Annotated in this window: 61 protein-coding genes, 3 pseudogenes and 1 other annotated feature; of the genes and pseudogenes, 41 read left to right on the forward strand and 23 right to left on the reverse strand. The window is 37.1% G+C overall.

What is annotated here, in order from left to right; genetic code table 11:
- Nucleotides 1-45: 45 nt before the first annotated feature.
- Complete coding sequence (locus tag ACOI1D_RS08090) at nt 46-339, reverse strand: YrhK family protein (RefSeq protein ID WP_422500715.1); 294 nt, start codon at nt 337-339, stop codon at nt 46-48.
- Nucleotides 340-967: 628 nt separating this feature from the next.
- The gene (locus ACOI1D_RS08095) at nt 968-1,786 is read right to left on the reverse strand and encodes an undecaprenyl-diphosphate phosphatase (RefSeq protein WP_422500716.1); all 819 of its coding nucleotides are present in this window, start codon (nt 1,784-1,786) and stop codon (nt 968-970) included.
- A gap of 76 nt (nt 1,787-1,862) precedes the next feature.
- On the opposite strand from ACOI1D_RS08095, the gene ACOI1D_RS08100 reads away from it, so the two are divergent.
- Nucleotides 1,863-2,216: a hypothetical protein gene (locus ACOI1D_RS08100; protein ID WP_422500717.1), complete on the forward strand. Its 354-nt coding sequence runs from the start codon at nt 1,863-1,865 to the stop codon at nt 2,214-2,216.
- Nucleotides 2,217-2,305: 89 nt separating this feature from the next.
- Here ACOI1D_RS08100 and ACOI1D_RS08105 read toward each other — a convergent pair whose 3' ends face one another.
- The gene (locus tag ACOI1D_RS08105; RefSeq protein ID WP_422500718.1) at nt 2,306-2,485 is read right to left on the reverse strand and encodes a DUF2929 family protein; all 180 of its coding nucleotides are present in this window, start codon (nt 2,483-2,485) and stop codon (nt 2,306-2,308) included.
- Nucleotides 2,486-2,588: 103 nt separating this feature from the next.
- Here ACOI1D_RS08105 and ACOI1D_RS08110 point away from each other — a divergent pair, with 103 nt between their 5' ends.
- From ACOI1D_RS08110 to fabF, 4 genes are all read left to right on the forward strand, one after another.
- Nucleotides 2,589-3,194 (forward strand): hypothetical protein, encoded by a 606-nt coding sequence (locus ACOI1D_RS08110; protein WP_422500720.1) that lies wholly within the window; start codon nt 2,589-2,591, stop codon nt 3,192-3,194.
- A gap of 102 nt (nt 3,195-3,296) precedes the next feature.
- The gene (locus ACOI1D_RS08115; protein ID WP_422500721.1) at nt 3,297-4,259 is read left to right on the forward strand and encodes a BMP family ABC transporter substrate-binding protein; all 963 of its coding nucleotides are present in this window, start codon (nt 3,297-3,299) and stop codon (nt 4,257-4,259) included.
- 114 nt (nt 4,260-4,373) lie between these two features.
- Nucleotides 4,374-5,312 carry a beta-ketoacyl-ACP synthase III gene (locus ACOI1D_RS08120; protein WP_422500722.1) on the forward strand — a complete coding sequence of 313 codons (939 nt, stop codon included), beginning with the start codon at nt 4,374-4,376 and terminating at the stop codon, nt 5,310-5,312.
- 34 nt (nt 5,313-5,346) lie between these two features.
- Nucleotides 5,347-6,585, forward strand: coding sequence for a beta-ketoacyl-ACP synthase II (fabF, locus tag ACOI1D_RS08125; protein ID WP_422500724.1), 1,239 nt, complete (start codon nt 5,347-5,349; stop codon nt 6,583-6,585).
- Nucleotides 6,586-6,608: 23 nt separating this feature from the next.
- On the opposite strand, the gene ACOI1D_RS08130 is transcribed toward fabF, so the two are convergent.
- Nucleotides 6,609-6,752 (reverse strand): hypothetical protein, encoded by a 144-nt coding sequence (locus ACOI1D_RS08130; protein WP_422500726.1) that lies wholly within the window; start codon nt 6,750-6,752, stop codon nt 6,609-6,611.
- A gap of 84 nt (nt 6,753-6,836) precedes the next feature.
- On the opposite strand from ACOI1D_RS08130, the gene ACOI1D_RS08135 reads away from it, so the two are divergent.
- Entirely contained in the window at nt 6,837-7,040 is a 204-nt protein-coding gene (locus ACOI1D_RS08135; RefSeq protein ID WP_422500728.1) for a hypothetical protein, read from the forward strand.
- A gap of 86 nt (nt 7,041-7,126) precedes the next feature.
- Nucleotides 7,127-7,888 (forward strand): YjbA family protein, encoded by a 762-nt coding sequence (locus ACOI1D_RS08140; RefSeq protein ID WP_422500730.1) that lies wholly within the window; start codon nt 7,127-7,129, stop codon nt 7,886-7,888.
- Between the two features lie 84 nt (nt 7,889-7,972).
- Here the strand turns inward: ACOI1D_RS08140 and trpS are convergent, their stop codons facing one another.
- Nucleotides 7,973-8,962, reverse strand: coding sequence for a tryptophan--tRNA ligase (gene trpS, locus ACOI1D_RS08145; protein ID WP_422500731.1), 990 nt, complete (start codon nt 8,960-8,962; stop codon nt 7,973-7,975).
- Nucleotides 8,963-9,032: 70 nt separating this feature from the next.
- Nucleotides 9,033-9,212, reverse strand: a binding site (T-box leader).
- A gap of 317 nt (nt 9,213-9,529) precedes the next feature.
- Nucleotides 9,530-9,967, reverse strand: coding sequence for a nuclease-related domain-containing protein (locus ACOI1D_RS08150; RefSeq protein WP_422500794.1), 438 nt, complete (start codon nt 9,965-9,967; stop codon nt 9,530-9,532).
- Between the two features lie 546 nt (nt 9,968-10,513).
- On the opposite strand from ACOI1D_RS08150, the gene ACOI1D_RS08155 reads away from it, so the two are divergent.
- The 6 genes from ACOI1D_RS08155 to pepF all read left to right on the forward strand — a co-directional run bounded on the left by ACOI1D_RS08155 (nt 10,514) and on the right by pepF (nt 17,691).
- Nucleotides 10,514-11,734, forward strand: coding sequence for a putative glycoside hydrolase (locus tag ACOI1D_RS08155; RefSeq protein WP_422500733.1), 1,221 nt, complete (start codon nt 10,514-10,516; stop codon nt 11,732-11,734).
- A gap of 317 nt (nt 11,735-12,051) precedes the next feature.
- Nucleotides 12,052-12,645 carry a GNAT family N-acetyltransferase gene (locus ACOI1D_RS08160; protein WP_422500735.1) on the forward strand — a complete coding sequence of 198 codons (594 nt, stop codon included), beginning with the start codon at nt 12,052-12,054 and terminating at the stop codon, nt 12,643-12,645.
- Nucleotides 12,646-12,934: 289 nt separating this feature from the next.
- On the forward strand, nt 12,935-13,330 hold the full coding sequence (gene spxA / locus ACOI1D_RS08165) for a transcriptional regulator SpxA (RefSeq protein ID WP_404451745.1): 396 nt from the start codon (nt 12,935-12,937) through the stop codon (nt 13,328-13,330).
- 334 nt (nt 13,331-13,664) lie between these two features.
- Complete coding sequence (mecA, locus tag ACOI1D_RS08170; protein ID WP_422500736.1) at nt 13,665-14,345, forward strand: adaptor protein MecA; 681 nt, start codon at nt 13,665-13,667, stop codon at nt 14,343-14,345.
- Between the two features lie 177 nt (nt 14,346-14,522).
- Nucleotides 14,523-15,698 (forward strand): competence protein CoiA, encoded by a 1,176-nt coding sequence (locus ACOI1D_RS08175; RefSeq protein WP_422500737.1) that lies wholly within the window; start codon nt 14,523-14,525, stop codon nt 15,696-15,698.
- Between the two features lie 178 nt (nt 15,699-15,876).
- On the forward strand, nt 15,877-17,691 hold the full coding sequence (gene pepF / locus ACOI1D_RS08180; protein ID WP_422500738.1) for an oligoendopeptidase F: 1,815 nt from the start codon (nt 15,877-15,879) through the stop codon (nt 17,689-17,691).
- An 833-nt stretch (nt 17,692-18,524) separates the two neighbouring features.
- Here the strand turns inward: pepF and ACOI1D_RS08185 are convergent.
- The 3 genes from ACOI1D_RS08185 to ACOI1D_RS08195 form a co-directional block, all read right to left on the reverse strand.
- Nucleotides 18,525-19,421, reverse strand: coding sequence for a ClpXP adapter SpxH family protein (locus tag ACOI1D_RS08185; protein WP_422500739.1), 897 nt, complete (start codon nt 19,419-19,421; stop codon nt 18,525-18,527).
- A gap of 85 nt (nt 19,422-19,506) precedes the next feature.
- A complete protein-coding gene (locus ACOI1D_RS08190; RefSeq protein ID WP_422500741.1) occupies nt 19,507-19,887 on the reverse strand; it encodes a globin in 381 nt (126 codons plus the stop codon).
- Between the two features lie 69 nt (nt 19,888-19,956).
- A complete protein-coding gene (locus ACOI1D_RS08195; protein ID WP_422500743.1) occupies nt 19,957-20,532 on the reverse strand; it encodes a CYTH domain-containing protein in 576 nt (191 codons plus the stop codon).
- Nucleotides 20,533-20,674: 142 nt separating this feature from the next.
- Between ACOI1D_RS08195 and ACOI1D_RS08200 the strand changes: the two genes are divergently transcribed.
- From ACOI1D_RS08200 to ACOI1D_RS08210, 3 genes are read left to right on the forward strand one after another with little or no spacing between them, the layout of a single operon-like run.
- On the forward strand, nt 20,675-21,283 hold the full coding sequence (locus ACOI1D_RS08200; RefSeq protein WP_422500745.1) for a GTP pyrophosphokinase: 609 nt from the start codon (nt 20,675-20,677) through the stop codon (nt 21,281-21,283).
- Between the two features lie 50 nt (nt 21,284-21,333).
- A complete protein-coding gene (locus ACOI1D_RS08205; RefSeq protein WP_422500746.1) occupies nt 21,334-22,143 on the forward strand; it encodes an NAD kinase in 810 nt (269 codons plus the stop codon).
- Between the two features lie 15 nt (nt 22,144-22,158).
- Entirely contained in the window at nt 22,159-23,040 is an 882-nt protein-coding gene (locus ACOI1D_RS08210; RefSeq protein WP_422500747.1) for an RluA family pseudouridine synthase, read from the forward strand.
- Here the strand turns inward: ACOI1D_RS08210 and prpE are convergent.
- Nucleotides 23,027-23,764 (reverse strand): bis(5'-nucleosyl)-tetraphosphatase PrpE, encoded by a 738-nt coding sequence (gene prpE, locus ACOI1D_RS08215; protein ID WP_422500748.1) that lies wholly within the window; start codon nt 23,762-23,764, stop codon nt 23,027-23,029. The genes ACOI1D_RS08210 and prpE overlap by 14 nt on opposite strands.
- Nucleotides 23,765-24,050: 286 nt before the next feature.
- On the opposite strand from prpE, the gene ACOI1D_RS08220 reads away from it, so the two are divergent.
- The 3 genes from ACOI1D_RS08220 (at nt 24,051) to ACOI1D_RS08230 (ending at nt 27,527) form a co-directional block, all read left to right on the forward strand.
- Nucleotides 24,051-25,223 (forward strand): FtsW/RodA/SpoVE family cell cycle protein, encoded by a 1,173-nt coding sequence (locus ACOI1D_RS08220; protein WP_422500749.1) that lies wholly within the window; start codon nt 24,051-24,053, stop codon nt 25,221-25,223.
- Between the two features lie 157 nt (nt 25,224-25,380).
- The gene (gene mgtE / locus ACOI1D_RS08225) at nt 25,381-26,703 is read left to right on the forward strand and encodes a magnesium transporter (RefSeq protein ID WP_422500795.1); all 1,323 of its coding nucleotides are present in this window, start codon (nt 25,381-25,383) and stop codon (nt 26,701-26,703) included.
- A gap of 326 nt (nt 26,704-27,029) precedes the next feature.
- Entirely contained in the window at nt 27,030-27,527 is a 498-nt protein-coding gene (locus ACOI1D_RS08230) for a CotO family spore coat protein (protein WP_422500750.1), read from the forward strand.
- A 58-nt stretch (nt 27,528-27,585) separates the two neighbouring features.
- Here ACOI1D_RS08230 and ACOI1D_RS08235 read toward each other — a convergent pair whose 3' ends face one another.
- Nucleotides 27,586-28,044, reverse strand: a complete 459-nt coding sequence (locus ACOI1D_RS08235) for a CotY/CotZ family spore coat protein (RefSeq protein WP_422500752.1) — start codon at nt 28,042-28,044, stop codon at nt 27,586-27,588.
- 189 nt (nt 28,045-28,233) lie between these two features.
- Here ACOI1D_RS08235 and ACOI1D_RS08240 point away from each other — a divergent pair, with 189 nt between their 5' ends.
- The 3 genes from ACOI1D_RS08240 (at nt 28,234) to ACOI1D_RS08250 (ending at nt 29,999) form a co-directional block, all read left to right on the forward strand.
- Nucleotides 28,234-28,407: a hypothetical protein gene (locus ACOI1D_RS08240; RefSeq protein ID WP_422500753.1), complete on the forward strand. Its 174-nt coding sequence runs from the start codon at nt 28,234-28,236 to the stop codon at nt 28,405-28,407.
- Nucleotides 28,408-28,796: 389 nt separating this feature from the next.
- Nucleotides 28,797-29,060 carry a hypothetical protein gene (locus tag ACOI1D_RS08245; RefSeq protein WP_422500755.1) on the forward strand — a complete coding sequence of 88 codons (264 nt, stop codon included), beginning with the start codon at nt 28,797-28,799 and terminating at the stop codon, nt 29,058-29,060.
- Between the two features lie 36 nt (nt 29,061-29,096).
- Nucleotides 29,097-29,999: an MBL fold metallo-hydrolase gene (locus ACOI1D_RS08250; RefSeq protein WP_422500756.1), complete on the forward strand. Its 903-nt coding sequence runs from the start codon at nt 29,097-29,099 to the stop codon at nt 29,997-29,999.
- Nucleotides 30,000-30,159: 160 nt separating this feature from the next.
- On the opposite strand, the gene ACOI1D_RS08255 is transcribed toward ACOI1D_RS08250, so the two are convergent.
- Entirely contained in the window at nt 30,160-30,312 is a 153-nt protein-coding gene (locus ACOI1D_RS08255) for a hypothetical protein (RefSeq protein WP_422500757.1), read from the reverse strand.
- Nucleotides 30,313-30,826: 514 nt separating this feature from the next.
- On the opposite strand from ACOI1D_RS08255, the gene ACOI1D_RS08260 reads away from it, so the two are divergent.
- A complete protein-coding gene (locus ACOI1D_RS08260; protein ID WP_422500758.1) occupies nt 30,827-31,048 on the forward strand; it encodes a hypothetical protein in 222 nt (73 codons plus the stop codon).
- Between the two features lie 49 nt (nt 31,049-31,097).
- Here the strand turns inward: ACOI1D_RS08260 and tlp are convergent, their stop codons facing one another.
- The gene (tlp, locus tag ACOI1D_RS08265; RefSeq protein WP_422500796.1) at nt 31,098-31,319 is read right to left on the reverse strand and encodes a small acid-soluble spore protein Tlp; all 222 of its coding nucleotides are present in this window, start codon (nt 31,317-31,319) and stop codon (nt 31,098-31,100) included.
- A 464-nt stretch (nt 31,320-31,783) separates the two neighbouring features.
- On the opposite strand from tlp, the gene ACOI1D_RS08270 reads away from it, so the two are divergent.
- The 4 genes from ACOI1D_RS08270 (at nt 31,784) to ACOI1D_RS08285 (ending at nt 34,967) form a co-directional block, all read left to right on the forward strand.
- Nucleotides 31,784-32,125 carry a P-II family nitrogen regulator gene (locus ACOI1D_RS08270; RefSeq protein ID WP_422500759.1) on the forward strand — a complete coding sequence of 114 codons (342 nt, stop codon included), beginning with the start codon at nt 31,784-31,786 and terminating at the stop codon, nt 32,123-32,125.
- 24 nt (nt 32,126-32,149) lie between these two features.
- Nucleotides 32,150-33,526: an ammonium transporter gene (locus tag ACOI1D_RS08275; RefSeq protein WP_422500761.1), complete on the forward strand. Its 1,377-nt coding sequence runs from the start codon at nt 32,150-32,152 to the stop codon at nt 33,524-33,526.
- Between the two features lie 193 nt (nt 33,527-33,719).
- Nucleotides 33,720-34,274: a cysteine hydrolase family protein gene (locus ACOI1D_RS08280; RefSeq protein WP_422500763.1), complete on the forward strand. Its 555-nt coding sequence runs from the start codon at nt 33,720-33,722 to the stop codon at nt 34,272-34,274.
- Between the two features lie 75 nt (nt 34,275-34,349).
- Complete coding sequence (locus ACOI1D_RS08285; RefSeq protein ID WP_422500765.1) at nt 34,350-34,967, forward strand: NUDIX hydrolase; 618 nt, start codon at nt 34,350-34,352, stop codon at nt 34,965-34,967.
- Between the two features lie 117 nt (nt 34,968-35,084).
- On the opposite strand, the gene ACOI1D_RS08290 is transcribed toward ACOI1D_RS08285, so the two are convergent.
- Entirely contained in the window at nt 35,085-35,306 is a 222-nt protein-coding gene (locus tag ACOI1D_RS08290; protein ID WP_422500766.1) for a hypothetical protein, read from the reverse strand.
- Between the two features lie 511 nt (nt 35,307-35,817).
- Nucleotides 35,818-36,150, reverse strand: a pseudogene (locus tag ACOI1D_RS08295) (CBO0543 family protein); the annotation flags it as partial.
- A gap of 319 nt (nt 36,151-36,469) precedes the next feature.
- Here ACOI1D_RS08295 and ACOI1D_RS08300 point away from each other — a divergent pair.
- On the forward strand, nt 36,470-37,261 hold the full coding sequence (locus ACOI1D_RS08300) for a hypothetical protein (protein ID WP_422500767.1): 792 nt from the start codon (nt 36,470-36,472) through the stop codon (nt 37,259-37,261).
- Nucleotides 37,262-37,729: a hypothetical protein gene (locus ACOI1D_RS08305; RefSeq protein WP_422500768.1), complete on the forward strand. Its 468-nt coding sequence runs from the start codon at nt 37,262-37,264 to the stop codon at nt 37,727-37,729.
- A 48-nt stretch (nt 37,730-37,777) separates the two neighbouring features.
- Here ACOI1D_RS08305 and ACOI1D_RS08310 read toward each other — a convergent pair whose 3' ends face one another.
- Nucleotides 37,778-39,982: an MMPL family transporter gene (locus ACOI1D_RS08310; protein ID WP_422500769.1), complete on the reverse strand. Its 2,205-nt coding sequence runs from the start codon at nt 39,980-39,982 to the stop codon at nt 37,778-37,780.
- 150 nt (nt 39,983-40,132) lie between these two features.
- Between ACOI1D_RS08310 and ACOI1D_RS08315 the strand changes: the two genes are divergently transcribed.
- The 7 genes from ACOI1D_RS08315 to ACOI1D_RS08345 all read left to right on the forward strand — a co-directional run bounded on the left by ACOI1D_RS08315 (nt 40,133) and on the right by ACOI1D_RS08345 (nt 45,729).
- Entirely contained in the window at nt 40,133-40,756 is a 624-nt protein-coding gene (locus ACOI1D_RS08315; protein WP_422500770.1) for a TetR/AcrR family transcriptional regulator, read from the forward strand.
- 124 nt (nt 40,757-40,880) lie between these two features.
- Nucleotides 40,881-42,488 carry an aryl-sulfate sulfotransferase gene (locus ACOI1D_RS08320; protein ID WP_422500772.1) on the forward strand — a complete coding sequence of 536 codons (1,608 nt, stop codon included), beginning with the start codon at nt 40,881-40,883 and terminating at the stop codon, nt 42,486-42,488.
- Nucleotides 42,489-42,787: 299 nt separating this feature from the next.
- Nucleotides 42,788-42,964, forward strand: a complete 177-nt coding sequence (locus ACOI1D_RS08325; protein WP_422500773.1) for an asparagine synthase — start codon at nt 42,788-42,790, stop codon at nt 42,962-42,964.
- 55 nt (nt 42,965-43,019) lie between these two features.
- Nucleotides 43,020-43,358, forward strand: coding sequence for a DUF378 domain-containing protein (locus ACOI1D_RS08330; RefSeq protein WP_422500774.1), 339 nt, complete (start codon nt 43,020-43,022; stop codon nt 43,356-43,358).
- A 221-nt stretch (nt 43,359-43,579) separates the two neighbouring features.
- Complete coding sequence (locus ACOI1D_RS08335; RefSeq protein ID WP_422500776.1) at nt 43,580-44,557, forward strand: ring-cleaving dioxygenase; 978 nt, start codon at nt 43,580-43,582, stop codon at nt 44,555-44,557.
- Between the two features lie 29 nt (nt 44,558-44,586).
- A complete protein-coding gene (locus tag ACOI1D_RS08340) occupies nt 44,587-45,045 on the forward strand; it encodes a MarR family winged helix-turn-helix transcriptional regulator (protein WP_422500777.1) in 459 nt (152 codons plus the stop codon).
- A 108-nt stretch (nt 45,046-45,153) separates the two neighbouring features.
- Nucleotides 45,154-45,729, forward strand: a complete 576-nt coding sequence (locus ACOI1D_RS08345; RefSeq protein ID WP_422500778.1) for an NADPH-dependent FMN reductase — start codon at nt 45,154-45,156, stop codon at nt 45,727-45,729.
- A 484-nt stretch (nt 45,730-46,213) separates the two neighbouring features.
- On the opposite strand, the gene ACOI1D_RS08350 is transcribed toward ACOI1D_RS08345, so the two are convergent.
- The 6 genes from ACOI1D_RS08350 to ACOI1D_RS08375 all read right to left on the reverse strand — a co-directional run bounded on the left by ACOI1D_RS08350 (nt 46,214) and on the right by ACOI1D_RS08375 (nt 52,452).
- The gene (locus ACOI1D_RS08350; protein WP_422500780.1) at nt 46,214-46,906 is read right to left on the reverse strand and encodes a DUF421 domain-containing protein; all 693 of its coding nucleotides are present in this window, start codon (nt 46,904-46,906) and stop codon (nt 46,214-46,216) included.
- A gap of 120 nt (nt 46,907-47,026) precedes the next feature.
- The gene (locus tag ACOI1D_RS08355) at nt 47,027-47,449 is read right to left on the reverse strand and encodes a GNAT family N-acetyltransferase (protein ID WP_422500782.1); all 423 of its coding nucleotides are present in this window, start codon (nt 47,447-47,449) and stop codon (nt 47,027-47,029) included.
- On the reverse strand, nt 47,449-47,964 hold the full coding sequence (locus ACOI1D_RS08360; protein ID WP_422500783.1) for a YjcG family protein: 516 nt from the start codon (nt 47,962-47,964) through the stop codon (nt 47,449-47,451). The genes ACOI1D_RS08355 and ACOI1D_RS08360 overlap by 1 nt, the downstream gene beginning before the upstream one ends.
- A 146-nt stretch (nt 47,965-48,110) precedes the next feature.
- Entirely contained in the window at nt 48,111-48,833 is a 723-nt protein-coding gene (locus tag ACOI1D_RS08365) for an alpha/beta hydrolase (RefSeq protein WP_422500784.1), read from the reverse strand.
- Nucleotides 48,834-48,923: 90 nt separating this feature from the next.
- On the reverse strand, nt 48,924-50,732 hold the full coding sequence (locus ACOI1D_RS08370) for an ABC transporter ATP-binding protein (RefSeq protein ID WP_422500797.1): 1,809 nt from the start codon (nt 50,730-50,732) through the stop codon (nt 48,924-48,926).
- Nucleotides 50,722-52,452, reverse strand: a complete 1,731-nt coding sequence (locus tag ACOI1D_RS08375) for an ABC transporter ATP-binding protein (protein WP_422500786.1) — start codon at nt 52,450-52,452, stop codon at nt 50,722-50,724. Before ACOI1D_RS08375 ends, ACOI1D_RS08370 begins: the two co-directional genes overlap by 11 nt.
- A 347-nt stretch (nt 52,453-52,799) precedes the next feature.
- Between ACOI1D_RS08375 and ACOI1D_RS08380 the strand changes: the two genes are divergently transcribed.
- Together ACOI1D_RS08380 and ACOI1D_RS08385 are read left to right on the forward strand one after the other, a co-directional pair.
- Nucleotides 52,800-53,126: a hypothetical protein gene (locus ACOI1D_RS08380; protein WP_422500787.1), complete on the forward strand. Its 327-nt coding sequence runs from the start codon at nt 52,800-52,802 to the stop codon at nt 53,124-53,126.
- Nucleotides 53,127-53,163: 37 nt separating this feature from the next.
- Nucleotides 53,164-53,937, forward strand: a complete 774-nt coding sequence (locus ACOI1D_RS08385; protein WP_422500789.1) for a protein kinase family protein — start codon at nt 53,164-53,166, stop codon at nt 53,935-53,937.
- On the opposite strand, the gene ACOI1D_RS08390 is transcribed toward ACOI1D_RS08385, so the two are convergent.
- Entirely contained in the window at nt 53,934-54,089 is a 156-nt protein-coding gene (locus ACOI1D_RS08390) for a hypothetical protein (RefSeq protein WP_422500790.1), read from the reverse strand. The genes ACOI1D_RS08385 and ACOI1D_RS08390 overlap by 4 nt on opposite strands.
- A 186-nt stretch (nt 54,090-54,275) precedes the next feature.
- Between ACOI1D_RS08390 and ACOI1D_RS08395 the strand changes: the two genes are divergently transcribed.
- From ACOI1D_RS08395 to ACOI1D_RS08405, 3 genes and pseudogenes are all read left to right on the forward strand, one after another.
- Nucleotides 54,276-54,725, forward strand: coding sequence for an NUDIX domain-containing protein (locus tag ACOI1D_RS08395; protein ID WP_422500792.1), 450 nt, complete (start codon nt 54,276-54,278; stop codon nt 54,723-54,725).
- Between the two features lie 175 nt (nt 54,726-54,900).
- Nucleotides 54,901-55,307 (forward strand): annotated as a pseudogene (tnpA, locus tag ACOI1D_RS08400) (IS200/IS605 family transposase).
- A 16-nt stretch (nt 55,308-55,323) separates the two neighbouring features.
- A pseudogene (locus tag ACOI1D_RS08405) lies at nt 55,324-55,729 on the forward strand (RNA-guided endonuclease TnpB family protein); the annotation flags it as partial.

Here is a 55,729-nt window from a genome sequence, read left to right on the forward strand (position 1 = left end):
ATCAGGGAGTATTAAGTTCCCTTTAAAAACAAAAAAATTCCAGCATTAGTCGCTGGAAACCTTTTCGTTCTTGCTTTTATTAGAAACCTTAGAAAAAGAAAAGGCGTGCACGATTTTAATGACTGGCCGGGCAAGTAATTGAGCACTTGCAATAATAAAAAGAATAATTGCGGCCGTCTGGGTTGAATGGAATAAAAACAGCACACTTCCAACCAAAAATTCTAATCCTAAGGTAAAGTCATTCATCAATGAGATAAGTCTATATTTTTTGTTGAATGATATTTCGTAGGTTCCCATTTGAAAATCAAGGAAATCCTTTTCGTCTTTGATATTTGGCATATAAAAACCTCCATTATTGTCTTTAATCCTATACCCATATTAAGGAGTAAAATAAACATTTTGGAGGTTTATATACGTCTTTATAAAATGCACTTTCCGTAAGTTTGTTTAATCTTCACAGTTGATGAAAAATGCGACATAGTGAAAACTCTTATGACGCCACCGTGCCGGCAGAATACTTCGCTTTCCACGGGCACGGCCTCAGTCTCCTTGCCCCGGCAAGGGGTATGCCGATGTTGTCCGCAAAGGACGGTTTTAGTCGGCCCTCATCATTTACGCTTCTTCCGGGGTCTTCGACTCGCGCTGTTCCCGTAGGAGTCTTCGTATTCTGCCTTCACTAAAAAGTGCGCATGACCCCTATGTTTGACTGGGACTCCTTCACCCTTGAGAAGAAAGCTATCTAAGCTGCGGAAAAATGCGAGACTCCTGTGGGAAAGGAACAGTCTGAAGACCCCGCAGTGAGCGGTTTTTGCTCCGAGGAGGCTGAAGCGTTCCCCACGGAAAGCGAGTGTTTTTCTGTAGCGCCGGATTAACAACAATTTAGTAAAGGTTGCCAGGAAATAAACATACAGTTACGTCGCAGTCTATACATTTTGCGTCAAAAACAACACTCTTTTAGAAAACAGCCTTACAAAAATATAATTACTAATATACCAACGATAAAGCAATAGAAAGCAAAATACTTAAGGTTTCCGCGTGCCATAATATTCATAAACCATTTTAAAGAGAAGTATGTTGCCAGAATAGAAGCTGCAAATGCCAATATGTATGGAATTGAAAATAAAGTGATATCACCAATCGACATAATTGTGATTCCAAGACTAACTGGAATGTATAGTAAGAAAGAAAAACGCAAAGCGGTTTCTATCTTCATGCCAACTAACATTGCAGCAACGATTGTAGCGCCTGATCTACTAATACCAGGAATTAATGCAACTGATTGGGCCAGTCCAACAATAATTGCATCTTTTACTTTAAGATCTCCATCATTCTTTCTACCTCTTAAATTACGGATGATCCAAAGTGCTGCCCCTGTTATCAACAATGTTATTCCAACAACAGAGACTGTACTGAGCTCTTTACTAATATAGTCCTCAAATAAAAGTCCGAGGACTCCGGTAGGGATAGTTGCAATAATTAAATAAAGTACAAATTCAAAGTCGTCTTTTTCATCTGACTTTTTGGTTATGACATAACTCAAACTGTTTTTTGTTAATCGTAAAATGTCTTTCCAATAGATAATTAAAACAGCAATTAATGAACCGAAATTGACCAGAATTTCGAATGATAATCCTTCAATTTCTATGCCGAATAACTCCTGAAGGATGACTAAATGGCCACTCGATGAAATAGGGATAGGCTCAGTAAATCCCTGTATAAGGCCTAAAAATAGATGTTTAATTAATACCCAGAGTTCTGTTACACCTTCCAATATGAATACCTCCATTTTTTTGATTTATTAATAGACATTTATCACGAATAGGTTATTAATTGAATAGTCTAGTTGTTAGGAGGATGAGAATATGAATAATAGTCGTAACCACAAACATATATATGATTTATGTAGACAACACATGCACGCATATGTACTTGCTGAAACAAATGATGGTCAAAAGTTTGATGGCATTATAACTGGAATAGATAATGAAAATGTTTATTTTGCTGTACCGATTGACCCAAATGATCCGGAAATGCAAATGAACAACAATTCGTATCGAGAAGAACGTTATGGTTTTGGTGGATATGGCGGCTACGGGTATGGCTACCCAGGATATGGTTATGGGTATGGGTATGGGTATGGCCGTCCGCGCAGGTTTAACAGACTCGTTTTACCACTTGCTGCCCTTGTTGCACTAAGCACATTATCCTGGTATTGATAGCTGCTTATCGCAATAACATAAACCCTTGCCGGGTAAAAAGGCAAGGGTTTATGTGAATTAAAATTGTGTTTTCCAAAGCATATTGCTTATGCCTTATTATCGCCCTTAAGTACTCCTTCTGACAATACAAAAACTGCAATTGAAAGAATTACCGCAAGTACAAGTGTATGCATAAGGTTGAACGAGGTTCCACCCATACTAGTTAAAATATAGGAAAGAACACCACTAAGAAATAAAGACCAAATAAATGTCCAGATAAACCGCATAAATAACACCTCATTTTTTATCTACATTCCTTGTACAGTTTACCAAATACGCATTCAATTGAAAAGTCTTTTAACAAAAAACTGTTTAAGAAGGTTGGTATATATGACAATATGTGTAACAAATTGTTTTCATTGGGTTGGTTTTCATCTTGTTAATCGATTAATTGAGAATGATTATGCTGTTGATGGTATAGCAAATCTTTCTACAAAAAAAGAGGAAGAGCTTTATTTAATGGTTGGTCGAAACAGTAACTTTTCATTATTCAATAATGTTAGCGAAATAAAGGACAATGTATACACAGATGCAATTTTAATAAACCCTGAGGAACCGATTTATTTTCAAACTTCAAGAACCTTTACGGTAGGGGTAGATCTAGGTAACCCGGATTTTGTTGCACTCCACACTCCATTACTTTTTGGTGAATGGATGCCGATGGATGAAGAAGGCATATTTGTTAACGATCAGTATATTGCCTTTGATTCGAATGAATTTCAAAATGAGGCGATACACATCAATGATTTTATTGATTGCTTTATGCAATGGTTAAATGCTTGTTCTATGCCCAATTTAATAGCGTTGACGCCAAATCAGAGTGTGATTGGGGAGGAAGGAGACCCTGGAAAATATATATATTTGAGAAAGGAAAGACCCCTTGAAGAACAGGTCAATCTCCTCGTCAATCATTATGAAAAAGTAAAGAATAACTAAATGTAATATAAACTTAAACGTATAATTCATTTACGTCTACACATTTAAACGATACAATTAGGTGTACAAGTACTTGTTTGACAGTGATGTATGTAGATTGGGGTGCAAACATTGAAGAAATTATATGCCATCCTTATCCTAATTAGCCTTCTAACATTATACGGATGCGGTGAGTTCCGAGATACGGGGCAAATACAAAATGTGGGAATGTTAGTAGAAGGTACCGTAGATGACCAGGTATGGAATGAAAAAGGCTATGAGGGGCTAAAGGAAATAGAAAAAAAACTCGATGTAAATGTTTTTTATAAAGAAAATATTGGGACACAGCAGGAAGTGACAGATGCTGTGGATGAGTTTGTCAGCAATGGTGTAAATTTAATTTTTGGACATAGCAACTCATACGGAAAATATTTTGTAAACATTTCTGATTTATACCCTGATGTACAATTTGTATATTTCAACGGTGGATACCACGCTGAGAATGTTACAAGTTTAAACTTTAATTCAGATGCTATGGGATTCTTCGGGGGTATGGTGGCAGGGGAAATGACCGATTCCAATGAGGTTGGTGTTATTGCTGCATATGAGTGGCAGCCTGAAATAGAAGGATTTTACGAAGGAGTAAAGTTTCAAAACCCAGAGGCAGATGTACATATAAATTATGTTAATAGCTGGAGCGACAAAGAAACAGCATTAAAAATATATGAAAAAATGAAAAGTGAAGGTGTAGACGTTTTTTACCCAACAGGGGATGCATTTAGTGTTGATATTATTAAACAGGTCAAGAAGGATGATTTGTATGCAATTGGATATGTAACTGACCAACATTACCTTGGAGAGAATACAGTTCTGACCAGCACTGTACAACATGTGGACGAGCTTTATACGTTAGCAGCAAAAAAGTTTAATAGAAATCAACTTGAAGGTGGTATATTGGTTTATGACTTTCAAGACGATGTGATTTCACTTGGGGAGTTTAGTCCTGCTGTGCCAGAGGAATTCCAGGACAAGATAGAAGCTATCATCAAGCAATATAAAAAAAACGCTTTATTACCTAATGAATAAATAATGGATACTACTATCCTTGCTTTTGTACTTGCAAGTAAGGGTGGTATGCATTAAAATTAGTACCAAGTCATAATAATTGATAATAATACTTTCTTATAAGGGGATGGAAAGATGAATGTTGGTATACTAGGCACAGGTCATTACGTTCCAGCCAATGTCGTCACAAATAAGGATATGGAAAAGATAGTAGATACAAGTGATGAATGGATCAGAACAAGAACCGGAATTGAAGAACGTCGAATAGCTGGAGATGATATTGAGACATCTGACATGGCCTTTTTTGCAGCGCAGCAAGCCATCAAAGAAGCAAATATTGATCCAGAAGAAATCGATTTGATTCTCGTCGCAACAGTAACTCCAGATACACCTTTTCCGTCTGTAGCAAATATGTTACAGGACAGACTGGGAGTAGGGACTGCAGCATCAATGGATATTGGTGCAGCCTGTTCAGGATTCATGTACGGTTTAATCACTGCAAAGCAATTTATCGAAACAAAGACATACAAAAAAGCATTGGTAGTTGGCGTGGAGAAGCTGTCCAAAATTACCAATTGGGAAGACCGCAATACATGTGTTTTATTTGGTGACGGAGCTGGCGCAGCAATTGTTGGTGAGGTATCAGAAGGCAAAGGGATCCTGTCATTTGAATTAGGCTCTGACGGTTCCGGCGGAAAGCATTTATACCAGGATGAAAATAAACATCTAATTATGAATGGTCGTGAAGTGTTTAAATTTGCTGTAAGGCAGATGCCACAGTCGTCAGTAAATGTCATAGAAAAAATTGGATATAATAAAGAAGACGTTGATTACTTGATCCCACACCAGGCAAATATCCGCATCATGAACGCTGCGAGGGAACGGTTAGGTATTTCCGAAGATAAGATGGCAACCTCTGTTAAGAAGTACGGGAATACGTCGTCGGCCTCGATACCAATCGCGCTTTCAGAAGAAGTTAAAAGCGGGAAAATTAAGGATAATGATCTAATTGTAATGGTTGGATTTGGCGGTGGCTTAACCTGGGGTGCAATTGCACTCAGATGGGGTATTTAAAACAGAATTGTACGTGTAATAGGAGGGGTTTGTAATGGAGCAAAAAAGAGTAGTAATAACCGGGTTGGGTGCGGTTAGCCCAGTTGGTAACGACGTAGCCAGTACGTGGGATAGTATTGTTTCTGGGAAATCAGGAATTGATACGGTCACAAGAGTAAACAAAGACGATTTTCCGGCTAAAGTAGCTGCAGAATTAAAGGGTTTTGACCCGACGCTATTTATGGAAAAAAAAGATGCACGTAAAATGGACCGTTTTACACAATATGCAGTTGCTGCATCTAAAATGGCTGTTGAAGATGCCAAGCTAGATATTAACGACTCGAATGCAAGCCGAGTTGGTGTATGGATTGGTTCTGGTATTGGCGGTATGGACACTTACGAAGAACAGCACAACAAATTTTTGGAGCGCGGTTACAAGCGGGTAAGTCCATTTTTTGTCCCAATGTTGATTCCTGACATGGCTGCTGGTCAAGTTTCCATTCAATTAGGTGCAAAAGGAATAAATTCATGTACAGTAACAGCATGTGCTTCAGGGACAAATTCCATTGGAGATGCTTTTAAAGTAATCCAGCGTGGTGATGCAGATTGTATGATAACTGGTGGTACAGAAGCACCAATTACCAATATGGCATTTGCAGGATTTTCATCTGCGAAAGCATTATCAACCAATCCGGATCCGAAAACAGCAAGCCGCCCATTTGACCAAAACCGTGATGGATTTGTTATGGGAGAAGGTGCAGGAATTCTAATTCTTGAATCATTAGAATCTGCATTAGAACGTGGTGCTCATATTTATGGAGAAATCGTTGGTTATGGTTCTACTGGGGATGCCCATCATGTTACAGCTCCGTCGCCAAATGGAGAAGGTGCTGCTCGTGCAATGCAAGAGGCGATAAAAGATGCAGGTATTGAGTTCTCAGATGTAGATTATATAAATGCGCATGGAACAAGTACCGATTTAAATGATAAATTTGAAACGATGGCAATCAAACAAGTATATGGAGAGCACGCATATAAACTTGCAATCTCATCTACAAAATCAATGACTGGTCATTTACTAGGAGCGGCAGGTGGAATAGAAGCTGTAATAGCTATGAAATCCATTACTGACAATATCATCCCACCAACGACAAACTATGAAACACCCGACTCTGAATGCGATTTGGATTATGTTCCAAACGAAGCTAGGAAACAGAAAGTCAATGTCGTTATGAGCAATTCACTTGGATTTGGTGGTCACAACGCATCTTTAATATTTAAAAAGTATGAGTAACGCTAATAGAATTAATTAAAAATTTAAAACCAAAATGAAAGAAATGGTAGAAGGATTAATAGTCCAGTACCATTTCTTTTTTTTATTATATCACTTTGACCAATTTTCGGAAGTTTACCAGCTAATGTCAGGAAAATGCCAGCCGAGACTGATAATTTATCAGCCAAACCAAAATACTTATCTCTATCATCATTAATGATACTAGTTTTGCATATAGTTTAAAAAAGTGGACAAGTATAGGTGGGGATAAAATGCTTAGATTATTTTTGTTTTTGTTGGGCTTTGGACTAGCTGTTGCTGGTGGTGTCATTCTTATAACTTATGTAAATTTCATACCAGCAGGACTGGCATGGGCAGACTTTTTTATTTATATCAGGAGTAGACCTGAATGTTACTTTTTGCCGGTGGGTCTTGTCTTAATATCAATTGCTTTGTATGGCTATCCTTACAAATAGGAAAAATATAGATAACCATCGAATATTTTTCTAACATCGTGGTCATAATGTATTTTAAAAGGTGGCATACAAAGTGAGGTTTTTCAATGTTATATTTACATGATGTTTGGGTGAATTGGTTTGAGGGTGAAGAAAATGGCTACAGTGTTTGTTTTTTTCATGAATGGCGAAAAGAAGACGGAATTGAACTGTTAGACCAAGTCCCGCTACTATACATAAATACTGAGCTATACCGATACATTGAGGATAATATGCATGACCTACCTAAAGATTTATTAGACCTTATATGTAAACGTGGGTATATTCGAAAAGGGCAGGAACGTATTGTGTTGGATTATGCTTGTGTTGTGACAGACGGTAAAGATATTATCGCCTTTGACACAATCGGGTATGACATTCCTATTCGAAAAAGCAGATTAATTCCACGTCAGGAACAACAAGTATTCGATATGATAGCCGATGCAAAAGTTCAAAGTTTTAAGCTTGATGAAAAGATGAAAGAAAAAACACATCACATCCTATCAATGGAACCTGAACTGATCTACGGATTAACACGACGGGAACGCCAGCTAAAGCAACTACTTATGATGGCGCTTGATCAATTACGTACAAGTAACAACCATGAAGAACTTCGTTACTGGCTTACAGAATGGGACCCCAAAAAATATCCATATATTAAATTCATGGATCCTAGTAAAATATGGCAGGCACTTTATGAGGGAGTCAAGCCTAGTTGGACTGCGGAACACGAGAATTTTTGCAGGAAGTTAATCAAAGGACAGCCATTTTTGGAAAAGCTTTGGGAACTGGAACAGGTAAATGAAGGCAAACCATCAAAACAAAATTAAACAAAAGTATAAGTGATACAATTAAAAAAACTAGACAGTGAGCATTCGCTCAACACTGTCTAGTTTTATTTTGGTTGACTATAGCTACTTTTTTACTCGACCTAATCCGATAGCCTTCTTTGCTTTTGCAAGGTTTTTATTGGCTACTCTTGCAGCACGATTTGCTCCATCGTCCAGAATATCATCCAGTTTTTCAGAGTTGATCAAGTCATTATAACGTTGTTGAATTGGTGCTAATACGTTTATGACTGATTCAGCAACAGCGGCTTTAAATTCACCATAACCAACACCTTCAAAATCTGCTTCAACATCTTTAACTGACTTGTCAGTGCAACTTGCCAATATCGTCATCAAATTAGCAATACCTGGTTTGTTCTCTTTATCAAATTTTACAATACCTTCTGAATCTGTCACAGCACTTTTAATTTTCTTCTCAATTTTCTTAGGTTCATCCAGCATTGAAATAAATGCCTTCTCGTTGTCATCAGACTTACTCATTTTTTTCAATGGGTCCTGCAATGACATGATACGAGCACCAACCTCGGGCATGCTGATATCAGGAACAGTAAAGATATCATTGAATTTATTATTGAATCGTTGTGCTAAGTTTCTTGTAAGTTCGAGATGCTGTTTTTGATCATCCCCAACAGGTACAATATCCGTATTGTATAACAATATATCAGCCGCCATTAAAGGGGGATACGTTAATAAAGCTGCCGACACAGCTTCTTTACCATTTGACTTATCCTTGAATTGAGTCATTCGCTCAAGTTCACCAATATAGCTAATTGATTGTAATATCCATCCCATCTGAGTGTGTGCGGAAACCTCGGATTGAATGAATAGAGTCGCTTTCTCGTGATCAATCCCTGCAGCAAGATATAGGGCTGCTAGCGAACGAATATTTTGCCTTAGTTTAAGTCGATCCTGTGGCACCGTAATTGCGTGCTCATCAACTATACAGAAATAGCAATTGTGATCATTTTGTAATTCAACAAAATGTTTCATTGCTCCAATGTAATTACCAATTGATAATGTTCCACTAGGCTGAATCCCTGAAAAAATTGTTGACATGTTTTTCCCTCCGTTAAATAAAGTGTTTAAGGGATAGTTGAGCATCAAAAAAAGCTCATTTATCGCCTTAGCAAGGGACGAATGAACCGCGGTGCCACCCTAATTATCTCACTGTTAGACAGTTAGATCACTTTAAATTCAAACTAGCTCTAAAGTCCAATTCCAATTCACCTTGATACTTGTTTTCACCAACCACAAGCTCTCTATAAATCAGTGGGCAATTGTACTACGCCTTTATCATTGCTATTGATGTTGATTTTTAATTATTATATATAGTCCTTTAACGAAATGCAAGAGAAAACGTCAATGTTTTAGAATGTTTGGGGCATGAAAGTTAGATGACAATGGGGCAAAGAGAAAAAAGAGCTTCATCAGGGGCATGAAGCTCAAAGAAGATAGCCATAAAAGAATAGTATCACAGATGTAAAGAACTTAAAGATTTATATGTAGTACGTCCATTGATGAATGCCTACAATTTTATAATTGCTTGCCAGAACTTTTCTAATTCTTTGTTTCGATTGCACTACCTGGCTCCAATCATGAACTTTATTTGTGGTAATCTCTTCATTAGGAAACAGGATAGGTAATTCCCTTCTGCAGTTGGTCATAATCGTAGGAAGTTATCTTTGTATATGGGGAGTCGGTTCTATTTAAAGATAGTAATTGCTTTGCTAGTTTTTTATGTTTATCTGTTAACTTTGAGGATATTGTATTTAAACTTTTCATGTATTGATTAATTTGGGTTGGAAATATAAACGGCTTATCTAAGGGTGCCTGGTATAGGGTGAATGATGGGTTGATAAAAACTACGGAAGCATCAATTATTTGGGGAGTTGATCCAAGACTGTGGAGTAATTGGCGTAATAATGACTCGCTTCTACTCAACTGGTGTAGCGGATTAATTACTTCTAACCTGGGTTTCTTAAATAGCTTATCAGATGCGTATAAATAATCCCCTTCATAGTTTTTCCCTTCGTTAAAATAGATCTTTCCTGGTGCAATAATGAGGAGTCCATTTGGAAGGTAGTATTATTTACTTCAAGTAACAAATCATTTAGTACCAAACATTCGCATTCTAGTTTTTTTGTTAAGGTATCAAATAACACCTCTCCTTTATGGCTTTTTGTAGGTTGAAATAATGCTGCTTATCCTTAGTGTCTAAGTTCTTTCGCTTGTTCAATAGTTTTAGAATTGTTAATTCCTTTGACTGAGTACGTGATTTAAAAGACATAGTTCACATCCTTTTTTAAAATCTAATTTTATAATATGATGGAATGGAAAATTTGCAATATTTGAATGCAAGCGAAACAAATTATTCTCTCCCTATTAACAGTTTATGAACCAAAGCGCATAGATAAACCTAACTAGTTTATTAGTATTCTGGCTTTAAATCAGCGAACGTTAAGCAGGCCTAATACGATTATCGCAAAATAGTGAAATTATTTTAGCTTAGTTTCGACAGTTTTTTTAAATAAGGCGTTCATTTTTTGATTTCTTTCCTATATAATAGAGAAAAGAAGAATAGGAATAGGAATAGGAGATTGATATATTATGGGGAAGAGACATCTGGGAATATTGGCATTAGCAGTAATTCTCCTATTAAGCATAGGTGTGCCGTCATTCGTAACAGCAAGCAGTCAACAGGAAGAAGTAAATATAGCAAACAATCACGTTAAAAAACAAGTAAGTCTTCAACCTATAGATTTAAGTAAAAAACTACAGCGTTTTACATATGATGCAGGAGTTAATTTCGAGTACCCGGAAGCTGTTAGAGGAATTTATGTTACAGGACCATCAGCTGGAGGGAAACGTTTTAAAAGTCTAGTAGATTTAGTTAAAACTACCGATTTAAACTCTATGGTAATTGATATAAAAGAAGATCACGGGAATTTAACATTTAAACCAGAAGAAGGATCTCCCTATGCAGATATTGGGTTAAACTTTATTAAAGATCCACGCAAACTGGTAAAAGAACTGGAAGAAAAGGGAATTTATCCGATTGCTAGAGTTGTAGTATTTAAAGATTCAGTTCTTGCTGAGAAACATCCGGAATGGTCTTTTAAGAAAAATGGGAAAGTATGGACTAATGGTAAAGGGGAAGCATTTGTAAATCCATTCCAAAAAAAGGTATGGGAATACAATGTTGAAATAGCAAAAAAGGCTGCTGAATTAGGCTTCCAGGAGATTCAATTTGATTATGTCCGCTTTCCAGAAGGATTCGAAGATTATGATGACGTTCTTGACTATAGCCTAGGTGACTACAAAAATTCAGGTTTGAGTAATGTGCAGCGTCGTGTCAAGGCTGTAACTGACTTTGTATCTTATGCCAAAGAGGAATTGGAATATTATGATGTGGACGTTGCGGTGGATATATTTGGGTATACTGCAACCATTCCTGAGGCACCTGGTATTGGTCAAAACTTTACAAAAATCTCTAAAAATGTCGATGTTATTTCTTCTATGATTTATCCAAGCCACTGGACATCTTATTTTGATATTAAAAAACCAGATATGGAACCATATAAGCTGGTTACAGAATATGCAAAAGTAGAAAAAGAAGTATTAAGTAAAATCGAAAATGCGCCTACTTCAAGACCGTGGATTCAAGACTTTGAAGCTCCTTGGTTATATAGTGGGGCAACGAAGCAATATGGAAAGGCAGAGGTAGAAGCACAAATAAAAGCATTAAATGAGCATGGAATAAATGAATTCCTGCTTTGGAATTCAGGAAATGTTTATTCAGAGAATGTAGATTATACACCTCTGGATTAAACCAAAACTGGTACATGTTAAAAGTATCTCTACAGATTTAAAATCAAAACAGATCTATTTATAGGTCTGTTTTTTCTTAGCTTCTATAAGCTTTCTGGTTTAGGGGAATGACTTTTCGGGTATACAATATAATAGTAACTTAGGACGTAGCTGTCTTAACAAAACACGAATTGTTCGTTATAATAAGAAGGACTTCAAGAAAAGCGGGGGCATTTCGGATGATCCACCGAAAGTTTATGTAAGCATCCAGGGGCAATAAGGTGTGTGGCATTCGTTTATGCATTTTGTTTAAAAATAAAAATCTAAGGAGTAGATCAATGAATTGGTATGAAAAGTTAAACAAATATTTCCCGATAGAGGAAATGAAATCAAAGGAACATATGGACATGCTTTTAAAAGAAAAAGGGGATATTTACTATAAAGATGAAAGCCCTGATCATGTTTTAATGTTCGCTGAGTTTGACACATTTATATTCATCGATTACGTTTGGGTATCAACAGAATCAAGAGGAAAAGGAACTGGCCATAAGATAATGGAAAAACTTAAACAAAAAGGAAAACCAATTATTTTGGAAGTTGAACCTGTTGATTATGATGATACGGACACTGAAAAGCGCCTTCGTTTTTATCAGCGAGAAGGATTCAACCACGCACAGTCTATTGGATATAACCGACGTTCCCTTGCCACAAATGAAGAGACTTCAATGGAAATATTATTTTGGTCTCCAAGTGATGAATCCGAAGATGTAATTTATGAGAAAATGAAACATCTATATGAGAATATCCACACATATAAAGATGAACAATTTTATGGGAAATCGTATCAGCCGGTTGATGAAGTGCTGACCTTCGACGCGGATCGCGATTCAGAAGATATTTTAAAAAGCCTTAAGAAAACTGAGAAAGTTTAAACTTAAATAAGTAGCAAGCAGTCCTCCTCCATATTTGAGGGGCTGCTTAAAATTTTTTGAAATATTCTTCAATAACTGGTTTAATTAAAAATGTTTCTGGGTATGTTATATATAATTAACAACATTTCATGAACTTGAAAAAAAACCTTATTTTTTTAACATATAGTCTACCTTCCGCTTGACAAATGTAGTATACTTATACATATAGGTTATTTAAACTTATTTTAATCTAATAAGTTATACAAAGTTCATGGAATGACCAATATATTAGAATGAGGAGTGAAGTTTTATGGTAACACTTTATACCTCACCAAGTTGTACTTCGTGTAGAAAAGCAAAAGCATGGTTAGAGGAACATGATATACCTTTCACTGAACGGAATATATTTTCCGAACCATTGTCATTAGACGAAATTAAAGAAATTCTAAGAATGACAGAGGATGGAACTGATGAAATTATTTCAACTCGTTCTAAGGTATTTCAAAAGTTAGACGTGAATATAGATCAGTTGCCTTTGAAGGACTTGTTTCATCTGATTCAACAAAATCCTGGGTTGTTAAGAAGACCAATAATACTTGATGAAAAACGTCTACAGGTTGGGTACAATGAAGATGAAATACGCAGGTTCCTACCAAGAACAGTTCGTACATTTCAACTACGCGAAGCTCAGCGCATGGTTAACTAATTTTAATTGATTAGTTGTAAAATGATAAAAGTAAAAACGCAGACCTGGAAATAAGAAGGTACTGCGTTTTTGTTATTATTTTACATCGTGTAAACCCGTGACAAATTGATGGAAATCATATAGTATAATATACTAAATTGTCATTTTATAGGCATTTTAATTTTCAAATGATACCTTTGTAGCATACAATAAAACTATAGATAAAAATACGATCAATGAATGGTTGGTTTTGTAGGCTAAAGGGTATCGCAATAAAGATACTGCTTTTGCATAGATAGATATGGGTGAGATAGTCTCTTCCACCTAACTATTTAATAGAAGGGAGAGAAATACCATGGAAATAGAACGAATTAATGATAATACAGTTAAGTTTTATATATCCTACATTGACATTGAGGATCGTGGATTTGAACGAGAGGAAATCTGGTATAACCGCGAACGCAGTGAGCAATTATTCTGGCAGATGATGGATGAGGTCAATTATAAAGAGGACTTTAATGTAGATGGGCCACTTTGGATCCAGGTTCAGGCATTAGAAAAGGGTCTGGAAATTATTGTAACGAAAGCACAAGTTTCCAAAAATGGTGAGAATATTGAGCTATCCACTGAGAACGGAAAAACAATTGATATATCAGTAGATGAGGATATAGAAAATATGTTAGAGAACAAATTTGGCAAGGACAAGGAAGAAAAGATTGAAGAGGAAGAAGGCAGTTTGTCATTTGTTGCTAGTTTTAGTGACTTTGAAGATATAATTCAGTTGAGTCATTATTTCCAGGATGAAACCGACTCTTTCCAAGACAGTTTGTTCTATTATAATAATAATTATTACTTTTATTTAGAATTTATTGATGAGACAATTGAAGACAGCAAGCAGGAAGATGTAATTAGCAAAGTTTTCGAATTTGGTAAGGACACCGATGTAACCATTCATTATCTTGAAGAGTATGGGAAAAAGGTATTCACTGATGAAACCTTTGAGCAAGTAAGAAATTATTTCCCAGCACAACTATAAGACATCCATACTTGGGTGTCTTTTTTTAGTGTAAATAAAGTGGAACCAAAATTTATTTCTTTAACAAGACTTTAACCGTTAATCACGGCTATTGAGGGTCCCTAAAGTTTAATTATAGTTCAAGCAGGAAATTATCGATCTTTGTCGAATTAATAATGACGGAGGTGAACTTTTACCATGCTGCAAGCAAAATCGAACAGTGGTAAACTGACCACACTTGTAAGATTGACAAAGCAAGAACTACTTGAAGCTAAAAATGATATTTTTTATTGTCCCACCTGTAATGAACAAGTTTTAATCAAAGCTGGTCCAAAAACGATTCCACATTTTGCACATTATGCTAAGGCTGAATGTGCCGCAAATGATCATGGTGAAGGACCTTATCATGAGCAAGGGAAACTGCTGTTATATGAATGGTTGACAAACCAAAGGATAGAGACCGAACTTGAAAAATATATCCCTGAACTTGGACAGCGACCAGATATTCTTGTAACCTTAAATAGCCGACGGAAAATAGCAATCGAGTATCAATGTGCACGAATTCCAACTGAAATTCTTAATCAGCGTAACATAGGATACAGGGGGGCAGGGATTACCCCAATATGGATTCTTGGGGCTAAGCATTTCCACCGACTTCGGCATCATCATTTTAAAATTGATCAATTTATCCTTTCCTTTCTCCACAGATTCTCGCCAGAGTTCCCACTAACACTTTTCTTCTTTTGTCCACACACACAACAATTTATTATTATTCAACACATCTACTTAATTACATCACGCCATGCTATCGGGAGATTTAAATTTAACGCTGCAAAAGATCTTAGCTTTCCGAAAATGTTTACCAAGCAAACGTTTCCTGTAGAGAAATTATTTGAGCTTTGGAAAAATGAAAAGACAGCATTCAGGTTACAGCAGAGTAACCGAGTTTATGGATCTGAACTGGCATGGAAAAAGTGGTTGTACGAGAAAGGTGGGCATAGGGAGACCCTATCCTCGGTCGTTTATTTACCGGTTCAAGGACAATATCGAATGAAAACATCACTTGGGAACTGGCAAAGCCGGCTTATCATTGAAGTACTAGAACCGCTGCCTATAGGTGCAACCTTTACCTTAGACAGATGCTATCAGATTCTTCGCTACCGACCTCAACAACAATCCATCTTAGTCACCGGGGAAGATGACCCGGTTTATCACTATTTGAAACTTTTGAAGCAACTTAAACTCATTGATGAAGTTCAGCTTCACAGCTTCAAAAAACTGCAAAATATTACATTCCCTAAGTATATTGAAAATTCCCTTTTAGAAGATGCAAGTTTAATGAATCGTTTAATGCAATGTAGTACAATCGAATAGTGCATGATTTGTGTAAAAATTCGTATACTAAACAAGTCATTATTTTTTTACAGGAATTCAGGTAAATTTTACCGAATACTAGTAAGGTGGGTAAAAAATTGTCTGCCATGATTTGAAGTTGCATCAGTGTGAAGAGGAATAAGCTATTTTGTAAGTGAGAACAGAGGAGGATATTCAATTGGCAAAAGCATCAAAGGAATTACCAAAAAGAAGTGAATTACCGAAAGAGTTAACATGGGACTTAGAAGCGATATTTTCAAGTGATGAGGAATGGGAAAAAGAACTTAAAGATTTGAAACAGGATATTCCTGAGATTGAAAAATTTGAAGGGAAGATATCTGAGTCACCCCAAGCATTGTATGATGTATTAAAGCTCCAGGATGATTTGTCCCTGCGGTTGGCTAAGCTCTATACATATGCACATATGCGCAACGATGAAGATACAACCAACTCTTTTTATCAGGAATTGAATGCGAAGGCTGAGAATGTACTAACCATTGCATCAAGCTCGATGAGTTACATTGTGCCTGAAATCCTAGCAATTGATGAGTCTAAACTAAAAGAATTCCAATCCGATAAAGAGGAATTGGCAGTATACAAACACACCTTGGATGAGATTACCCGCCAACGTGCACATATACTAAGCCAGAAAGAAGAAGCTTTGCTAGCTGAAGCATCCGAATCAATGGAAAATGGCTCGCAAACATTTGGGATGTTGAATAATGCAGATCTAACATTTCCTGCAGTGAAAAATGAGGAAGGTGAAGAAGTAGACCTAACTCATGGCCGTTATATTGGATTTCTGGAATCCAAAGACCGTAGAGTGCGCAAAGATGCTTTTAAAGCAATGTATGACACTTATGGCAGCTTTAAGAATACATTTTCTTCTACACTAACGGGAACAATAAAGAAAGATAACTTTTATGCAAAAGTTCGAAACTATGATTCAGCACGCCATGCTGCCCTAAATGGAAACAATATTCCAGAGCAGGTTTATGAAAATTTGGTAGAAGCTGTGAATGATAAAATTCACTTACTGCATCGCTATTCTGCTTTACGTAAAAAAGTGCTGGAGCTTGATGAGCTGCATATGTATGATATGTATACACCACTTGTCCAAAATGTAGAGATGAAGATCCCTTATGAGAAGGCTCAGGAATATGTTGTAGAGAGCCTAGCTCCGCTTGGAGAAGAATATGTTAATATCGTAAAAGAAGGCTACCAGAATCGTTGGATTGATGTAGAGGAAAACAAAGGTAAACGTAGTGGAGCGTATTCATCAGGTGCTTATGGTACAAATCCATATATCTTGTTGAATTGGCAGGATAATGTGAATGATTTATTTACCCTTTCACATGAACTTGGCCATTCAGTACACAGCTATTACACAAGGAAATCACAGCCATTCCGCTATGGAAATTATTCGATTTTTGTAGCAGAAGTAGCATCAACCTGCAATGAAGCATTATTAAATGAATACATGCTGAATAATATGGAAGATGAAAAAGAGAAGCTTTACCTGTTGAACCATTTCCTTGAAGGCTTCAGGGGAACGGTATTCCGTCAGACGATGTTTGCAGAATTCGAACATGACATACACAAACGGATGCAAGAAGGAGAGGCTCTAACAGCTGACAAGCTAACAGAAATATACTACGCATTAAACAAAAAGTATTTCGGTGATGAAGTTGTTTCAGATGAGGAAATCGGCACAGAATGGTCCCGTATTCCACATTTTTACTACAATTATTATGTATTTCAATATGCAACAGGTTACTCAGCAGCAACTGCCTTAGCAAGTCAAATACTTGCTGACAAAGATGGATCAGCAGTTGAACGCTATTTAGACTTTCTAAAAGCGGGAAGCAGTGACTTTCCAATTGAAGTACTTAAAAAAGCAGGCGTTGATATGACTTCGAAGCAACCAATCCTAGAGGCACTGGATGTATTTGAAGAAAAGTTGACTGAAATGGAAAATCTGTTACTGAGATAGGGAAAACGGGTCATTTATAAATAGAAAAAACTCCTGCATTCATAGAGAATGCAGGGGTTTTTAATATAAAGGATTTTTCGTAAGTTTTATTACTCTTTATTCCTCGCAGCTGATTAAACTGTAAAGTAGCTTACCGTTTGTAGAAATACACTACTATTTTAGCGGCGCTGGAGTAGCACCAATTTGGTAAAAACAGCTACCTAGTCAACCTTACCGGAGTCTACGAAAAGCACGTCTGTGCGTAAAGGAAAAGATTGTTAAATAAATAGAAATAAACAGCAGTGGCATCGTAATGTAAAAAGGTATTAATTGCATAAAGCCCAGAATGTTTAAAAAGAACGCAAAGACAGTTAGAACTAAAAACAAATACGGCATTAGTTCCTGGATAATCATTACCCCCTTAACACTTTTAGATAATACTATGATTTAAAAAGTTAAACTATGACATTTTTGTGAAGTGGAGCCTATATAGTTGTAGTACAATAATGAAATTGATATAGTGAATTTGTGAGATAAGAAGCACAAACAAACCCCATTGTTTGAACTTAACTTTCTCCCATCCCCTTTATTTAAAAGACCTAATTATTTAAAAGACCTAAAGGATATACGAACTGCGTATATCCTTTTTACGTTAAAAAAGACAAAAGCTTTGCCACATTAAAAAGACTGCCAACAGGGTAACCGACCCCAGAAAGTTAGATTTTCTACTCTAACTTTCTGGGGTCGGTACCCAGGCAGTCTTTTTTAGCAGGTAAGAAGGTATAAATCCTTTCTTACTGCATAAGTCCAACTAAGTGGCCATTAAAGCTTGGCGATAAGCCAAGTTTTCTAAGCTATTTTTTAACATATTTCCAAAAGGAACCGTATTTAACAGGAATTTTTTCAACTGTTTGTCTAAGCTGTAACTTTTTCATTTCTTTTTCTGTTTGCGCAAGCGTCCAGTCGTAGACAACGGATATTTCTTTACTGCCAACAACGCCATAAAATGACATAAAATCCTCAAGTGCTGGTGTTTCTGCGAGCTCAGGGTCTTTATCAAGCATTTGCTTTAAAACCCTAACATAAATTTCATATGGATAAAGACCGGAAATTTTAATCCCTTGCACTTCCACTACTTGATTGAAAAAGACAATAGTTGGAATGTAATCAACTTCCATTTCATTAGTCAGCTTTAAATCGCATTGAAATGCTTTTTTTGCTGATGGTGAATGCAAGTCATTTTTAAATTCTTGCAGGTCCAAATTTACTTCCTTTGCAATATCAATCAACACATCTTCATCAGATATATTTCGTTTCTTAAGGAACAGGCTTTCCTGTGTCTTCCGTAAGAATTGTTTACCGGCTTTTTTACCTTGTAGCTCTGCCGCTTTTATAGCAAGTGACGCAATCCAAGGTGATGTGACAGGGTTGTCAATCCACAAATCACCATCACAGCTCATTCCGGTCCGCTTTGCTGTTTTATCCCAAATATCTTTCAGTCTTTTTGGTTTGTCAAACTTGTCTTTGTTTAACGTATTTAAATGGCCACTAATAATAGGGCGAATGGTGAAATAACGACCGTATTCGATAGAAAGTTTTTTGATATATGGTTCTAAAGACCAACACTCAGGACAAAGAGGATCTACAAAAACATAAATTTCTAATGGTTTCTGTACAAAATCAGTAAAGCCAGATTTCGCCGATGTGTTTGTTTGATTAAAGCTAGAAAGCTCAGCATTTTGCCAACTCACATCGATTCTCCTTTCTATTACATCGAACTCAGCACCAAGGACTGTATTTTTATCAATAGTCCATTAACATGTCTGAACCCATATTCTATTCCGGTGTGTTCATCATATGATTTGCTGTCATGGTAAGTTTTTCAAATATTGCTGTACGATAAGGCTCCTCAATTTCGGATTCAACCAGGGCCTCACTCATACATGCAAGCCATGCATCTTTTCTTTCAGGAGTAATCTCAAAAGGCAAATGGCGTCGTCTTAGCATAGGGCTACCACGATCCTCTGTATAAATCATCGGACCACCAAAAAACTGCGTGAGAAAAAGTCTCTGTTTTCTTGCTGTCTCTGTAAAATCATCTGGAAAAATCGGAATTAGTTTTGGATGTTCTCCAACACGTTTATAAAATGCAGTGACTAATTTATCTATGGAATCGAAGCCACCTATCGCCTCGAACATTGTGCCGGGTCTGGTCATTGGTTTCTCTCCTAGTATGTTTGTCTCTTTATTGTATCAACGTAACAAACCTTGGGCAAATCATCTGATTTATTTAACCGTCAATGATGAGAAAAATCGTTTAATTTTATTTGGCGTTTCTTTTTCAGTTATCCCGTGTTCTTCTATGATAGAGCGCAACATTTGTTGCCCGGCATTCCTGGATTTTGCTTCAATTTCCAGTTCATAGTCTGAGGTTCCATTATAGGTGCTGTAGTCTAGCACCAATAGTGTTCCCTGATAATTCGTTTCGTACCGTTCTGTTTTTAAACTTCCATAATAAACCAGGTCTTCTTTGGGAATTCCAAGTAAATTAAGCTGTCGACATACTTGTTCCTTCTCGAACCGTTCGCCATTTATCCAGCGTGCTGCTTCATCTTTCGTCATTGTGTCGTGGGTTTCCAGTAATCCTTCTGGGTGTGGTTCTTTTAATGTGAGAACATAACTGCCGGATTTTTCACGAATCCGTAGTGCAGCCCCTTTAACTTTTAGTTGATAGTTTGCAGTTTCAAAATAGTAGTTGGTTTGCCATGTTCCTGTTTGAGGAAATGGGAAGTAATGCAACAATTTACTAAACTCAGCCGCTGTTAATAAATTTTTATATTCAATTTCAATTTCCTGTGTCATTTGAGCACCTCCATAGGTATAGGATGGATTAACATTAATTATCGCTAAATGTTGATTGTAATGCAAAGAATTGCCATTAAATTGTGTTATGATAAGATGGAAAAGGTCGTTATCTATCTTGTTTTAAGAGGTGGTCAGAGAAATGAATTGGAAAGCATTACTTGGTCCTTATTCACAAGTGGTAGAAGAATTGAAGGTAAAATTAAAAGGAATGCGGTCGCAATTTGAATATGAATCAAGACATTCACCAATTGAATTTATTACAGGCCGGGTTAAACCAGTTACAAGTATTTTGGAAAAAGTAGAAACAAGAAATATTCCACTTGAAAAAATCGAACAAGAAATGCAGGATATTGCTGGATTACGTGTAGTGTGTCAATTTGTTGATGATATCTATAATATTGTTGATATGTTAAGATCCCGGAAAGACTTCAGGATAATTGAAGAGAAGGATTATATATCTGATAAGAAGGATAGTGGCTATCGTTCATACCATATTATTATTGAATATCCAGTTGAAACCATTCACGGTGAAAAGAAATTAATAGCAGAAATTCAAATACGTACACTTGCCATGAATTTTTGGGCAACAAATGAACATTCATTAAATTATAAGTACAAGGGAAGTATACCAAGTGAAGTGAAAACAAGACTCCAGCGTGCTGCGGAAGCCGCATTCAAGTTGGACGAAGAAATGTCAAAAATAAAAAATGAAGTACAAGAAGCACAACGAATATTTCACCGGAAATAAAGCGAATAAAGCGGTGCCAGGCACCGCCCGGAAAGGGAGATGACTGCTAAATGAAATTTGCAATTGTATCTAAGGGCGATGCTCGTTCTAATAAGATAATGGCAACGATGAAACAGTACTTAACGGATTTTGATTTGATATATGACAAAGAATCGCCGGAGCTTGTCATCTCCGTTGGTGGTGACGGTACACTGCTTGAAGCATTTCACCGCTATATCCATCGTTTGAGCGAGACGGCTTTTATTGGTGTACATACTGGGCATCTTGGATTTTATGCTGATTGGGTGCCAGAAGAGCTGGAAAAGTTAGTGATTGAGATAGCGAAAACTCCATTTCAAGTTGTGGAATATCCGCTGCTTGAAGTTAATATCCGTTCAAAATCTGGGAATAAGGAAGACACATTCCTCGCCCTGAATGAAGCAACAATTAAAACAACAGATGGATCTGTCGTATTTGATGTGGAAATAAAAGGAGAGCATTTTGAAACATTCCGGGGAGATGGATTATGCCTGTCGACGCCTTCTGGTAGTACGGCTTACAATAAAGCACTAGGTGGCGGGATTTTGCACCCATCTCTAGATGCGTTCCAATTGACTGAAATGGCATCAATCAATAACCGCGTTTTCCGTACAATTGGTTCTCCATTAATTTTGCCCAAACACCATACATGTCTGTTGAAACCTGTCGTTGATCGAAGCTTTTTAATTACGATTGATCACTTTACAGAAACCTACACAAACGTTAAATCCATTCAGTGCAGGGTAGCGCAGGAAAGAGTAAGATTCGCAAGGTTTAGACCGTTCCCATTTTGGAACCGGGTTCGTGATTCGTTCGTCACAGAAGGTGAGAAAAAAGTATAGAGCAGGTGAGCGTTAGTGAAATGGATTATTACGGAAGAGCAGAACGGCATATCAATTCATGATTACCTTCGTTCTGTTCAATCCTTCTCAAGGCGTTTACTAAAAAGCGTTAAAGACAAAGAAGGGCAAATACAAGTAAATGGAATAAATAAGACAGTAAGGTCCTCATTAATAACAGGTGATGTAATCGAAATAACTTTCCCTGAAGAAACGATTGGGATAGGGCTGTCACCTGAAGATTTGCCGCTTTCGATAGTCTACGAGGATGAGGCCGTCCTGGTAATTGATAAACCAGCTGGAGTCGCAACAATCCCTTCGTTCAAACATTTAAACGGGACGATTGCACATGCTGTTCTAGGCCATTACCGTAAACAACAACTGCCGTATACTGTACACGTTGTCACAAGATTAGACCGTGACACATCAGGTCTGATGTTAATTGCCAAGCATCAATATAGCCACTCACTTCTGTCAAAGGAGCAAAAGGCTGGTAGAGTTAACCGAAACTATTGCGCTGTAGTGGAGGGGAAACTTTCTAAAGCAGCGGATACCATTGATGCAAATATTGGACGCAAGGAAGGCTCAATTATTGAGCGAACCGTCATAGAAACAGGCAAACATGCAATAACCCATTATAGGGTGAAAGAACAGTCAAGTAACTACGCATTGGTATCAGTTAAGCTTGGGACAGGAAGAACACATCAAATAAGAGTCCATTTTGCGCATATTGGACATAGTCTGGCAGGTGATGATTTGTACGGAGGATCAACGAAAGATATAAATCGTCATGCTTTACATTGCACAACACTAACGTTTAATCACCCTTTCACGAATGAAGAAATGCATTTTCAATCAGAACCACCAGATGAATTCATAAAGTTAATTAGAAATTCGTAAATTTTTCCGATACAAAAGGTTGTTTTGAAGTAACCGAAACAGTTTCTTTTTCGGGCATACGGAAGGCAGTCAATTTATTACCAAAAACACAACCAGTATCAATGTTAATGGTATGGTTAACAATACGAGGTTCCAGCACTGGTGTATGACCGTATACAATCCAATTCTCACCTTGGTATTCCTGAGCCCAATCACCACGTATTGGACGACCGTCAGCATGAACTGCGCCGGTGACATCCCCATAAAGCACAAAAGACCTGACTTTCTTGTCAGTGCGACCGAGATAAGCTTCTTTAATTCCAGCGTGCGCTACAATAGTATTAACCTCCGATAACTGTAAGTATAGTGGTGATTCTTCGTACAATGTCATAAACTGATGTTTTATCATTTTTTGACCACGTTGGTTGAAAGAAAGATATTCGTCCACGGTAGTTTCCAGACCATGTTGGATTTGAATGTTATTCCCTAAAAAATATCGGTAGAGCTTATTACAATGATTTCCTGGCACATATCGTGCTACTCGATGTTTCATCACCATATTGTATACTAGTTCAATTACCCCAAGTGAATCTGGTCCGCGGTCTGTAATATCACCTACAAATACCGGGAGACGGTTATGCGGATGAATAAATATTTCACCCTTTTTTTGATAACCAAGTAGTTGAAAAAGCTCAATCAATTCATTGATACACCCATGTACATCACCAATCACATCTAGTTTCATATTCAATTCCCCTTAATCAGTTTTCATTAGAGTTTGCCGGAAAAGTCAATGTTAGTGGAACAATAAAACATGGAATGGCAAAATAAAATGTGGTAAGATTGTTTAATGGTAGTTACTCGCAAATACTGCTATTTTTTGATAAAAAAGCTCTTATTTCGACATAATTTGTTTTTTTAATTATGGGCTATTTAAACTAATCATACACTATATGTTTCAATAAATTAGATATAAATATACACGCTATACATGTAAATGAATAACAACCAAAGGACAAAGGTGATCTTTAATGGAAAAAGAAAATTCAGGAGGGTTACAATACGACTTAATTATTATTTTCCTCCTGTTTATGACAGCGAGTTTAACTGCACTGTACAACATGCAGGAATTTTCAGCGGAAGCAGATAACTTCATGATAAAACAGCTGGTATGGTACACAGCTGGAGCTGTATTTATTATCTTGATTAGATTGCTAGACTTGAATCAACTTTATATGATAAGTTTTTATGCGTATATTTTTGGTGTAGTCGTGTTAGCATTTTTATTAGTCGCTCCTGAAAGCATTAGTAATGAAGTATATGGTGCGAAAAGTTGGTTTGCATTACCTGGGATGACATTACAACCATCAGAATTCACCAAGATTACGACCATAATGGGTATGGCAGCTGCAATATCCAAACACAAAGAGAAATATAGTAATAAAGATTTCAAGAGTGACTTTATTCTTTTGGTCAAGTTGATTGTAATTGTTGCTCTCCCTGTATTTCTAATTATGCTACAGCCTGACTTTGGTACATCCATGGTATATCTTGTAATAGTAGGTTTCATGATCTTATTATCAGGTATTAACTGGAAATTAATATTTATACTTGTTACTTCGACAGCGCTTCTGGGTGCAGGTGCACTTGCTTTAATAGTTAAATACCCTGACTTATCTGAAGATATTTTGCATATTGATCCCTATCAAATTAATAGAATTGAAACATGGTTTGAACCTTCTGGAGAAGTAGATGATGAAAGTTACCAGGTGGAAAAGTCATTTACTGCAGTTGGTTCTGGGCAGTTATTTGGTAAGGGAATTGGCAAACTTCAGGTGTTTATCCCTGAAGCCCAGACGGATTTTATCTTTTCCATCATTGCTGAGAGTTTTGGTTTTGTTGGAAGTAGTCTTGTCATATTTCTATATTTCTTTTTAATTTACAAATTAGTCAGTATCGGTTTAAAAATATATGGAACAAGTGTATTTGGAGCAATGTTTTGTTTTGGTTATATGGCAATGATTGCTGTTCATACATTTCAAAATATTGGTATGACAATAGGAATCATGCCGATAACAGGGATTCCACTTCTATTAATTAGTTATGGAGGCAGCTCGGTTTTGGCGACGTTAATCGGATTCGGGATCATTTATCGGATTAGCGAAGAAATTACCAATAGTAAAGGATACATTTTTAATAAATAAAATTATCCCTGCAGTATGTTTCCATAACACTGCAGGGAATTTTTTAAATCATGCAATCAGTTTGTATCTGGTTGTTTGTGTTTTATAATAAAATAAGTGAACCTGAAAGGAAGTGTTCCATGTGGAAAATGAAAACGAAAATACGGCCCAATGGGATATGCTAACTATATTGTTGGAAAAAGAATCCATTAGTGAATTCCGTAATGAGTTCATTGAAATGCATCCATATGATCAGGCACAGTTTTTCCTAGAACAAGAAGAGGAAGCGCGGCTGTTAATCTATAGATATTTATCTCCTGAAGAAATTTCTGAGATTATGGAGAACATAGAAATTGAAGATATCGAGCCATTTTTCACCGAAATGGACCCTCAATTTGCAGCTATGGTTTTTGAAGAATTGTCTACAGATGATGCTGTTGATATTTTGAATGAGTTAAGTAAAGATAAGGTTGCAAGCTTCCTGACAATAATGGAAAAAGAAGCTTCCAATGAGATAAAACAGCTACTTCATTATGAAGAGAAAACTGCCGGAAGTATTATGACTACAGAGTTTATCGCTATTTTTCAAAACCAGACGGTGAAAGATACGATGGCACAATTGAAAAAAGATGGACCTGATGCAGAAACGATTTATTATTTATATGTAGTAGACGCTGATAAACGCTTAGTTGGCGTTCTATCATTGCGCGATTTGATCATCTCAGAAGAAGAGACTCTAATCGAGGACATCATGAGTGAAAAAATCGTTTCAGTTTCTGTTGCAAAAGATCAGGAAGAAGTTGCTCAGATGATGCGTGATTATGACTTTTTAGCAGTTCCGGTTGTAGATTTCCAGGACCATCTACTAGGAATTATCACTGTCGATGACATTTTAGATGTAATGGAAGAAGAAGCTAGTGATGACTATTCCAAATTTGCGGCAATAGCAAATGTAGATCGTCCTGATGAGAGTGCTTGGATCTCAGCAAAAAATCGACTGCCTTGGCTTATTATTTTACTGTTTCTTGGAATGTTAACGGCTAACCTAATTGGGCGTTTTGAAGCTACGCTGAATGAAGTAGCCATGTTGGCAATATTTATTCCGCTTATCGCAGGTATGGCTGGAAATACTGGTACACAAGCACTGGCGGTAGCAGTTCGTGGACTCGCAACAGGTGACTACGGCAAGCAAGGAAAAACCAAACTAATCATCAGAGAAGCAGCCACTGGCTTAATAAACGGAACTGTTTGTGGAGTCGTAATTACAGCAGTTATTTTTCTGTGGAAGGGCGATATTTTTCTAGGATTACTTGTCGGAATCTCAATTATGGCAACTTTAGTAGTCGCAACATTAGCAGGATCGCTAGTACCAATTATAATGGACCGCTTTAATATTGACCCAGCGGTTGCATCTGGTCCATTTATTACTACAATAAATGATATTATTTCAATATTAATTTATCTGGGCATGGCAACAGCATTTATGGGATTTTTAGTTTAAATAAGAAGCTCAATTTTCATTGGGGCTTCTTTTTTTGTCTGTTTTCTAAAGGATTTCTGTTTTGCCAAAACCGTGACTGCTATATTTATTTTCTACCACCCTTTTTAGTTTAGGTGGTTGATCAGGGCTGCGAAAAACCGCCACTAGTTCTAGATAACAATTGATATTTCCGGATAACGGTTGATTCGCCGGCTTTGACGGTTGATATTTCCAATCAACGGATGATTTCACTACAAACACAGAAGTATAGGCAAAGGTCACGTTTATAAAAGTGTATTCATATAATGTGGGTGACTAAGGAAAGCGAAAGGAGACAGTTTTTACAAATGGATAAACAGAAAAAGTTTGCTAAAACGCCATTGTTATATATACATCAACCAGATATCTCGGAACCAAAGGCAAAAATGCAATCAAACTATGTAACCAAAAAGAACAATAAAGAACCTGAAGCGCCTAAACTCCAAAAGGTAACTGCTCGGCCACGCCAACGTGATTTTTTTCCTAAAAAAAGTAGTGATGAAAATGAAAAAAAGGATTCTGAACCTGAACTAGAACAACCTAAAGAACAAACGAAAGACCAAACGAAAGACCAAACAAATAAGAAATTTAATGAGATGAGCATTCAAGAAAAAATTGATTACTTTGTTCATAAGCCAGCAAATATACCAAGAATGAAGTGTGAAGTGAAGACAGCTAATCAATCATTCCGTGGAACTATACGCGATGTTGAGGAAGACCAAATTTTGATGCAGGTGGGTAGACGAACAATTGTGAAGAAAATTGCTGTTGAAGAAATTCAAGATATTAGATTACTAGGGTTTTAAGTAAAAAAAACACAGAAGTGGGTAATAATCCCTCTCTTCTGTGTTTTTTAAGTCTGAATTAGTTAAAAGCACTAATAGCAGGTAAACACGTAACATGGCAAAAACAATTCAAATTAGCTGTAATGCAAATTCCGGTAGCACGTAATGGTTTAGTTTCTTGTTCTACTGGATTATCCGGGTTCTCACAATCGTCACCTGGATCACGTAATAGTTCTAACGTGGCACAGCACTCATCATCTACACTTTTAACTCTAAAGAAAAAGCTTGCTTGCATATCCCCAATGTTATCAGGATCTGCTCCGAAACCTTTAAATGGTTTACAGTTGCCTTTACAGTATAAAATTACTGGAACAGTGTCTAGTCCATTACCATTGTCAGTTTCACCTAACAAGTCACTAATTGATCGTTCACAACTGCTATCACAGCAATTGTCTACTACGTCAGTTTGTGCATCTACAATCTCTCTTAAAATATCGCAAACACAGTTGCCTGTATCGAAATCTTTTCCACAACCCATGAATGAATCCCCTTCCTAAAATTTATTGACTTAGTGTCTATACTAGAATATGTACATTTAACCACTTGGTGTGGGCGAGTACATATTAAAGAAAAAATTAATAAAACACAGGGAAAGAGGGCTAATGACTATACCCAATTTCAATTCCTTACATAGTCTAATAACGACAAAACAAAGGGAGAGAATATAATGTCTGAAAGTAAACGTGTTTTTCATGTAAAGGATCTAATTATTAAGGCCGACAATGTATACTTCGATCAGGAGCCAAAAGAGAGACATCCTCGCCGTGACCCGCGCTATAGAGGGATGCCAGAACGTAAAGTGATTGACAACAAAGACTCAAAACGAGGAAAGAACAAATAGAAGACAACAACGATCACATACAGGCAGCCTTACCAGCTGCCTTTTTATTTTTGGGTGCAGAACAAAATCGAGCAAAGGTAGATGAGAATCGAGCACCATCGAAAGAAATCGAGCATTGCCCAACGAAACCGAGCAACGACACTTGCTTTGCTCGATATTTGTGTTTGGCGCTCGGTTCTGCCCGGTCAGTGCGCTATATTCCCGTTTGGTGCTCGAATTCAAGCTGTTGGTGCTCGAAAAATCAAATAAGATCTATTACGAACAGTTTGTCATAAGATGGGAGTATACAAAACATACATACTTTTTTAAATTAGGGATGCATAATTTTTATTATAATAGGGTATTAGTATTATAGAGACCTATATTCGAATAGAAGGAGGAGAATTACCATGGGATATATACTTCCGATTACACATTATCAGTACCAGGATTACCAAAATCGAGTTATAAAAGATAAACAGAATCCTTATTATATAGAAAAAGCATATAAAGTTGTATTAGATAATGCCTCACGTGAAATGGAAGAAGACACCCAAGCAAATGGTAATAACTCCGAAACAGCGTATGAAACAGTACAGTCAACCAACCCTGAAATTGAAAAGTTTTACTCTGAATTAACAGGAAAAGGACAACACTTTAGCGAAAGTATATAGAGGTTAGAAAGAAAAGGCTGTAAAGGGGTCGATTTAATGAAATTCACTCAGTTAAATCAAACATGCTATTATTTTGATGCGGCTGTTAATATAGGTTATGTTCACCAGAAAGACAAGGGAATGTTAATTGATGCTGGAATTGATGACTCAGCAATGCGCAAGGTTCTAAAAGAATTAAAAGCAAATGACCTGCCAGTCACACACCTGTTTATTACTCATGCTCATGCCGATCATTATGGTGGGGCGCACTTTTTACAAAAAAGACACACCATCACGACAATTGCTCCCAAGTTTGAAACTGCAATTTTACAAAACCCAACCATTGAGCCGCTCTATTTATTCCAAGGAAACGATCCACTACCAGAATTACATAATAAATTTCTTGAAGGTAAAGCAATTCAAGTGGATGAAGCAATTGATGAGGGCCAGCATAATTTTAATGAATTTTCCTTTAATACGCATCTATTACCAGGCCACAGTTACCATCAATTAGCTATAGAAATTAATGGAATATTATTTGCTGGAGACAGCTATTTTAGTGAGGAACAATTAGACAAGCATAAGATCCCATACATAACAGACGCAGATTTAACTATTCAAAGCTTACATAAGTTAAGTGAAATATCATGTGAAGGGGCAGTCCCGGGCCATGGTGTTTTTGAAGCTGATTTTTTACCAACTGTTCAAAAAAATATAGAATGCCACGAAAAGCTTTTGAAATGGTTGGATGACTATATAAATATTGCGAAATCAGGAGTATCTCATGAAACAGTTATATCAGATATGTGTGATCACTTTAACGTCGAAAATACATTGTTATCTCCCTGGTTGTTATATCGGACTGCAGTCACAGCATACTTAATTGCACTTATTAAGCAAGAGAAAGTAGAACATTATATAGAAAAAAATAAATGGAAATTCAGAAAAAAACAAGCTTAACATTTTTAAAGGCCGTTTTATTAAAAGTTTTGTTTGGAGGCAATCAGTGAAAACTACGACGTTGTGAAAATTTTTTCGATGCCAGCAGAATACTTCGCTTTCCGCGGGCTTCGGACGCGTGCTGTTCCCACAGGAGTCTTCGTATTCTGCCTTCACTGGTTCACGAAGTGGCTGAAGCGTTCACCATAGAAAGAGAGTGTCTTTCTGAAGCGACGGTTGGTATTTTCGAGTAACGGTTGATGTTCTTAGGTGAAGGTTGATTCTTAGGCAAAGACGGTTGATATTCCCAGAATAACGGTTGATTCCTTGGCATGAGGAACCTCCCGCGGAATGTGTATTTCCGTAGTTTTCACTATGTCACAATTTGTATCAAATGCGAAGATTAAACAGCTACAAAACGTCCGAAAAGAGATTTTTCAAGAGGCTTTGCCAAATTATACTGGCAGGCCTTTTATTTTGTTTTGAACTCATGCCATATTTTCCCTTCATTTTTCACCATAAATTAGACAAACTAGGATAAAGGAGGTTTTTATTTGAGAGACAAGACAAAGACTAAAAATAAAAGTAAAGAAGAGCTTAACGATTTAAAAGAAGGACCCCGTAAAAAGAGACGTAAAACTGTAAACACACCTGGACAGGCACCACGATAGGTTTAAATCTAAAGGCATGGAAACGTAATGAACACTTCCATGCCTTTAAGATTTAATATGGTAAGAAATACACCGCCGACTGGGGAAGAAAAAAATTAATAATTAGGCTAAACACATATACCAAGTGCGGATAGATGAATACCCTATATAGAATTGAAAAATTGGAGGGAATTTATCATGCACATTGATGAGAATCTTAAGGAACATTTAACGATGGCCAATCTTTATTTTTTATTGGCAAAGAAATACGAATACGTTGATCATCAAAAACATATGTACTACTACCAAAAACATTTTTATTATGCGGACTTAGTTGATAAGTGTTATATGCAAATGGAAGGACAAATGACAGAGCCTTATAATGCATTGCCCTATAACAATTACAATACTATGCATTAACATCACGAGGCATGGTTTAAATCATGCCTCGTTAAGTTATTTAGTTGTACTATTCTTTTACTTCATCTTTTATTTCGTTGCGTAAGCTGTCGATACTTTCTTCACGACGTCTGTTTTTTTCTTTTATCTGACGTTGCTCTTCCTCGCTGATCTCTCCTGCATGTGCATTTACATAATCCTCTGCTTCGTCAATATTTTGCAGGGTATGGCCAATGGTATTTTCGATTCTCTCAGCGTTATTTGAGCGGTCATCTGGTTTTGGTTTCTTCATCATTCAATCCTCCTTTGCCTTTTGATAGTAGTATTTGTCTTTAGTTCAAAGGTATACAGGGGAAAAGAGAACTTGACTAACGACAAATCACCAAAATTTCATGTTGATTTTTCAAGCAACGAATGTCTTGAGTGGTATTTCAGAATGGGGATTCCTTGGGTAGAGGATAGCCAAACTAAAGAAGGGTATAGGTAAATATAAAAAAATCAATTCAAAACTAGCTAAAAAAATGCTTATATACAGCGCTTTTAGCTAGTTTTTGTTTTGAGATTTTCTAATCGTCGCGACGAAGTAGAAGTTGTTTTCTCAGGTTAAACAACTGGAAATTTTCTGTAAACGCTTACTGCAAAATATTCTAAAAACTTCGTTAAAATCACTTGCATTTTTTTCCTATTCAATTTATGATAGTAAACATAACATTTAATGTTAGATTACCTAACATAATTTAAAGGGAGGGTATGTAAGTGAAAAAAATTGAAGCTATAATACGACCGGAGAAATTTCAAAATTTACGCGATGAACTTTTTACAATTGGGATTGGCGGATTAACAGTTACAGAAGCAGCTGGAACTGGAAAGCAAAAAGGACAAAAAGGGGTCTTTAGAGGTACTAAATTTGAGATTCAACTAGTTCCAAAGCTAAAAGTAGAAATGATTGTTGATGCCGATCAATTAGATGATATTGTCGATTTAATTATTGAAGCATGTGGTACTGGAAATGTTGGAGATGGTAAAATTTTTGTTTACCCTGTAGAAGAAACAATTAGAATTCGTACTGGTGAACGCGGAAAAGAAGCGGTTTTATAAAACTTTTCAAGGAGGAACTGATATATGTTGAAAAAAATTGGTTTTTTATTGATTTTACTTTTAGCCATAGCAACTCCTGCTTACGCTGCGGCACCAACAACTGAATCGCTCGAGTTGTCGATTAATTTAGTTTGGGTCATGCTGGCTGCGTTCCTAGTATTTTTCATGCATGCTGGTTTTGCAATGGTTGAATCAGGCTTTACACGAGCAAAAAATTCACTTAACATTTTGATGAAAAATTTCTTGACAATAAGTTTAGCAACACTTCTATATTTCATTGTTGGATTTGGTCTTATGTTTGGTACTTCTGCAGGTGGATTCTTTGGGATAGACGGTTTCCTGCTTAGCGGAAGAGAAGATATCGACTTCTTTGTTTTTCAGGCAGTATTTGCTGCCACCTGTGCGACGATTATCTCAGGAGCAGTAGCAGAAAGAATGAAATTAAGTAGTTATATCTTAGTAACTATTGCCATGACTGCAGTCATTTACCCAGTTGTCGGACACTGGGTCTGGAACGGTGGATGGCTGTCTCAATTAGGTTTTGTTGACTTTGCTGGTTCGACAGTTGTTCACTTAACTGGTGCTGCTGGTGCATTGGCGGTCGTATTGATTCTTGGGCCACGTATTGGGAAATACAAAGGTAAGAAAATAAATGCAATTCCAGGACATAATATTCCAATTGGAGCACTTGGGGTTTTCATCCTTTGGTTAGGCTGGTTCGGATTTAACGGAGGTAGTACACTTGCAGCTGACCCTAGTCTTGTCCCGACTGTAATTGCTGCAACTTTATTATCTACTTCAGCTTCACTTGTAGCAGCTGCTTTTTATACGAAACTGCGGTTTAAAAAAATTGATCCGTCACTTTCACTTAACGGCGTATTGGGAGGTTTAGTTGGTATAACAGCTGGTTGTGCAAATGTATCACTGGGTGGCGCTATCATCATTGGGCTAGTTTCAGGTATTATCCTTGTTGAAGGTATCCGCTTTCTTGAAACCAAGGCGAAAATTGACGACCCTGTAGGAGCCATTGGTGTTCATGGAGTCTGTGGGATCTGGGGTACGTTAGCAGTTGGACTTTTTGATGTTGCTGGCGGTGGCGGTTTATTTTACGGTGGTGGACCCGATCTGTTTTTTACCCAGCTAGTCGGCGTAGTGGCCGTTATTGTTTGGACAATGCTAACAGTTGGTGGATTCACTTACGCGATTAACAAGGCATATTCTATCCGAGTCTCCAGGGAGGAAGAAATTTCGGGTCTTGACTTTGCAGAGCACGGATCTAATGCTTATGAGTTAAAGGAGACGTTATTAACTAGTGAGACTGAACCACTCCATGGAAAAGCGGTTGGAAGTGATTTAGCGACTCGATTAAACAGCCTCGGTTCAACCCGGGTAGAAAACTAACTTTTTCAAAAGCCCAGTACGCTTTCAATAAGTGTTCTGGGCTTTTCTTTTAAGATTAGTATATATATTTACCTGAATTATCCATTCAACAGTTGACAAATTTGTAGGTAGATGTAATCTTTAGATTAATGAGGATATTTCTCTTAATGTGAAAATTTCAGTACCAGTATCATTGGTATAGGGAGGGTTATTTATGGGGGCTAAACAAGCTTTGGTAATTGTGGATGTTCAAAAGGCTTTTAATGATAGCGCTTGGGGGAAAAGAAATAATTTAGATGCTGAGAGTAATATTAAACAGCTGTTGACTCGTTGGCGTGAAAAAAACTTTGAGGTTATTCATATTCAACACATTTCGGAAAACCCAAGTTCTTTATTTTATTCAAAGGGAGCAGGTTTTCCCATAAAAGATAGTGTGGCTCCTCGTGAGCATGAAAAAATAATCACCAAGCAGGTTAACAGTGCATTTATCGGTACCCACCTTGATCAATACCTTAAGTCTATTCAAGCAGATACTATTGTTATTGTTGGGTTAACCACACCACATTGTGTGTCCACAACCACAAGAATGAGTGGAAATCTAGGCTATAAAACTTTTTTGATATCAGATGCTACAGCAGCTTTTGGAATAGATGATCATAATGGCAACTATGTGGACGCAGAAACAATTCATCATCTCTCCCTTGCTGCAGTCAACAAAGAATTCGCTACAGTGACGACAACCGAAAAATTTATTCAATCTACCCAGTAAGTTAGCCTTAATTTACTTTGCTAGAAAAATAGCGATTTCCAAGAGGGGTAGAATAGTACAGAAGGGGAGTATTACGTGAGTCATAAATGGTTGGAATGGGCAAAAAGAATACAGTCATTGTCACAAGCAGGATTGGCTTTTTCTAAAGACGTATACGACATAGAACGATTTGAAGAATTACGAGCAATTAGTGCTGAAATTATGGAAGAATATACAGAACTAGATATGAAAAAAATCAATGAACTGTTTACCAATGAGACAGGCTATCAAACACCAAAAGTCGACGTACGTGGAGTTGTTTTCCATGACAATAAAATCCTAATGGTTAAGGAAAAGATGGATGACAGATGGTCATTGCCAGGTGGATTTTGTGATATAGGATTGTCACCTACTGAAAATATTGTGAAAGAAATAAAAGAGGAATCTGGTTATGATGTAGTACATAGAAAGCTTATCGCATTAGTAGATACCACAAAGCACGATCATCCGCCACTTCCGTATCATTACTACAAACTTTTCATTCACTGTGAAATAGTTGGAGGGCATGCTTCTAATGGCCTAGAAACAAATGGGGTGAAATTCTTTTCGAAAAATAATTTACCCAAGCTTTCGACTGGGAGGAATACAGAACTACAAATTGACATGCTATTTGATTATTTAAGAAATCCAAATGGCGATACGGTTATAGATTAAATGGAATGGAAAAGTTGGATAGAAATTGATATCAATTGAACTATTTTCTAGCACGTTGCGAACACCCCATAAAAAAACCTGTACCACTTTATCGTGATACAGGTTTTTTTCATATAATTAACGATTGTTGTTATTTCTATTGTTGTTGCGATCATTATTATTATTGTTGTTACGGTTATCGTTATTATTATCTAGATCAACCAATTCATCAGAAAATTCAACGTTGTTTACTTCTTCATTGTTATTACGGTTGTTATTGTTGTTACGGTCTTCATTACGGTTGTTGTTACGATTTCTGCTGTTGTTATTGTTGTTGTTTTCCATTATTAAACCCTCCATTTTTTTGTTTTGGAAAAACTATACTTTAAAGCACATAAGAACTCTTTACATTCCTTAAAGTAAAATTTTTCACTAGCTTAGTATCTCCATTTTTTAAAATATAAACCAAATTATTTTGTGATGATTTTTTTAGGGAAATGGTAACCTCTAGAGCCTTACAAAGACACAAACATCTTCAAACTACTAAAAGTGAATGCTTTAAAACTACTGTTGCTGGCATCGTTGAACAAGCTTTTGGATTTGTTGTAGCTGTTGTGCAGCAGTTTGCTCACGTTGAGCTAACTGTGGTTTGTACCACTAGCAGGTCCATTTAGCAGTTGTTGGGCACTCAATTCCTCTTGCTCCTACAATTGCTGAGCAATTTAAGCAATTTGATTTAATGCTTGTGACTGATTTGGTTGCAGAGTAACTCTCCTTTTCTCCAAAGTTAAATTCACGCTTAGTATGGTTACTCAATCGATATAATATTCGAATTATACTTTAAAAATTTAGTTGTCAAGTAACCACAAGCCTAAACATTAGCTTTATGAAGCTTGTCAACTAAACTTTTAACAATGATTCCGATTGCGAAATAAATTGGGGCTGAGTAAAAGAATTTCCAATTTAATAGTACGTATAAGTTAATCATAGAGAAAATCGGTTCAGCAACAAAAACCGCAAACAAACTCAATAGGAAAAGAACAGTTATATAGGATTTCCATGATTGAAAGAATTGGAACACTACCATATAGAATACTGGAATTAGTGCAAGGTCAATCGAGTGGATCCTCCCTGTAAAATAGGTTAGCTGGTATGGATAGTACCACAAAGACAAAGATAGACCGATTTCATCTAAAATTATCGCAAAAAAACTTGTAAGTCATCCAATATCCACAATAATCAACCAAACAATCCAAGGATAAACGCGATAAAAACCAAAATTCACCATTGATAAGAAAACAGCACGTTCTCAAAAAAATGGAGTTTTTTTAAGTTAAAAACTTTTTCGTTTGTTTCCATTATATTATCGATGAGTACAGTATACATGGCAATTATCTACCTTTGAATGAGGTATATTGTCTATATGTTCTGTTTCTCGGGAATTTATATACCAACCAAATGGATAAACAGTTATTTCTGGGAAAACCTATTACGTATGAGGATGAAAATAGGAGATTTAGAAAATGAATAATTATACAAATAACAATACCGCAAGACGCTATGTTGCACACGTTAGTATTCTTGGGACAACACAAATCCACCTTAGAAGCCCGCATACAATTGCCTGGTGGAGCGCAGCATTTCCTGGATTCGGTCATATGCTTTTGTCAAAGTACCTTCGTGGGTTCGTGTTATTTATTTGGGAAGTTGTTGTAAATCTACAGGCAAATGTTAATTTAGCAATTATGTATTCGTTTCAGGGTGAAATAGATAAGGTGATAAGTGTACTAGACACCAGATGGCTATTGCCTTGCCTTCCTGTCTATCTATTTGGGATATGGGATAGCCATCGAACAACGGTAGATTTGAATAAAGTATACATATTAGCTGAACATGAAGAGCATCGGTTTAACTCATTTAGTCTAGGAGCAATGGAAATAAACTACTTAGATAAAAGAAATCCTGTATTAGCAGCGGTATGGTCACTATTTGTTCCTGGTCTGGGACAGCTCTATATTCACCGGATTGTTATGGCGCCATTTATTGTAGTTTGGGCGATGATATTTTTTTATTTTTCACATGTACTTGAGGCTGTTTCTCTTCTGTTTTTGGGGGACATTAATCAGGCGACTTCCGTGTTAAATGGGGAGTGGTTACTTTTCTTGCCTTCCCTTTATGGATCCTCCATTTTTGACGCTTATATGAACACCGCTGAAAACAATAAACTTTTTGAAAAAGAACAACGAAGATTTTTAAAAGATACCTATCAAAACCCGGACTTTAACCTATTAAAAGGACAAAAAGTGAGTGATTAGATGCAGTTATTCTCAACATTCGATAATTCCATTTATTTAGAAATGGCAATTGCAACACTTGAGAAGAGAGGTATCGCAAGGAATAATATATTTGCGGTACCACTTGATAATCGAACAGAAAAGAAAAAGCTTTTTGACACCATCCACCGATCAGATGGAACATCTTTATTAGATCTAGGGGTAGCACTTGCTACAGCTTTTTCTGTCGTGGGAACAAGTATCGGGTTTAAACTGGCTTGGGGTCCGATTATTTGGGGTATTATTAGTGCTGTAATAGGGTTTAGTATAGGATTTATTATCAGATTATTTACTGAAGGGGCCTTTAATAAGCAGAAACGAAGGTTGAAAGGCAAACATGCCGAAGTGATTCTTATTATTGACTGTGAAGAGTCTCAAGGAGAACTGGTTGAAGAGATTCTTTGGGAACATAATGCATTTGGAGTGGCAAAAATAAAAGAGACTAACTGACACATTCCAAGCACAGTTAGCCTCGATAGTTTCTTAATACGAATCATTTTACTTCTGTTTCCACAGCTTTCCTGGCCAAAATGCAAACCTTCCAAGCACCATGGTGATAGCTGGAACTAATAAAGGTCTTACAATAAATGTATCTAGCAAAATACCAATCGCTGTTACGGTACCAAATTGAACAAGAACCTGAAGTGGCAGGACTGCCAAAACTGAAAATGTTCCTGCTAATATCAGCCCAGCAGAACTGATTACCCCGCTCGTTTGACCGACACCCTCTGAAATTGCTTCTTTCATGGACATATGCAAACGATTTTTCCATATGCTGGAGACCATAAATATATTATAATCCTCACCAAGTGCAACTAGAAATACAAATGCATAAAGTGGAATTAACCCTTGCATGGCGGATGCTCCCATTCCATAGTGGATTAATAACCACCCCAAACCTAATGCGGACAGGTAAGATAAAACAACGGTTACCAATAAATAAATCATAGCAACGATAGACCGTAAGTAAGCAAGTAATAATGCTGCAATAATGATTAACACTACTGGGATAATTAGGTTCTGATCCTGACTAGTTATTTTTTCTGTGTCATAAAGTTCTGCTGTTTCCCCTCCAATCCACACATGTTTACTCGGATTTTTTATGCCTGCCTGCTCAAGTTTTTCCTCTATAATCGTTTTTATTACCGGAATTTTATCAACAGCTTTTGCTGAATAAGGATCAATAGCAAGTGTTAGTTCATAGGATTGATAACTTTGAATTATTTCTCCTGTTCTCGGTTCACTGACGCTTTCTACAACGTTAAGCGAGGACAGGTCTTCATTTAGCTGCACATCTGCGTCTTCTGTATCAACAATCACCTGGACTGGTGCAATCGTACCTGGTGGATAATGATTTGCAATAATTGAAAAGCCTTCACGTGAGGGCATATCCTCTGGAAACGAATCTAGTACGCCGTACGTAAATTCTATTTTAGGTACAACCAACGCGAATCCACCTAGGAAAATGGTACATATAATGATAATGGGCCACGGTTTTTCTGTTACTAAACGTCCAACAGTTTTGCTGAACCTGCTTCGGCTTTTTTGTCGACGAACAGGCTTCCCTCTCTTTTTCTCTAAATCCTGTGTCATCGTTTCGGTACGTGGAATAAAAGGAAAAAAGGCTGCTCTGCCAAGCATAGCTAAAATAGACGGCAGGAAAGTTAGAACAGCAATGCCCATTATAAATATTGCTAGGCTAAATGGGACGGCAAATCGATCGTATGAAGCATATTGTGCTAGAGACAATGTGATCAGTCCGAGTACAGTTGTTAAGGCACTCATCATAATTGCACTGCCTGAATGCGCTATGGCCTTTTGCAGAGCAGTATATTTATTAACCTCAAGCTGTAATTCATCACGGTATCTTGAAATAAGGAATAGACAATAGTCCGTTCCAGCTCCAAACAAGAGTACAGTCATAATCGATATTGCTTGAGCGTCGACTTCAATCCAGCCTTGACTCGCCATAAAACCTAGGACTGGACTAATTAGGCCGTAAGCAATTCCTACACTGATTAATGGAACAATAGCCAGAATAGGGGATCTGTATAAAACGATAAGCAATACCAATACAAGTAAAACGGTAGTCATCAGTAATGTAATGTCTGCTTGGCTAAACAATTCGGTAGCATCCGTCTGAATCCCAATGGGTCCTGTAAAACGTACATGTAATCCGTCCTTTGTAATTTCTTTATTAAACGGATTGTTAGTTGCTGAATTGATTACTTTTTCTTGCAAATTATCCAGTGACTGCTGCAGAGATTCTACTGATGTATCCTGTTTGAAAAATACGGGTGTTGTTAGTGCGGCACCATCAGCGGACGCGGATTTCTCTAATGCACTGATTGGAATAGTACCTAATTCAGGAACCAATGATTGTCGTTCAAGTGGGTCTTTTTTAATTTGTTTGTAAACAGATTGCACAGTTTGATAATCAGCTTCCGTTAACCCACCATCACGATACCACACCATAATTAATGGGGTACCAGTTTTATTTGGAAATTGTTCTTTTACAATTTTTGCTGCCTCAACAGACATTGCATTCTCAGGGAGCAAGTTAGTTGATGATGTTTCCTCGTTGTTTACCTGTGGCCAGATGGAAGTTAAAATTCCAATTACCAAAGTCCAAACTACAAGTGTTGCAAAACGGCTTTTTGAGCCAGCGACTATCTTTCCCCATTTTGTTAAAAAACTGTTCATTAAATCTTCCTCTCCAGGTGGTAAGTAGTTATGTAATCTTCTTAAATAATTATATATACTGGTCAGTTAATTATCAACAATTATCGATCCAAATCTGAACACAAGGTATGATATAATAACTTGAAAAGTAATGGACAAGGGGAGAATAAGTTGAAGGCTAAACATAATCGTACGCTAGGGAGACCACGTTCAAAGGACTTGGAACAACCAACAAATGAAATTATTCTACAGGCAGCTTCCCGCCTTTTTTTAGAAAATAGCTATCAAAATGTTTCGGTTGATGACGTTGCCAGGATGTGTAATGTAACAAAAGCGACTGTCTATTATTACTATGATAGTAAATCAGAATTATTTACAGAAACAATGGTAAAAATGATGGACCGTATACGTGAAAAAATGCATGCCATGCTTCAGGAAGAATCGCCATTGCGCCAACGTCTGTTGAATATTACCAAAGCGCACTTGAAAGCAACTGTCGACGTTGATATAGAAGGGTTTATGAAAGGGTCAAAAAATGCACTATCGTCTGAACAATTAAAAAGAATGCAGCAGGCAGAGGAGGACATGTACAAAGCAATTGAACAAGCATTTGTTGATGCAATTGCGAAAAAACAAATTCCTGAAATAAACCCATCCTTTGCAGCACAAGCTTACTTAGCATTGTTAAAGGTTGGAAACCACAGGACTAAAGATGACCAGCCAATCTTCACAACAACAGAGGAAACAGCAGAGAAAATCATCGACTTCTTCTGGAATGGTCTGTTTTCGTTCTAACTGATAATCTTAATAGGAAATTTTCTTCCATGTTAGTTTTTTACCGAAAATGGGTACTTATAATTTTATCCAGAAAATTTACTGGGAATAAGTATTTATAATTAGGTAAGGTGGAGGAAGCACAATGAAAAAGGTTTTAATAAGCATAATAGCTGTTTGTATTGTGATCGGGGTTTCGATAGCTGTGTATGTCGTAGAAAATGACGAGCAGAGTTCTGAGGGGAAACGCACCGTATCATCAGATAATGAGTTGATTAAAGAACAAGAGTCGTTAGAACGAGTTATAAAGACTACATATAATCAGCGTGACTACAACTTTCGTGATCCGTTAATTATACCGGATCCATACGGTGTTGCCCCATTAACAGCACTACTTAAATTTGAGACAACAAAACCAACAGAAATAACGATTACCGTTAAAGGTAAAGAGAAACCAGCTAATATAACAAAAAAATTATCAGGATACAGAACTACACATGATGTTCCTGTTCTTGGCCTGTATCCTGATTATGAAAATACTGTAATTATTAAAGGAAAGACAAAAAAGGGAAAGGTTACAGAAAAAGAGCTGACTATTACTACGGAGCCACTTCCTGAAGAATTTCTTAAAACAGAACTGATTAAATCCAACCCTAAAAAGATGGAAAATGGCCTTACATTTCTTATCCCAAGCAGTGAGTCACCATATGCCGTAGACAGCAACGGTGATGTTCGCTGGTATTCGAAATTACCAAATAGTCATGTATTTAAAAGAATGGAGAACAACAATCTTCTGTACCTAACGGAAAAAACTAACAAGTACAATTTATTGCTTGAAATGGATATGTTAGGTCAGGTTTTTCATTCATATTTAGTGACTGTCAGTAATTATGATGGGTGGGGTATTATTCATCATGATGCAATCGAATTACCAAACGGAAATATCTTAGCTACCACTCATGACGGATCACAATATATTGAAGACGAAATGATTGAAATTGACCGTGAAACTGGTGAGTTAGTCGATCAGCTTAATATGAGAAATATTTTGCCAACAAGTTTTTACAAAGAATATGATGGACCTTCAGCAGATGATGGTGATTGGTTTCACCATAATTCTATTTGGTATGATGAATCCGAAGAGGACATTTTAGTTTCTGGACGACACCAAAGCTTAGTTATGGAGATGAGTTATCCTAAAGGTAATATCGAATATATTCTAGCGGCGCATGAGGGGTGGCCAAAAGAATATCAAAAATATTTACTTGACCCTATTGGTGATAATTTCAAATTTCCTGGCGGTCCGCATTCAGTGAAGGTATTACCTGATCAGGATAAAAATGAAGCTACAAAGGATATCCTGGTTTTTGACAACAATATCGCGGTTACCAGAGGAGACGAAAGCGTTAGCGAAGAATATAGTCGTGGTGTACAATATCGGATTAACACGGAAGAAATGACAGTAAAAGAAGTTTGGTCATATGGAAAAGAACGAGGCAAATCCTTTTTTTCTAAATATGTTAGTGATGTTAACAACCTTAGTGACACTGGAAATCGGTTAGTCACTTCTGGCTATACATTTGCGGAAGATGGAAATATGAGAAGTATCGTTGTCGAAGTAACCGGTGGTGCAGCTGACGAAGTTGTTTACGAAATAAAAGTAACTGGATTCAAGGAAGGAAGTCATAAACAGATTTACCGGTCAGTACGAAAACCTCTCTACCCTGATGGATGGAATTTTGAATTCAAATAGACTAACACTTATTTTTTTACAAAAAGTTGGCAAACTAAAGGTAAGAAGGAGGGTGTTAGAATTGAGCAAGGATAAAGAATCAAAGTTAAAAAATAAAAGTAAAGAAGAACTAAACGGAAAATCACTGAAAAAGGGTAATAAAAAATTGAATGGGCCAAACCGTCCATCTGTATAAGTTTTATCTTAAAAATCGGTATTAAGCAAATATAGCTTAGTACCGATTTTTTACCTGTATGATAAACGTGTTTAATGCAAAAGATAAGGTGACTGTGAACTATACTACTTGGAGGGATGTTTTTATGGAAGGTGTTCGTGAGGGGTTGATTCCAGCAATTCTTGGAACAGCAGTAACATCAACGGGTCTAGCGTTACGTAAAAATAGAAGAATACAACCAATGGTAAGGGGTTCGATTATAGGCTTTGGCCTAGCACATGTGGTATTAGGGGCTATTGATTTGGTCGAACATCGTCAGTAATGATTCTGACAGGAGGGGCTTTGGTTCTTCCTGATTTTGTGGAGGTGTAATACAAATGACAACTATAAAACGGATTGCATTAACCTTAGTTATAATTGGTGCTGTTAACTGGGGATTGATTGGCTTATTTCAATTTGATTTAGTGGCAGCAATTTTTGGTGGACAAGACGCTGCATTATCTCGCGTGATTTATACGCTTGTCGGTTTAAGTGGCTTGTATTGTCTTACGATGCTATTTGAACCGATGGCAGAAACAACAAAAGACATAAAAAGTGATAGAAATATCAATACCAACAATGTAAGTTATGGCACAGAGTTTGGCGAAGAAATGGACTTAACGCAACGAGCTACTGATATAGAAACAGACGAAGAGACTAATGAAAAAAAAGAGTGACTGTTACCACGTGAAAATTTCATCTCACTATTAGAAGCAAGGCTCGAAAGCCAATAAATTTGCTGGAAACTAGGGCTAATCCAATAAGGTTCGCCCTAGTTTTATTTTCATAATACCTGTTAATTGACATGTAATGAAAATCGTAGTAACATTTATCTCGAATTAAAGATATATTAAACTGAGACATATTTAGATTATATGTAAGTTGGAGGTATATTAAAATGAACGGATTAAAAGGAATACATCATGTAACAGCAATCACGAGCAGTGCTGAAAAGAATTATGAGTTTTTCACATATGTACTGGGTATGCGTCTTGTGAAAAAAACGGTTAACCAGGATGATATCCAAACCTATCACCTGTTTTTTGCCGATGATACAGGTAGCCCTGGTACAGACATGACATTTTTTGATTTCCTTGGCATTCCAAAAGGGACGCATGGTACGAATGAAATTTCCAAAACATCATTCCGTGTACCTAGTGATGAAGCACTGGATTATTGGGTGAAGCGCTTTGATCGTTTGGAAGTAAAGCATGTGGGTATCAAAGAACAGTTTGGAAAAAAGGTACTGTCCTTTGTTGACTTTGACGACCAAAACTACCAATTAATTTCTGATGAAAAGAATGAAGGTGTCTCAGCAGGTACACCATGGCAGAAGGGACCAATACCGTTAGACTATGCAATAACTGGGCTTGGGCCGATCTTTGTTCGAATCGCAAACTTTGATTATTTTAAAGAAATGATGGAAAGAGTTTTGTTATTTAAAGAAATAGCAAAGGAAGGATCATTTCACTTATTTGAAGTAGGTGAGGGGGGAAGTGGCGCACAGGTTGTTGTTGAATATAATGCCGTTATGCCACAAGCACGTCAAGGTTTTGGAACTGTTCACCATACAGCATTTCGCGTTGAGGATCGTTCAGTATTAGAAGAATGGATTACACATATGGAAAGCTTCCAGTTTCGGACTTCTGGCTTTGTAAATCGTCATTTCTTCGGTTCATTATATGTAAATGTTGCACCGCAAATCTTATTTGAATTCGCAACAGATGGGCCTGGTTTTATGGGGGACGAATCCTATGAAACACTAGGAGAGATCCTGTCACTTCCTCCGATGTTGGAACCGCAACGTGACGAGATTGAAAAATTAGTTCGTCCCATTGATACAGTGAGAAGTACAATTGACTTTAAAAAGGAATAAATTGAAACTGATAATGAGGGATTGATGACATGGTGAATACATCAGACGAGCTCACTAAAAACAGTGAGAATACGTTGAAATTATTTGTTGTTTTAACACGGGCATTGCAATCCATTGAGAAGCAGATCGTTAAAGATATAAAAAGTCATGGGTTAAATTTAACGGAGTTTTCTGTGCTGGAATTGTTATATCATAAAGGGCAGCAACCAATCCAGCGAATCGGACAAAAAATTTTGCTTGCAAGCAGCAGCATTACGTACGTAGTTGATAAATTAGAAAAAAAGGATTACCTGGAGCGAAAGGCCTGTCCGAATGACCGTCGGGTAACATATGCAGCAATTAGCGACAACGGAAGTGAACTAATGGATGAAATTTTTCCGAAGCATGTTAACGCAATGAATGAAATACTAGGCGGTTTGGATTCAGATGAAAAAGAGCTGATGATCGACCAGTTAAAAAAATTAGGGTATCACGCGCAGGGATTATGATGTTTTTACAGGGGCAGTTTTGGGGGTGATAGACTGTTAGATAGTAGCCGCAAAAGTTGATATAACAAAAACTGTATATATAATAAACAACAACTAGGAGGAATCATAATGTTAAAAGTAGGAATTATAATTGGAAGCACGCGTCAAGGTAGAAATGGGGAAGCGGTAGCAAATTGGACATATGACTTCGCAACAAAACGCAATGATAATGTGGAGTATGAGGTCGTTGATCTTGTAAACTATAATCTGCCATTTTTAGGAGCAGCAGTTCCTGAGGCAGAACAGGAAAATGTAGCAGCAAGTGCCAAGGCATGGTCAGAAAAAATGGCATCATTTGATGGATACATTTTTGTTACACCAGAATACAATCATGCACCATCAGCTGTACTAAAAAATGCACTTGATTATTTGAATCCTGAAGTGAATAATAAAGCTGCTGGCTTTGTATCATATGGTAGCTTGGGTGGTGCGCGTGCAATTGAAAATCTACGCCTTATTTTAGGTGAGCTTCAGGTTGCAGATGTTCGTACAGCGGTGACATTCTCGCTTATGACAGATTTTGTAAACTTCAGTGAATTCAAGCCTGCAGACTATCATGTGACTAATGCTAATCAACTGCTTGATCAGGTAATTGCATGGAGCGGTGCTTTAAAAACTGTACGAGTAGAAAAAGCAACAGTATAAAGTAAAATGAGCATACTGACTTAGACTGTTTTCAAAGATTGTGTTTAGGACATAAAATGTATAAACTGCGACGTATGAGCTATTCTCGGATAACGGAAGATTCCCGGCCCGCGACGGACGATATTCTCGGGTAATGGAAGATTCCCGGCCCGCGACGGACGATATTCTCGGATAACGGAAGATTCCCGGGCTGCGACGGAAGATATTCTCGGATAACGGAAGATTTCCGGCTTGCGACGGAAGATATTCTCGGATAACGGAAGATTCCCGGCCTGCGACGGAAGATATTCTCGGATAACGGAAGATTAACGGCCCGCGACGGAAGATATTCTCGGATAACGGAAGATTCCTGGCCCGCGACGGAAGATACTGTAGCAGAAGTTACGTCGCAGTTTGCATCAACTATGAAGTTTAAAGAGCACTAAACTTCTAATTAAAATCCTTCAACCATAAAGGCTGGAGGATTTTTTAAGTACACAGACTATTAACTTTTCCTTTTAGTAAATGGCAGGACAAATAATTCCTCCCCTTCAACCCACTCTGCGTAAAACACGTCTTTAACTGTTTCTACATCCTGAATCCTCAACTCATCCTCAAGCCATTTTTCAGTAAGGTTCGCTTCTTTTAAATTATCCCAAATAATTTCACCGTCATTTACTAGAGTAATGGGTAGCTGTACAGGTTCTGACTTAACGTTTAAATCCTTTTTAGTTGGTGGCTGATAATCTGACTTTTTCAAAACAGAAACTGATCCATCTGTTTCCAAAACTGCATATTCAACCTCTTTCATTGAAAAAACACCCTTTGACCGCAACATATGCTGAAGCTGATTAACATCTAATTTACTTTCCTTCATTTCATCCCTAATTAGGTTCCCTTGATGAATAATAATGGTAGGTCTACCTTCTAATAGTCCACGTGTACCCTTGAACTTCTGAGTGATAATTTCAGTTACATAAATCATTACCCCCCATATTAAAACAGCAAAACCAATTTTAATAATACCAGTATTGTCATCAAATAATGCACTTCCAACCAGTTCCCCAAGAACAAGAGCAGCCACAAAATCAAATGGTGTCAGCTGTGTAATTTGTGTTTTTCCAAGTATTTTTACTAACACAAATAAGGCAAAGAACCCGAATACTGATTCCCTGAACAAGGGAAGTAAAAAGTCCATCTCACAACAACCCCTTCACAAACTCCATGTTAGCTTAACCTTAATGAAAAAATACATGCAAAAAAATGTCAGCCTGCAGACTGTAAAGTCCAACAAACTGACATTTCTACTAAGTAACTATTACAATTCTTTGATCATGGTTACATGGGGAATACCGGCGTCCATAAATTCTCCAGAGACTGTTTCATAACCAAGCTGCCTGTAAAAATCCTCTGCATGTGTTTGTGCATTTAGCTTGGCTTTACTGTAACCATTTTCCTTGATTTCTTCTTCCATTCGTTGCATGATACGTTTTCCATATGATTTACCCCGTTCTGAGGCTAGTACACAAATACGTTCCAATTTTCCATAGATATCAACGAAACGCAATCTGCTGGCAGCGACGGGAGCACTATCTATTAAGCCGACGAAGTGAATAGCACTTTCATCATATTGATCAAGCTCATCCTCAGGGGAAACGTTTTGTTCATTCACAAACACGATTGTACGAACATGATAAGCCTGTTCAAGCTCTTGTTTTGTTTTTACAATTTTAATATCCACTAGTCATCTTTCCCAAACAAAAATGATTCATAAACGGTCCACGATCCATTTTCAAGCTGATACATAAGTTGGAAACGATCAACCTTGTCTTCCAACTGAATGTCTTTCATTGTTAGGCTGCCATACACATCAGCATATTCCTGGTCGGACAATTTTTGTGCAATAGTTATATGGGGCACAAATCCATATTCCTTATTTTCAGGAAGCTCACCTGACTGTAATTTTTCATGTAAATCAATTACCGCCTGTGTAGCTTCTACCTTCATATAGATTGTATTTGTTACAGGTGCAAAGGTACTTACTTTATTGATGTTAAGTTTCAATGGTGAAGTATTTTTTGCTATTTTTCTTAACTCAGGAATAATTTCACGGATCTTATCGTCGTCTGCTTCAAAGGATTCCTTTAACGTGATATGTGGCGGAATCAACGCATAATGCGGATCATAACGCTTTCTGTATGAGTTTGCTTTATCTTGGATAGGCTTCGATGGAAATATTGCAATACCGTATTTCATAATAAAACCTCCTAAGTGTATTTTGCGACTATTACTATTGATCAAATCTTCCAATCATTGTTGTGTTGGATTCTGATATGGTTTACTCTTTATTATAGCAAAAAATACAGTAAAATAGAAAATATTTTGTTACATTTTTCTAAAAATTAATTAAACATAGACGTTAAAGCGCGTTTTAGATCTTTTTGCCATGCTTTCCATGTATGTTCTCCCTCTAACTCGTGATATATATAGCTCATGCCTTTATCTGTCAAAAGTCTATTCAATTCTCGATTTGGTGTAAGGAAGTCCTCTTTCGTTCCAGCTGTGGTATCCACTTCTGTTTCTTCAAGGCCAATTGTATGGTAAATGTCCATTGAATGAATATCCTTGGAATTCCTTACAGCTTCCATGACTGTTTCGTCTACATAAGGAGATTGCATAATAACGTTTCCAAATGTATGCGGAAAACGTAAGGCAGTCATCAATGCCAGAGTACCTGCTAAGGAATCTCCCATCAATGTACGGGATTGTCCCATATGGTAAGTTGGGAGCAGGTCGTCGAGAAGGGGTACTACTTCATAAACAAGAAATTTAATATAAGCTTGCTGCTTCTCCCCACTTGGGTGATACTTTTCCTTGCGATCATATTTGTCATTGTAATGAATGCCTACAAATACAGTGTTCTCGATTTCTTCCTTCTCGTGTAAACGATCACTTAAAGTTGCAGCACGGCCAAGCTGATAATAATCATTACCATCCTGCATAATACAAACATGATACTTATACAAAGGAGAAAACGACTCAGGCTGATAAATCTTCAGCGTCATAACCTCACCTAAAAACTTACTATCAATTTCCTCTTCAACCATCGTACCATTTCTACCCATAAAGACTCACCTCAATTTAATTTGGAAGTAACTGGAAAATGTGCCAGGCACCACCTCTATTTTATCATGTAATTATTTTATTTTCATGGCTTAGGTTAGTTGTCCTTGGAACAGGTTGTGGTAATGCCCTTTTTTCTTTATTAATTCACTATGGCTGCCTTGTTCGATAATTGACCCATGCTCAAGCATGATGATTTTGTCTGCTTCCTGAATGGTGTTGAGTCGATGAGCGATAACAAAACTTGTTCTGCCATGCATCAGCCGTTTTAGTGCATCCTGAATGGTAACTTCCGTAATGGTGTCGATATTACTTGTTGCTTCATCCAGGATTAAAATCGACGGATTAGCCAACAGCGCCCGGGCAATGGTTAAAAGCTGCTTCTGACCCTGGCTGATACCACTGCCTTCCTGATCTAATACGGTCTCAAATTCGTGAGGCATAATTGAAATAAATTCAAAGGCATTGGCATTTTTGGCGGCTTCAATTACTTCAGCATCTGTCGCATCAAGCCTACCGTAGCGAATGTTTTCCATAATCGTTCCTTTGAACAAAAAGGAATCCTGCAGGACAAATGCCATATGCTGACGCAGACTGGATCTTTTGATATTCTTAATATCCACGCCATCAAGTGTTATTTTCCCCGTGTCATAATTATAAAACCGGGCAATTAAATTGATGATTGTTGTTTTTCCAGCACCAGTGTGGCCAACAAATGCTACAGTTTCACCAGGATTAGCTTCGAATGAAATATGGTTTAAAATGGGTGTGGCTTCATAAGCAAACGAAACATCTGCAAACTGCACATGACCAGTAGTTTTGGACAATTCTTTAGCAGTTCGTTCATCGGTTTCTTCCTGGCTTTCATCCATCACATTAAAAACCCGTTCAGCCCCAGCAACTGCCGACAATAGTATATTAAACTGGTTGGAAAGTTCATTTAATGGCCGTGTGAACTGGCGTGCATACTCGGTAAAAATAACAATTACCCCAACAGTAACGATATTCTGGACGGCAAGAATTCCCCCTACCAAAGCAATCAGGGCAAAGCTTAGGAAATTTAACATATTCATAACTTTGGGAATGAAACCGGAGATGGTCATCGCCCAGAAGCCTGTATGACGAAGTTTTTTATTACGTTCTTCAAACTCTCCTATCACGCGTTCCTCTTGAGAAAACGTCTTTACGACATGTTGCCCGGAAACAGTCTCTTCAACATAACCGTTTAATTCTCCCAAATCCTTTTGCTGCAATTTATACAGTGGACCAGTACGTTTGGTGATCCATTTCATCCCGACATACATCAGCGGAATAATCGTCATTGTTACAAGAGTAAGCAATGGACTTAGAATCAGCATGACGACAACAGTTCCGACAAGCGTTAAGATACTTGAGAAAATCTGAATGACGGACTGGTTCAATGTGTTGTTAATATTATCAATATCGTTCGTAATCCTACTCATTAATTCTCCGTGCTGCCTTTTATCAAAATAAGATATAGGCAGACGGTGAAATTGCTTAAACAAATCTCCTCTCAAAGAAAAAACAGTGTTCTGGGCGATCCCAACCATCCAGTAATTTTGCAGGAAAATTGAAAGAGAATGGAACAGATAAATCATAACGAGCCAAACCAGCAGCATGCCTAGTCCAGAACTGCTTTTTGTCACAATATAATCATCAATCGCAGTCCCGACTAAATATGGGCCAAGTAGAGCAAGGCCCGAACTCATTACAACCGCTAGAATGACGAGACTCAATGCACCTTTTTCCCGAATTAAATACGACCAGATTCGCTTAATAGTTCCTGCTGTATTGCGAGCTTTTTTAGTCTTCTTACTTTCAACGTTATCAAGTGGAATCCGTTCATGCTGGAAAGGTTCTTTTAGTTGACTAATTGACATATAGATACTCCTTTCCAAACTGTGATTCTACAATTTTACGGTAAAGGTTTGAATCCTTAAGCAATTCTTCGTGCGTACCACTTACAAGAATCTGGCCACGATCCATCAACAAAATACGATCCGCATCCATCGCTGTCGTAATCTTTTGCGTTATCATCAAGGTTGTACACTTATCCTGTCTAATTGCATCGAGTAATCTCGATTCTGTTTCTAAATCAAGTGCACTCGTACAATCATCCAGCATTAAAATTTTCGGACGACGAATCAATGCTCTCGCTATTGAAAGGCGCTGCTTCTGACCACCAGATAGATTGACACCTTTTTGGCCGATCTTTGTATCATATCCATTAGGCAATTCCATTATCGTTTCATGGATTTGTGCGTCACGGGCAGCCTGTATTACTTCTTCTCTAGTGGCTTTTTCTTTACCCCAGGCTATGTTGTCAAATACAGATCCACTGAACAGTAAGGGACTTTGTGGTACATAGCCAATCGCCCGCCGCAGATGATCCAATGTATAGGAAGTTATCGGCTTATCATCAATTGAAATAACACCACTAGTCACATTATAGAGACGCGGAAGTAACTGGAATAACGACGTCTTACCAGCGCCAGTTGCACCAATTATAGCGATTGATTCACCACTATTTATGGAAAAAGTTATGTCTTTTATAACTTTTGCATCTTCTTTGTTGTAAGCAAAACTCACAGCATCCATATCAATTTTTCCTTCAGTAACAAGTGCACCAGTTTCGGCTTGATCAGACTCGTACAGATCAACTTTCACACTCAATACCTCACTTAGCCTTGTAGCAGAAGCTTTAGCTCTGGAAAAAGCAAGTGTAATAAAGGTGAACATCGAAATTGCCATCGAGACACGTAAGGCGTAGTTTACAATCGCGACAATATCACCAACAGATGACTCACCAGCAAGGACCTGGTTATTACCGAACCAAAGAATTGAGATCAAGCTTAGGTTCATAACAAACAAAAGTACAGGCATGGAAGACTCTACGAAACGAAACGTATAGCGTGTCTTCATTGCTAAATATTTGTTTGCTTTCATGAAGCGATTTTCTTCATGATTACGACGTAAAAATGCCTTAATTAAGCGCATGCCAGCCAAGTTTTCTTGCATCACACGGTTAACATTGTCAACACGCTGCTGCACACTATTGAACAAGCTACTCGCACGTTTGAGTACCCAAAATAAAAAGAAAATAAGCAAAGGAACAGTAATTAAAAAAATAAGTGCAAGCTTCGCGTTTACAATAAAAGCCATCACTACACCACCAAGAACAATTAACGGTGCCTTTACCATAATGCGAAGTCCCATAAAGATTGTATTCTGCATCTGCCGCACGTCATTTGTAAACCGTGTCATCAAAACAGATGTCGGGTACTGATTTAGATTTCGAAATGAGAATTCTTGAACCTTTTTGAATAGCTTCTCGCGAATATCATACCCAAATCCATAACTTGTGTGTGACGCATAGAAAGAATTGAAAATCCCTGCAAAAAATGCAGCAAAAGCAAGCCCAATCATAATGCTGCCCCACATCACAATATTACCAATATCTTTATTCATTACGCCTTCATTAATCATCATCCCTAAAAAGAAGGGAAGTAGAAGCTCTGTAGCAAGTTCAATCATCGTAAATGTATACGCAACCCAAATCGGGAGTTTATAAGGTTTCAAAAAAGATAATATCTGTTTCACAGTTGACCTCCGAATATGTAGTAAGGGATTAAGAACCTATTTCCTCGTGCGATCTAATCTCCCAATCATTCCATTATAATAGGAAAAGAGGGATTAATCTATGGTTTAAATCTGGACTAGGGCTGTATGTTTTTTAATTAGAATTAAAAGTTTAAATCAATTTATGGTAAAATCAAAACAATTACATAATTATTGGACGTCACATGTGAATGGGAATTGAGCTGGGTTATTTATTATAGTGTAGGAGGGTGCATCTTTTCAGGTATACAAAAATAAGAATTCAAAAATAATTGAAACAAAACAGATAGTGAAATCGTATGTTTATCGACTGAAAAGGGGTGCGAACATTGTCTAAAGCTGTTTATTGTGACAAGTGTCTTTTAGAAATAAAGGTTAGGGATGATTTAGTAACAGCAACGATATTTTTTGAAGTCGTACCTTATCATGAGGAATGCTATTCCAAAGATTTAAAAGGTGCTAAAAGTCTCTTTCTAACTAATCAACCGATCAATGGCTTCTCAGGTAACATTATCATACTAGTAATCATCGCTTTGGCCATCACATGGGCAATAGTTGCCGAAGGACCAATGAAACTATTGTCAGCTGCTGGACTTATTCCCATCATTTCCAGAATATATTCATATGTAATCTATGAAAGACATACTGAAAAGTAATATTTTAGCGAAGTACAATAGAAGTGGAGGCCATTATATGCAATTTTTAAAACTATTTAAAAGAGTACTTAGAGGCTTTACTGACCACCAATATGGAGAGAATGAAACAATCTACGATAAGTACAAAGTAAAAGCAGTCCTTGGAATGGGAAGCTATGGAATGACCTACCTTTGTGAAAACGTGGAAGAAAAACAACTTTGTGTGGTCAAACAAATGACGAAAAGTAAAAAGAAGACTTTAATCCGTAAACAATACCAAACAGAGACGGAAATACTTGAGCAATTAAGTCATCCGAATATCCCCCGTTTTTATGAGCGATTTACATTTGAAAACAATAACTTATTTTCCATGGAATATATTGAAGGGGAGAATTTGGAGGATCTGATTTTTTCAAAAAAGAAGCGGTTTAATGAAAAAGAATCACTTGTCTTAATCAGGGACTTGTTGCACATTGTTTCGTACATCCACACGAAAGGGATTATCCATGGAGACCTTAGAATTCCTAACGTTATGATTAGGAATGGTGAGCCATGCATCATTGACTTTGGACTATCTGAACCCTGTTCTGTTAAGAATAAGGATTCTCTCCCAATGGAAGATTTCTTTGACCTAGGAGATTTGCTTTTGTTTTTACTCTATTCCAGTTACAATTCCACAATAAAAAAAGGTCGTCCATGGACAGAAGAGCTCTCCATTCACGAACGAACTAGTCAATTGTTGAAGAATTTGCTTGGTGTTGACGAATCTTATACATATACTTCAGATGTCCTGCACGATGTTAACCAAGCAATTGAATCCATAAGCAATTAGTTTTTAGCTGCTTCTTCTGCCTTTTCGTTTATAACGGCTACTACCTTCGAATGGAGAACCCTTGCGGTGACCGCTGCTACTTGAACGACTGAATTTCCGGTCACTTGAACTGCGACGATATCCCTTGTGCTTTCTTTTTCCACTACTACCACTATACTGCTTTACCTTCTTTAAAAATTTGTCTAACATCAACAAAACTCCTTTCGTTGCTACTGATGTTACGTTTTGGTGAATCATTAAGTTTCAGTAGAATCATAATTCGTACACCTTTATACAAAACTTTACCCTTAAAGCTCGAAAGTTAACCAAATTCACTTAATAAGTTGGAGGTTATCGAATTGTACAGTACCAAGAACAATGGTTTTCAATTTCTTGATTTCATCCGTATGACTGAAGAAAGAATGCCAGGATTACTACAGCCTGTTGCCGGATCATTTGCAGTTATCAATTGTGATGGTAATTATCTTTTGTGTTATAACACTTTGAGAAAGCAATGGGAACTACCGGCAGGGCGCAGGGAAAAAGGTGAGACATCTAAAGAGTGTGCTATCAGAGAACTCTATGAAGAAACAGGACAAGTTGTATTAGATATGACATTCCAAGGCCTGTTACAAGTGAAAAATAGTAGAAATGGTCAAGTCAAATATAATCCAGTCTACATGACTAATGTAGATAAGCTGCAGCCTTTTGTTGAGAATGAGGAAACGTCGAAAATTAAGCTTTGGAACTTCAATAAACAAATAGGACTGATTGACCAAGTTGATATAAAAATATTAAATTTTGTTTAATTTACAGATTTTCCGAACGAGAAAGCCCACTCCTTTAGGTGTGGGATGATAGTGAGGTCAAATACGGAGTACCACTTATAAACCTGAAGGTTTGTGGCGCTTCAAGTATTTGAATATTTCAACATTTATGGCATGTTAGTTGCGCTTTTTTTATTATACTTATAAAATTGTATATATGAATGAATATAGAAAAACCAAAACAACCGTTTCGTTATTAAACTATCATTTTGTTTTCAGTCCTGGTTATAGAAGGAAGATTTTTCTTCAGACAGATGTAGAAAAACGTTTCAAAGAGCTGGTGCAAGAAGTGTGTGTAGAATTGGAAGTACAAATTATTGCTATTGAATGCGACAAGGACCATACACATATGTTTCTAAATACGCTACCTATACTCCTATACGAACTCCTTCGGACATCATGGCAAAAATCAAGGGATTCACTTCCAAGAAACTAAGAGAGGAATTCCCTCACCTTCAGCATTTTCAAAGCCTTTGGGCACGTTCGTTTTTTGTATCCACTGCTGGCAATGTTTCAACCGAAACTATTAAAAGATACGTTGAAAATCTAAAGAAAAGGAACTAGTGAGGAGTGAAAACCTATGGTAAGAAATGCGAAACCGACTTATACAATCGAATTTTCTTTGCACATTCCTAGTTGGCAACAACATCGCTTGGAAAAAAAGTTTAAGATTGCTAGAGCTGTATATAATTCTTGCCTAGGTGAAGCTTTAAAACGACATAAAGCAGTAAAGTCGGATAAAGAATACCGTAGACTCCTTAAAAAACCTAAGTGTAAAGACCGTGATAGTCACCTTTCAACTATTCGGTTAAATTATGGCTTTTCAGAATATGGAATACATAGCTTTGTGAAGTCTGTTCAAAGGAAGTTTAAAGAACACATTGGAAGTTTCGAAGCACAAAAGCTTGCAACCAGAGCTTTTCAGGCAGTCGAGAAACTTCATTTTGGTAAATCAAAAAAAGTTCACTTTAAAAATAGCACGGATG

This window comes from Virgibacillus sp. DJP39, from assembly GCF_049310925.1.
GTDB lineage: Bacteria > Bacillota > Bacilli > Bacillales > Amphibacillaceae > Virgibacillus_F.

Bases quoted from the DNA above. Each gene is read 5' to 3' on its own strand.
- ACOI1D_RS08090 (WP_422500715.1), bottom strand. From the start codon at position 339: ATGCCAAATATCAAAGACGAAAAGGATTTCCTTGATTTTCAAATGGGA.
- ACOI1D_RS08095 (WP_422500716.1), bottom strand. From the start codon at position 1,786: ATGGAGGTATTCATATTGGAAGGTGTAACAGAACTCTGGGTATTAATT.
- ACOI1D_RS08100 (WP_422500717.1), top strand. From the start codon at position 1,863: ATGAATAATAGTCGTAACCACAAACATATATATGATTTATGTAGACAA.
- ACOI1D_RS08105 (WP_422500718.1), bottom strand. From the start codon at position 2,485: ATGCGGTTTATCTGGACATTTATTTGGTCTTTATTTCTTAGTGGTGTT.
- ACOI1D_RS08110 (WP_422500720.1), top strand. From the start codon at position 2,589: ATGACAATATGTGTAACAAATTGTTTTCATTGGGTTGGTTTTCATCTT.
- ACOI1D_RS08120 (WP_422500722.1), top strand. From the start codon at position 4,374: ATGAATGTTGGTATACTAGGCACAGGTCATTACGTTCCAGCCAATGTC.
- fabF (WP_422500724.1), top strand. From the start codon at position 5,347: ATGGAGCAAAAAAGAGTAGTAATAACCGGGTTGGGTGCGGTTAGCCCA.
- ACOI1D_RS08135 (WP_422500728.1), top strand. From the start codon at position 6,837: ATGCTTAGATTATTTTTGTTTTTGTTGGGCTTTGGACTAGCTGTTGCT.
- ACOI1D_RS08140 (WP_422500730.1), top strand. From the start codon at position 7,127: ATGTTATATTTACATGATGTTTGGGTGAATTGGTTTGAGGGTGAAGAA.
- trpS (WP_422500731.1), bottom strand. From the start codon at position 8,962: ATGTCAACAATTTTTTCAGGGATTCAGCCTAGTGGAACATTATCAATT.
- ACOI1D_RS08155 (WP_422500733.1), top strand. From the start codon at position 10,514: ATGGGGAAGAGACATCTGGGAATATTGGCATTAGCAGTAATTCTCCTA.
- ACOI1D_RS08160 (WP_422500735.1), top strand. From the start codon at position 12,052: ATGAATTGGTATGAAAAGTTAAACAAATATTTCCCGATAGAGGAAATG.
- spxA (WP_404451745.1), top strand. From the start codon at position 12,935: ATGGTAACACTTTATACCTCACCAAGTTGTACTTCGTGTAGAAAAGCA.
- mecA (WP_422500736.1), top strand. From the start codon at position 13,665: ATGGAAATAGAACGAATTAATGATAATACAGTTAAGTTTTATATATCC.
- ACOI1D_RS08175 (WP_422500737.1), top strand. From the start codon at position 14,523: ATGCTGCAAGCAAAATCGAACAGTGGTAAACTGACCACACTTGTAAGA.
- ACOI1D_RS08190 (WP_422500741.1), bottom strand. From the start codon at position 19,887: ATGACCAGACCCGGCACAATGTTCGAGGCGATAGGTGGCTTCGATTCC.
- ACOI1D_RS08195 (WP_422500743.1), bottom strand. From the start codon at position 20,532: ATGACACAGGAAATTGAAATTGAATATAAAAATTTATTAACAGCGGCT.
- ACOI1D_RS08200 (WP_422500745.1), top strand. From the start codon at position 20,675: ATGAATTGGAAAGCATTACTTGGTCCTTATTCACAAGTGGTAGAAGAA.
- ACOI1D_RS08205 (WP_422500746.1), top strand. From the start codon at position 21,334: ATGAAATTTGCAATTGTATCTAAGGGCGATGCTCGTTCTAATAAGATA.
- prpE (WP_422500748.1), bottom strand. From the start codon at position 23,764: ATGAAACTAGATGTGATTGGTGATGTACATGGGTGTATCAATGAATTG.
- ACOI1D_RS08220 (WP_422500749.1), top strand. From the start codon at position 24,051: ATGGAAAAAGAAAATTCAGGAGGGTTACAATACGACTTAATTATTATT.
- mgtE (WP_422500795.1), top strand. From the start codon at position 25,381: ATGCTAACTATATTGTTGGAAAAAGAATCCATTAGTGAATTCCGTAAT.
- ACOI1D_RS08230 (WP_422500750.1), top strand. From the start codon at position 27,030: ATGGATAAACAGAAAAAGTTTGCTAAAACGCCATTGTTATATATACAT.
- ACOI1D_RS08235 (WP_422500752.1), bottom strand. From the start codon at position 28,044: ATGGGTTGTGGAAAAGATTTCGATACAGGCAACTGTGTTTGCGATATT.
- ACOI1D_RS08240 (WP_422500753.1), top strand. From the start codon at position 28,234: ATGTCTGAAAGTAAACGTGTTTTTCATGTAAAGGATCTAATTATTAAG.
- ACOI1D_RS08245 (WP_422500755.1), top strand. From the start codon at position 28,797: ATGGGATATATACTTCCGATTACACATTATCAGTACCAGGATTACCAA.
- ACOI1D_RS08250 (WP_422500756.1), top strand. From the start codon at position 29,097: ATGAAATTCACTCAGTTAAATCAAACATGCTATTATTTTGATGCGGCT.
- ACOI1D_RS08255 (WP_422500757.1), bottom strand. From the start codon at position 30,312: ATGCCAAGGAATCAACCGTTATTCTGGGAATATCAACCGTCTTTGCCT.
- ACOI1D_RS08260 (WP_422500758.1), top strand. From the start codon at position 30,827: ATGCACATTGATGAGAATCTTAAGGAACATTTAACGATGGCCAATCTT.
- tlp (WP_422500796.1), bottom strand. From the start codon at position 31,319: ATGAAGAAACCAAAACCAGATGACCGCTCAAATAACGCTGAGAGAATC.
- ACOI1D_RS08275 (WP_422500761.1), top strand. From the start codon at position 32,150: ATGTTGAAAAAAATTGGTTTTTTATTGATTTTACTTTTAGCCATAGCA.
- ACOI1D_RS08280 (WP_422500763.1), top strand. From the start codon at position 33,720: ATGGGGGCTAAACAAGCTTTGGTAATTGTGGATGTTCAAAAGGCTTTT.
- ACOI1D_RS08290 (WP_422500766.1), bottom strand. From the start codon at position 35,306: ATGGAGGGTTTAATAATGGAAAACAACAACAATAACAACAGCAGAAAT.
- ACOI1D_RS08300 (WP_422500767.1), top strand. From the start codon at position 36,470: ATGAATAATTATACAAATAACAATACCGCAAGACGCTATGTTGCACAC.
- ACOI1D_RS08305 (WP_422500768.1), top strand. From the start codon at position 37,262: ATGCAGTTATTCTCAACATTCGATAATTCCATTTATTTAGAAATGGCA.
- ACOI1D_RS08310 (WP_422500769.1), bottom strand. From the start codon at position 39,982: ATGAACAGTTTTTTAACAAAATGGGGAAAGATAGTCGCTGGCTCAAAA.
- ACOI1D_RS08320 (WP_422500772.1), top strand. From the start codon at position 40,881: ATGAAAAAGGTTTTAATAAGCATAATAGCTGTTTGTATTGTGATCGGG.
- ACOI1D_RS08325 (WP_422500773.1), top strand. From the start codon at position 42,788: ATGGAAGGTGTTCGTGAGGGGTTGATTCCAGCAATTCTTGGAACAGCA.
- ACOI1D_RS08330 (WP_422500774.1), top strand. From the start codon at position 43,020: ATGACAACTATAAAACGGATTGCATTAACCTTAGTTATAATTGGTGCT.
- ACOI1D_RS08335 (WP_422500776.1), top strand. From the start codon at position 43,580: ATGAACGGATTAAAAGGAATACATCATGTAACAGCAATCACGAGCAGT.
- ACOI1D_RS08340 (WP_422500777.1), top strand. From the start codon at position 44,587: ATGGTGAATACATCAGACGAGCTCACTAAAAACAGTGAGAATACGTTG.
- ACOI1D_RS08345 (WP_422500778.1), top strand. From the start codon at position 45,154: ATGTTAAAAGTAGGAATTATAATTGGAAGCACGCGTCAAGGTAGAAAT.
- ACOI1D_RS08350 (WP_422500780.1), bottom strand. From the start codon at position 46,906: ATGGACTTTTTACTTCCCTTGTTCAGGGAATCAGTATTCGGGTTCTTT.
- ACOI1D_RS08360 (WP_422500783.1), bottom strand. From the start codon at position 47,964: ATGAAATACGGTATTGCAATATTTCCATCGAAGCCTATCCAAGATAAA.
- ACOI1D_RS08365 (WP_422500784.1), bottom strand. From the start codon at position 48,833: ATGGGTAGAAATGGTACGATGGTTGAAGAGGAAATTGATAGTAAGTTT.
- ACOI1D_RS08370 (WP_422500797.1), bottom strand. From the start codon at position 50,732: ATGTCAATTAGTCAACTAAAAGAACCTTTCCAGCATGAACGGATTCCA.
- ACOI1D_RS08385 (WP_422500789.1), top strand. From the start codon at position 53,164: ATGCAATTTTTAAAACTATTTAAAAGAGTACTTAGAGGCTTTACTGAC.